This is a genomic window from Pseudomonas sp. UBA7500, assembly GCF_002478435.1.
GTDB lineage: Bacteria > Pseudomonadota > Gammaproteobacteria > Pseudomonadales > Pseudomonadaceae > Aquipseudomonas > Aquipseudomonas palmensis.
Map to the genome: position 1 here is coordinate 226,895 of NZ_DLNW01000003.1, position 56,221 is coordinate 283,115.

50 protein-coding genes, 2 tRNA genes and 1 pseudogene (2 of these 53 cut by a window edge) are annotated in these 56,221 nt (G+C 64.5%); 35 read left to right on the forward strand and 18 right to left on the reverse strand.

Annotation, left to right across the window (positions count from 1 at the left end; genetic code table 11):
- The 11 genes from tsaE to B4I46_RS03970 all read left to right on the forward strand — a co-directional run.
- Positions 1-43 carry the 3' end of a tRNA (adenosine(37)-N6)-threonylcarbamoyltransferase complex ATPase subunit type 1 TsaE gene (tsaE, locus tag B4I46_RS03920; RefSeq protein WP_054916175.1) on the forward strand. 428 nt of this gene lie to the left of the window's left edge, so only the last 43 of its 471 coding nucleotides appear in the window; its start codon lies off the left edge, out of view; its stop codon occupies positions 41-43.
- 3 nt (positions 44-46) lie between these two features.
- Positions 47-1,471 carry an N-acetylmuramoyl-L-alanine amidase gene (locus B4I46_RS03925; RefSeq protein WP_196932996.1) on the forward strand — a complete coding sequence of 475 codons (1,425 nt, stop codon included), beginning with the start codon at positions 47-49 and terminating at the stop codon, positions 1,469-1,471.
- A complete protein-coding gene (gene mutL / locus B4I46_RS03930; protein WP_286898716.1) occupies positions 1,468-3,375 on the forward strand; it encodes a DNA mismatch repair endonuclease MutL in 1,908 nt (635 codons plus the stop codon). Before B4I46_RS03925 ends, mutL begins: the two co-directional genes overlap by 4 nt.
- A gap of 1 nt (position 3,376) precedes the next feature.
- Positions 3,377-4,351 (forward strand): tRNA (adenosine(37)-N6)-dimethylallyltransferase MiaA, encoded by a 975-nt coding sequence (gene miaA, locus B4I46_RS03935; RefSeq protein WP_043863536.1) that lies wholly within the window; start codon positions 3,377-3,379, stop codon positions 4,349-4,351.
- A 95-nt stretch (positions 4,352-4,446) separates the two neighbouring features.
- Complete coding sequence (gene hfq, locus B4I46_RS03940; RefSeq protein ID WP_043863535.1) at positions 4,447-4,707, forward strand: RNA chaperone Hfq; 261 nt, start codon at positions 4,447-4,449, stop codon at positions 4,705-4,707.
- Positions 4,708-4,719: 12 nt separating this feature from the next.
- The gene (gene hflX, locus B4I46_RS03945; RefSeq protein ID WP_058541590.1) at positions 4,720-6,051 is read left to right on the forward strand and encodes a ribosome rescue GTPase HflX; all 1,332 of its coding nucleotides are present in this window, start codon (positions 4,720-4,722) and stop codon (positions 6,049-6,051) included.
- Between the two features lie 66 nt (positions 6,052-6,117).
- Positions 6,118-7,284: an FtsH protease activity modulator HflK gene (gene hflK / locus B4I46_RS03950; RefSeq protein WP_043863533.1), complete on the forward strand. Its 1,167-nt coding sequence runs from the start codon at positions 6,118-6,120 to the stop codon at positions 7,282-7,284.
- A complete protein-coding gene (hflC, locus tag B4I46_RS03955; protein ID WP_043863532.1) occupies positions 7,284-8,153 on the forward strand; it encodes a protease modulator HflC in 870 nt (289 codons plus the stop codon). The genes hflK and hflC overlap by 1 nt, the downstream gene beginning before the upstream one ends.
- A 278-nt stretch (positions 8,154-8,431) precedes the next feature.
- Positions 8,432-9,619, forward strand: a complete 1,188-nt coding sequence (locus B4I46_RS03960; protein ID WP_043863531.1) for an ATP phosphoribosyltransferase regulatory subunit — start codon at positions 8,432-8,434, stop codon at positions 9,617-9,619.
- A gap of 54 nt (positions 9,620-9,673) precedes the next feature.
- Positions 9,674-10,963 carry an adenylosuccinate synthase gene (locus tag B4I46_RS03965; protein ID WP_043863530.1) on the forward strand — a complete coding sequence of 430 codons (1,290 nt, stop codon included), beginning with the start codon at positions 9,674-9,676 and terminating at the stop codon, positions 10,961-10,963.
- Between the two features lie 199 nt (positions 10,964-11,162).
- Positions 11,163-13,097: a methyl-accepting chemotaxis protein gene (locus B4I46_RS03970; RefSeq protein ID WP_043863529.1), complete on the forward strand. Its 1,935-nt coding sequence runs from the start codon at positions 11,163-11,165 to the stop codon at positions 13,095-13,097.
- Positions 13,098-13,184: 87 nt separating this feature from the next.
- On the opposite strand, the gene B4I46_RS03975 is transcribed toward B4I46_RS03970, so the two are convergent.
- From B4I46_RS03975 to B4I46_RS03990, 4 genes are all read right to left on the reverse strand, one after another.
- Entirely contained in the window at positions 13,185-14,750 is a 1,566-nt protein-coding gene (locus B4I46_RS03975; protein WP_286898720.1) for an ABC transporter permease, read from the reverse strand.
- Positions 14,750-15,763: an extracellular solute-binding protein gene (locus tag B4I46_RS03980; protein WP_043863527.1), complete on the reverse strand. Its 1,014-nt coding sequence runs from the start codon at positions 15,761-15,763 to the stop codon at positions 14,750-14,752. Before B4I46_RS03980 ends, B4I46_RS03975 begins: the two co-directional genes overlap by 1 nt.
- 222 nt (positions 15,764-15,985) lie before the next feature.
- A tRNA-Leu gene (locus tag B4I46_RS03985) sits at positions 15,986-16,072 on the reverse strand.
- An 83-nt stretch (positions 16,073-16,155) separates the two neighbouring features.
- Positions 16,156-16,242, reverse strand: a tRNA-Leu gene (locus B4I46_RS03990).
- Positions 16,243-16,506: 264 nt separating this feature from the next.
- Between B4I46_RS03990 and rnr the strand changes: the two genes are divergently transcribed.
- The 11 genes from rnr (at position 16,507) to azu (ending at position 30,449) form a co-directional block, all read left to right on the forward strand.
- A complete protein-coding gene (gene rnr / locus B4I46_RS03995) occupies positions 16,507-19,146 on the forward strand; it encodes a ribonuclease R (RefSeq protein WP_058541588.1) in 2,640 nt (879 codons plus the stop codon).
- Positions 19,143-19,895 (forward strand): 23S rRNA (guanosine(2251)-2'-O)-methyltransferase RlmB, encoded by a 753-nt coding sequence (gene rlmB, locus B4I46_RS04000; RefSeq protein WP_043863525.1) that lies wholly within the window; start codon positions 19,143-19,145, stop codon positions 19,893-19,895. The genes rnr and rlmB overlap by 4 nt, the downstream gene beginning before the upstream one ends.
- A 265-nt stretch (positions 19,896-20,160) precedes the next feature.
- Entirely contained in the window at positions 20,161-20,586 is a 426-nt protein-coding gene (gene rpsF / locus B4I46_RS04005) for a 30S ribosomal protein S6 (RefSeq protein ID WP_043863524.1), read from the forward strand.
- A gap of 28 nt (positions 20,587-20,614) precedes the next feature.
- Complete coding sequence (gene rpsR, locus B4I46_RS04010) at positions 20,615-20,845, forward strand: 30S ribosomal protein S18 (RefSeq protein WP_003171373.1); 231 nt, start codon at positions 20,615-20,617, stop codon at positions 20,843-20,845.
- A gap of 36 nt (positions 20,846-20,881) precedes the next feature.
- Positions 20,882-21,772 carry a hypothetical protein gene (locus tag B4I46_RS04015; RefSeq protein ID WP_043863523.1) on the forward strand — a complete coding sequence of 297 codons (891 nt, stop codon included), beginning with the start codon at positions 20,882-20,884 and terminating at the stop codon, positions 21,770-21,772.
- Positions 21,773-21,793: 21 nt separating this feature from the next.
- The gene (gene rplI / locus B4I46_RS04020) at positions 21,794-22,240 is read left to right on the forward strand and encodes a 50S ribosomal protein L9 (protein ID WP_043863522.1); all 447 of its coding nucleotides are present in this window, start codon (positions 21,794-21,796) and stop codon (positions 22,238-22,240) included.
- 110 nt (positions 22,241-22,350) lie between these two features.
- On the forward strand, positions 22,351-23,748 hold the full coding sequence (gene dnaB, locus B4I46_RS04025; RefSeq protein ID WP_043863521.1) for a replicative DNA helicase: 1,398 nt from the start codon (positions 22,351-22,353) through the stop codon (positions 23,746-23,748).
- 101 nt (positions 23,749-23,849) lie between these two features.
- Entirely contained in the window at positions 23,850-26,153 is a 2,304-nt protein-coding gene (locus B4I46_RS04030; protein ID WP_043863520.1) for a YgiQ family radical SAM protein, read from the forward strand.
- Positions 26,154-26,333: 180 nt separating this feature from the next.
- The gene (locus B4I46_RS04035) at positions 26,334-28,805 is read left to right on the forward strand and encodes a circularly permuted type 2 ATP-grasp protein (protein WP_286898730.1); all 2,472 of its coding nucleotides are present in this window, start codon (positions 26,334-26,336) and stop codon (positions 28,803-28,805) included.
- On the forward strand, positions 28,805-29,707 hold the full coding sequence (locus B4I46_RS04040) for a transglutaminase family protein (RefSeq protein ID WP_043863518.1): 903 nt from the start codon (positions 28,805-28,807) through the stop codon (positions 29,705-29,707). Before B4I46_RS04035 ends, B4I46_RS04040 begins: the two co-directional genes overlap by 1 nt.
- Positions 29,708-30,002: 295 nt before the next feature.
- Positions 30,003-30,449, forward strand: coding sequence for an azurin (azu, locus tag B4I46_RS04045; protein WP_043863517.1), 447 nt, complete (start codon positions 30,003-30,005; stop codon positions 30,447-30,449).
- Positions 30,450-30,550: 101 nt separating this feature from the next.
- On the opposite strand, the gene nadE is transcribed toward azu, so the two are convergent.
- Together nadE and pncB are read right to left on the reverse strand one after the other, a co-directional pair.
- Positions 30,551-31,378 carry an ammonia-dependent NAD(+) synthetase gene (nadE, locus tag B4I46_RS04050; protein ID WP_043863516.1) on the reverse strand — a complete coding sequence of 276 codons (828 nt, stop codon included), beginning with the start codon at positions 31,376-31,378 and terminating at the stop codon, positions 30,551-30,553.
- A 3-nt stretch (positions 31,379-31,381) separates the two neighbouring features.
- Positions 31,382-32,584, reverse strand: a complete 1,203-nt coding sequence (gene pncB / locus B4I46_RS04055) for a nicotinate phosphoribosyltransferase (protein ID WP_043863515.1) — start codon at positions 32,582-32,584, stop codon at positions 31,382-31,384.
- Positions 32,585-33,042: 458 nt separating this feature from the next.
- Here pncB and B4I46_RS04060 point away from each other — a divergent pair, with 458 nt between their 5' ends.
- From B4I46_RS04060 to B4I46_RS04085, 6 genes are all read left to right on the forward strand, one after another.
- On the forward strand, positions 33,043-34,179 hold the full coding sequence (locus B4I46_RS04060; protein WP_043863514.1) for a branched-chain amino acid ABC transporter substrate-binding protein: 1,137 nt from the start codon (positions 33,043-33,045) through the stop codon (positions 34,177-34,179).
- Between the two features lie 162 nt (positions 34,180-34,341).
- A complete protein-coding gene (locus B4I46_RS04065) occupies positions 34,342-35,256 on the forward strand; it encodes an ABC transporter permease subunit (protein WP_043863513.1) in 915 nt (304 codons plus the stop codon).
- A 2-nt stretch (positions 35,257-35,258) separates the two neighbouring features.
- Entirely contained in the window at positions 35,259-36,542 is a 1,284-nt protein-coding gene (livM, locus tag B4I46_RS04070) for a high-affinity branched-chain amino acid ABC transporter permease LivM (protein ID WP_043863512.1), read from the forward strand.
- On the forward strand, positions 36,539-37,414 hold the full coding sequence (locus B4I46_RS04075; protein WP_054916169.1) for an ATP-binding cassette domain-containing protein: 876 nt from the start codon (positions 36,539-36,541) through the stop codon (positions 37,412-37,414). Before livM ends, B4I46_RS04075 begins: the two co-directional genes overlap by 4 nt.
- Positions 37,411-38,127 (forward strand): ABC transporter ATP-binding protein, encoded by a 717-nt coding sequence (locus B4I46_RS04080; RefSeq protein WP_043863511.1) that lies wholly within the window; start codon positions 37,411-37,413, stop codon positions 38,125-38,127. Before B4I46_RS04075 ends, B4I46_RS04080 begins: the two co-directional genes overlap by 4 nt.
- Before the next feature lie 803 nt (positions 38,128-38,930).
- On the forward strand, positions 38,931-39,695 hold the full coding sequence (locus tag B4I46_RS04085) for an SDR family oxidoreductase (protein WP_043863510.1): 765 nt from the start codon (positions 38,931-38,933) through the stop codon (positions 39,693-39,695).
- Positions 39,696-39,761: 66 nt separating this feature from the next.
- Here the strand turns inward: B4I46_RS04085 and B4I46_RS04090 are convergent, their stop codons facing one another.
- The 3 genes and pseudogenes from B4I46_RS04090 to B4I46_RS04100 all read right to left on the reverse strand — a co-directional run.
- On the reverse strand, positions 39,762-40,871 hold the full coding sequence (locus tag B4I46_RS04090; RefSeq protein ID WP_286898735.1) for an AGE family epimerase/isomerase: 1,110 nt from the start codon (positions 40,869-40,871) through the stop codon (positions 39,762-39,764).
- Between the two features lie 90 nt (positions 40,872-40,961).
- Positions 40,962-41,594: a TetR family transcriptional regulator gene (locus tag B4I46_RS04095; RefSeq protein ID WP_058541583.1), complete on the reverse strand. Its 633-nt coding sequence runs from the start codon at positions 41,592-41,594 to the stop codon at positions 40,962-40,964.
- Between the two features lie 112 nt (positions 41,595-41,706).
- Positions 41,707-41,982 (reverse strand): annotated as a pseudogene (locus tag B4I46_RS04100) (phage infection protein); the annotation flags it as partial.
- Between the two features lie 177 nt (positions 41,983-42,159).
- Between B4I46_RS04100 and B4I46_RS04105 the strand changes: the two are divergent.
- The gene (locus B4I46_RS04105) at positions 42,160-44,232 is read left to right on the forward strand and encodes an AsmA family protein (protein WP_286898736.1); all 2,073 of its coding nucleotides are present in this window, start codon (positions 42,160-42,162) and stop codon (positions 44,230-44,232) included.
- 85 nt (positions 44,233-44,317) lie between these two features.
- Here B4I46_RS04105 and B4I46_RS04110 read toward each other — a convergent pair whose 3' ends face one another.
- Positions 44,318-44,848 carry a ferritin-like domain-containing protein gene (locus B4I46_RS04110; protein ID WP_043863506.1) on the reverse strand — a complete coding sequence of 177 codons (531 nt, stop codon included), beginning with the start codon at positions 44,846-44,848 and terminating at the stop codon, positions 44,318-44,320.
- A gap of 85 nt (positions 44,849-44,933) precedes the next feature.
- Positions 44,934-45,278 carry an osmotically-inducible lipoprotein OsmE gene (gene osmE, locus B4I46_RS04115; RefSeq protein ID WP_043863505.1) on the reverse strand — a complete coding sequence of 115 codons (345 nt, stop codon included), beginning with the start codon at positions 45,276-45,278 and terminating at the stop codon, positions 44,934-44,936.
- Between the two features lie 134 nt (positions 45,279-45,412).
- On the opposite strand from osmE, the gene B4I46_RS04120 reads away from it, so the two are divergent.
- The gene (locus tag B4I46_RS04120; RefSeq protein ID WP_286898737.1) at positions 45,413-46,303 is read left to right on the forward strand and encodes an esterase/lipase family protein; all 891 of its coding nucleotides are present in this window, start codon (positions 45,413-45,415) and stop codon (positions 46,301-46,303) included.
- Here the strand turns inward: B4I46_RS04120 and B4I46_RS04125 are convergent.
- Positions 46,263-47,174 (reverse strand): DMT family transporter, encoded by a 912-nt coding sequence (locus B4I46_RS04125; protein WP_043863503.1) that lies wholly within the window; start codon positions 47,172-47,174, stop codon positions 46,263-46,265. The genes B4I46_RS04120 and B4I46_RS04125 overlap by 41 nt on opposite strands.
- 113 nt (positions 47,175-47,287) lie before the next feature.
- On the opposite strand from B4I46_RS04125, the gene B4I46_RS04130 reads away from it, so the two are divergent.
- Both B4I46_RS04130 and B4I46_RS04135 read left to right on the forward strand, forming a co-directional pair.
- Positions 47,288-48,073: an AraC family transcriptional regulator gene (locus B4I46_RS04130; protein ID WP_043863502.1), complete on the forward strand. Its 786-nt coding sequence runs from the start codon at positions 47,288-47,290 to the stop codon at positions 48,071-48,073.
- Positions 48,074-48,148: 75 nt separating this feature from the next.
- Positions 48,149-48,433 (forward strand): PsiF family protein, encoded by a 285-nt coding sequence (locus tag B4I46_RS04135; protein ID WP_043863501.1) that lies wholly within the window; start codon positions 48,149-48,151, stop codon positions 48,431-48,433.
- A 14-nt stretch (positions 48,434-48,447) separates the two neighbouring features.
- Here B4I46_RS04135 and B4I46_RS04140 read toward each other — a convergent pair whose 3' ends face one another.
- Positions 48,448-49,392 (reverse strand): hypothetical protein, encoded by a 945-nt coding sequence (locus B4I46_RS04140; protein ID WP_286898738.1) that lies wholly within the window; start codon positions 49,390-49,392, stop codon positions 48,448-48,450.
- The gene (locus tag B4I46_RS04145) at positions 49,385-49,936 is read right to left on the reverse strand and encodes a hypothetical protein (RefSeq protein WP_116052605.1); all 552 of its coding nucleotides are present in this window, start codon (positions 49,934-49,936) and stop codon (positions 49,385-49,387) included. The genes B4I46_RS04140 and B4I46_RS04145 overlap by 8 nt, the downstream gene beginning before the upstream one ends.
- A gap of 166 nt (positions 49,937-50,102) precedes the next feature.
- Between B4I46_RS04145 and B4I46_RS04150 the strand changes: the two genes are divergently transcribed.
- Positions 50,103-51,110, forward strand: a complete 1,008-nt coding sequence (locus B4I46_RS04150; protein WP_054916161.1) for an AI-2E family transporter — start codon at positions 50,103-50,105, stop codon at positions 51,108-51,110.
- A 44-nt stretch (positions 51,111-51,154) separates the two neighbouring features.
- Here the strand turns inward: B4I46_RS04150 and B4I46_RS04155 are convergent, their stop codons facing one another.
- The 3 genes from B4I46_RS04155 to B4I46_RS04165 are packed head-to-tail and all read right to left on the reverse strand — an operon-like array spanning position 51,155 to position 54,297.
- Positions 51,155-52,093: a hypothetical protein gene (locus B4I46_RS04155; protein WP_286898740.1), complete on the reverse strand. Its 939-nt coding sequence runs from the start codon at positions 52,091-52,093 to the stop codon at positions 51,155-51,157.
- Positions 52,090-53,004, reverse strand: a complete 915-nt coding sequence (locus tag B4I46_RS04160) for a hypothetical protein (RefSeq protein WP_286898741.1) — start codon at positions 53,002-53,004, stop codon at positions 52,090-52,092. Before B4I46_RS04160 ends, B4I46_RS04155 begins: the two co-directional genes overlap by 4 nt.
- A 27-nt stretch (positions 53,005-53,031) precedes the next feature.
- Positions 53,032-54,297: an Hsp70 family protein gene (locus tag B4I46_RS04165; RefSeq protein ID WP_043863495.1), complete on the reverse strand. Its 1,266-nt coding sequence runs from the start codon at positions 54,295-54,297 to the stop codon at positions 53,032-53,034.
- 166 nt (positions 54,298-54,463) lie between these two features.
- On the opposite strand from B4I46_RS04165, the gene cbpA reads away from it, so the two are divergent.
- Together cbpA and B4I46_RS04175 are read left to right on the forward strand one after the other, a co-directional pair.
- Complete coding sequence (gene cbpA / locus B4I46_RS04170) at positions 54,464-55,426, forward strand: curved DNA-binding protein (RefSeq protein ID WP_043863494.1); 963 nt, start codon at positions 54,464-54,466, stop codon at positions 55,424-55,426.
- Between the two features lie 2 nt (positions 55,427-55,428).
- Positions 55,429-55,734: a chaperone modulator CbpM gene (locus B4I46_RS04175; RefSeq protein ID WP_043863493.1), complete on the forward strand. Its 306-nt coding sequence runs from the start codon at positions 55,429-55,431 to the stop codon at positions 55,732-55,734.
- Between the two features lie 99 nt (positions 55,735-55,833).
- Here B4I46_RS04175 and B4I46_RS04180 read toward each other — a convergent pair whose 3' ends face one another.
- Positions 55,834-56,221 carry the 3' portion of a GNAT family N-acetyltransferase gene (locus tag B4I46_RS04180; protein ID WP_058541576.1) on the reverse strand. It continues 134 nt past the right edge of the window, so only the last 388 of its 522 coding nucleotides appear in the window; the start codon falls outside the window, past its right edge; the stop codon is at positions 55,834-55,836.

Here is a 56,221-nt window from a genome sequence, read left to right on the forward strand (position 1 = left end):
CGGTGAAGCCTGGTGTGCCGCTCTGGCCTTGGAAATCAATTAGAAAATGGGGATAGGTATGCGCTTTCGCGCACTGTTTGGCGTTGTAGGACTGCTGCTGGCGGCAGTAACCGTCGATGCCTTCGCGATCACGCAAGTCAAGAGTGTCCGTTTATGGCGTGCGCCGGACAACACACGCCTGGTGTTCGACCTGTCCGGCCCGGTGCAGCACAGTGTGTTCACCCTGACGGCCCCGGATCGCCTGGTGATCGACATCAATGGCGCAACCCTGGGTGCGCCTTTGAACGTGTCCACCTCCAATACCCCGATCACCAGCGTGCGCTCGGCGCAGCGCACCCCTACCGACCTTCGCGTGGTCATCGACCTGAAAAAGTCGGTGACGCCCAAGAGCTTCACCCTGGCGCCCAACGCCCAGTACGGCAACCGTCTGGTGGTCGACCTGTTCGATCAGGAATCCGACGCCACGCCACCCACCCCGACCCCGTCGGTGGCCACCACGCCGGCCGTGCCGGTGACCCCCACGCAGCCGGCGATCAAGCTGACCCCGGTGCCAAGCGGCAAGCGTGACATCGTGATCGCCATCGATGCCGGTCACGGCGGCGAAGACCCGGGTGCGTCCGGCTCGCGCGGCCAGCATGAGAAAGACATCGTGCTGGCCATCGCCAAGGAACTGCAGCGCCAGATCAACAGCGAGAAGGGCTTTCGCGCCGAGCTGACGCGTACCGGCGACTACTTCATCCCGCTGCGCAAGCGTACCGAGATTGCGCGCAAGAAGGGCGCCGACCTGTTCATCTCGATCCACGCCGACGCCGCGCCGTCCAAGGCGGCCTTCGGTGCCTCGGTGTTCGCCCTGTCCGACCGTGGCGCCACGTCCGAGACGGCGCGCTGGCTGGCCGACAGCGAAAACCGCTCCGACCTGATCGGTGGTGCCGGCAACGTCAGCCTCGACGACAAGGACCGCATGCTTGCGGGCGTGCTGCTCGACCTGTCGATGACCGCCTCGCTCAGCTCCAGCCTCAACGTGGGGCAGAAGGTGCTGGGCAATATCGGCCGGGTCACGCCGCTGCACAAGCGCCGCGTGGAACAGGCCGGGTTCATGGTGCTCAAGTCGCCGGACATCCCGTCGATCCTGGTGGAAACCGGGTTCATCTCCAACGCCAACGAGGCCTCCAAGCTGGCCACTGCCAGCCATCAGCAGGCCCTGGCACGCTCGATCCACAGTGGCGTGCGCCAGTTCTTCCAGCAGAACCCGCCGCCGGGCACCTACATCGCCTTCCTGCGAGACAGCGGCAAGATCGCCCAGGGCCCGCGCGAGCACACCGTGCGTCCGGGCGAGACCCTGGCCATGATCGCCGTGCGTTACCAGGTCAGCGTGGCCAGCCTGCGCAGCACCAACGGCCTTAAAACCGATGAGCTGAAGGTGGGCCAGAACCTCGACGTACCGGCCACCACGCTGGCTGGCCAGCCATGAGCAGCGGCGCTCGCATCGAGCTGCTCAGCCCGCGGCTTGCCAACCAGATCGCCGCAGGCGAGGTGGTCGAACGCCCGGCCTCGGTGATCAAGGAGCTGCTGGAAAACAGCCTCGACTCCGGCGCCCGGCGCATCGACGTCGAGGTGGAGCAGGGCGGGGTCAAGCTGCTGCGGGTGCGCGATGATGGCAGCGGTATCGCTGCCGACGACCTGCCGTTGTCCCTGGCGCGGCACGCCACCAGCAAGATCCGCGACCTGGAAGACCTCGAGCGGGTAATGAGCCTGGGCTTTCGCGGCGAGGCACTGGCGTCGATCAGCTCGGTCGCGCGCCTGACCCTGACCTCGCGCACCCGCGACGCCGACCAGGCCTGGCAGGTTGAAACCGAAGGCCGCGACATGTCCCCGCGGGTGCAGCCGGCAGCGCATCCGGTGGGTACCTCGGTCGAGGTGCGCGACCTGTTCTTCAATACCCCGGCCCGGCGCAAGTTCCTCAAGACCGAAAAAACCGAATTCGACCATCTGCAGGAAGTCATCCGGCGCCTGGCGCTGGCGCGCTTCGACGTGGCCTTTCATTTGCGCCACAACGGCAAGAGCGTCCTCAGCCTGCATGAAGCCCATGACGACACGGCCCGCGCACGGCGCGTGGCCTCGATCTGCGGCCCGGGCTTTCTGGAGCAGGCGCTGCCGATCGAGGTGGAGCGCAACGGCCTGCATCTGTGGGGTTGGGTCGGCCTGCCGACCTTCTCGCGCAGCCAGGCCGACCTGCAATACTTCTTCGTCAACGGCCGTGCCGTGCGCGACAAGCTGGTCGCCCACGCGGTGCGCCAGGCCTACCGCGACGTGCTGTTCAATGGCCGGCACCCGACCTTCGTGCTGTTTCTGGAGGTCGACCCCACCGGCGTGGACGTGAACGTGCACCCCACCAAGCACGAGGTGCGCTTTCGTGACGGGCGCATGGTGCACGACTTCCTGTACGGCACCCTGCACCGGGCGCTGGCCGATGTGCGCCCGCAGGATCACCAGCCGGGTGCAGCCGCTGCCCCCGAGGTGGAGCGCCCCAGTGGCCTGCAGGCCGGCGAGTTCGGCCCCCAGGGCGAGATGCGCCTGGCCGCCAACCTGCTCGAACAGCCTCCGGCGCAGCCGATGCTGAACACGGCGGGCGGCGCCGCGGGCAGTGGCTCGGGCGCCGGCTACCAGTACCAGTACACCCCGCGTCCGGCACAGGCATTGCCCGCGGCCGAGGCCCAGGGGGTGTATCGCGAATTCTTCGCCCCGCTGCCCGGCAGCGAGCCGGCCAACCTGCCTCAGGGCCAGGGCGATATTCCGCCGCTGGGCTATGCGCTGGCGCAGCTCAAGGGCATCTATATTCTTGCCGAGAACGCCCAGGGCCTGGTGCTGGTGGACATGCATGCGGCCCACGAGCGGATCATGTACGAGCGGCTCAAGGTGGCCATGGCCAGCGAGGGCCTGAGCGGCCAGCCGCTGCTGGTGCCCGAGTCCCTGGCCCTGAGCCAGCGCGAAGCCGATTGCGCAGAAGAACACGCGGCGTGGTTCCAGCGCCTGGGCTTCGAACTGCAGCGCCTGGGCCCGGAAAGCCTGGCGATCCGGCAGATCCCTGCGTTGCTCAAGCAGGCCGAGGCCAATCGCCTGGTGCAGGACGTGCTGGCCGACCTGATGGAATACGGCACCAGCGACCGTATCCAGGCACACCTGAACGAGCTGCTCGGCACCATGGCCTGTCATGGCGCGATTCGCGCCAACCGGCGCCTGGCCCTGCCGGAAATGAACGGCCTGCTGCGCGACATGGAAAACACCGAGCGCAGCGGTCAATGCAACCATGGCCGACCGACCTGGACCCAGATGGGCCTGGACGATCTGGACAAACTGTTCCTGCGCGGTCGCTGATATGGCAGTTCGCAATCCCCCGGCCATCTTCCTGATGGGCCCCACCGCCGCCGGCAAGACCGACCTTGCCATCGAGCTGACCAAGGTGCTGCCGTGCGAGCTGATCAGTGTCGATTCGGCGCTGGTCTACCGCGGCATGGACATCGGCACCGCCAAGCCGTCCAAGGCGTTGCTGGCCGAGCACCCGCACCGGCTGATCGACATCCTCGACCCGGCCCAGAGCTATTCGGCAGCCGATTTTCGCCGCGATGCGCTGCAGGCCATGGCCGAGATCACCGCGCGCGGCAATATCCCGCTGCTGGTGGGCGGCACCATGCTGTATTTCAAGGCGCTGCTCGAAGGCCTGGCCGATATGCCTGCGGCCGATGCGCAGGTGCGTGCCGAGCTTGAAGCCGAGGCTGCACAGCTGGGCTGGCAGGCCTTGCACGCCCAGCTGGCGGCGGTCGACCCCGAATCGGCGGCGCGCATTCACCCCAACGATCCGCAGCGGTTGGTACGGGCGCTGGAGGTGTACCGGGTCAGCGGCATGACGATGACGTCACATCGCGAGCGTCAATCGGCGCAAAGTAGCGTCGCAGGCGCTTCGGGCCAGGAACAATTGCCCTATACTGTCGCCAGCCTGGCAATCGCCCCGCAGGATCGAAAGGTGCTGCACGAGCGAATTGCGCTACGATTTGGGCAAATGCTGGAACAGGGCTTCGTCGACGAGGTCCGATCACTGCGTGCCAGAAGTGACTTGCATGCAGGGCTGCCGTCTATACGGGCAGTCGGTTATCGCCAGGTCTGGGATCACCTTGATGGCAAGTTGAGTGCAGCTGAAATGCAGGAGCGCGGCATCATTGCCACTCGCCAATTGGCGAAGCGGCAGTTTACCTGGTTGCGCAGTTGGGCCGATCTGCACTGGTTGGACAGCCTGGCTTGCGACAATCTGCCACGCACCTTGAAATACCTGGGATCGGTCTCCATATTGGGCTGAGTCCCTGCAATTGCCGTCTACTCTTGGGGGTGGGGCGGCCTGAGCCATCATATTTCTTTGATTTTTTACTATTGATCCTTACAGGAGTGCGGCATATGTCAAAAGGGCATTCGCTACAAGACCCTTACTTGAATACTTTGAGAAAAGAGAAGGTCGGCGTTTCGATCTATCTGGTCAACGGCATCAAGCTGCAGGGCACGATCGAGTCGTTCGACCAGTTCGTGATTCTGCTGAAGAACACCGTCAGCCAGATGGTCTACAAGCACGCGATCTCGACAGTGGTGCCGGTTCGTCCGATTCGTCTGCCAAGCGCAGCCGACGCCGAACAGGGCGACGCTGAGCCAGGTAACGCCTGATAGGAGTCTGCTTTGTTCTTTGAGCGCCACGGTGGTGGTGAACGGGCAATCCTCGTTCACTTGGAAGGTCAGAGCCCTGAGGCGCGCGAAGACCCGCAGGAGTTCCGCGAGCTGGCCCTGTCGGCCGGTGCCGATATTGTCGCGTTCGCCAATGTGGCGCGACACCAGCCTACCGCCAAGTTCCTGATTGGCAGCGGCAAGGTCGAGGAATTTCGCGACCTGGTCAAAGCCGAACAGGCCGATTTGGTCATTTTCAATCACACCCTCACGCCCAGTCAGGAACGTAACCTCGAACGTATCTTCGAGTGTCGCGTGCTTGACCGCACGGGTCTGATTCTCGACATCTTCGCCCAGCGGGCACGTACCCACGAAGGCAAGCTGCAGGTCGAACTGGCCCAGCTCGAGCACATGAGCACGCGCCTGGTGCGCGGTTGGACTCACCTCGAGCGGCAGAAGGGCGGTATTGGTCTGCGCGGGCCGGGTGAAACCCAGCTCGAAACCGACCGGCGCCTGCTGCGCATACGCCTGCGCCAGATCAAGGGTCGCCTGGAGAAGGTGCGCAGCCAGCGCGAGCAGGCACGGCGCGGGCGCAAGCGCGCGGATATCCCCTCGGTGTCGCTGGTGGGGTACACCAACGCCGGCAAGTCCACTTTGTTCAATGCGCTGACCCAGTCCGAGGTGTATGCGGCCGACCAGCTGTTCGCCACCCTCGACCCGACCCTGCGTCGGCTCGAGCTGGATGACGTCGGGCCGGTGGTGCTGGCCGACACCGTGGGCTTCATCCGTCACCTGCCGCACAAGCTGGTCGAGGCATTTCGGGCTACGCTCGAAGAGTCGAGCAACTCCGACCTGCTGCTGCACGTGATCGACGCCCATGAGCCGGAGCGCATGGAGCAGATCGAGCAGGTCATGGCGGTGCTCGGCGAGATCGGTGCCGAAGGCTTGCCGATCCTCGAGGTGTATAACAAACTCGACCTGCTCGAAGGGGTCGAGCCGCAGATCCAGCGCGATGCCGACGGCAAGCCGCAGCGGGTATGGGTATCGGCCCGTGACGGTCGTGGCCTGGAGCTGGTGGGGCAGGCGATTGCAGAACTGCTGGGGGATGACCTGTTCATCGGTACCCTGCGCCTGGAACAGCGTTTCGCGCGGTTGCGCGCGCTGTTCTTCGACCTGGGGGCGGTGCAGAGCGAAGACCATGACGAAGACGGCAACACCCTGCTGGCGGTACGCTTGTCCCGGGTCGAGTTCAATCGCCTGGTAAGCCGCGAGGGGATGAAACCGCTGGAGTTCATCGAGCAACACACTTTGCAATACAAGCCCGACCTCGCGGTCGGGCAGCCGTGACAGGCATTCTGTAGCATTGGACGGCGCGCCGTGGGCGCGTCTTTGCTTTATCAGATGGAGAGCGCTATGGCTTGGAATGAGCCGGGTGGCAACTCGAACAATCAGGATCCTTGGGGTGGGCGCCGTGGTGGCGGCGACAAGAAGGGACCACCGGATCTCGACGAGGCCTTCCGCAAGCTGCAGGATAGCCTGAACGGCATGTTCGGCAGTGGCAAGAAACGGGGCGGCGACAGCGGCTCCGGCAAGGGTGCCGGTTTCGGTCTGCTGGGTATCGGCCTGGCCGTACTGGCGGCCATATGGCTGTACAGCGCCGTGTACGTGGTGGACGAACAGGAGCAGGCCGTGGTGCTGCGCTTCGGCAAATACTACGAAACCGTAGGGCCGGGCCTGAACATCTACTTCCCGCCGATCGATCGCAAGTACATGGAGAACGTCACCCGCGAGCGTGCTTATACCAAGCAGGGCCAGATGCTGACCGAAGACGAGAACATCGTCGAAGTGCCGCTGACCGTGCAGTACAAGATCACCAACCTGCAGGATTTCGTGCTGAACGTCGATCAGCCTGAAGTCAGCCTGCAGCACGCGACCGACAGTGCCCTGCGCCACGTGGTGGGTTCCACCTCGATGGACAAGGTGCTGACCGAAGGTCGTGAGCAGATGGCCGTGGAAATCAAGGAGCGTCTGCAACGCTTCCTCGACACCTACCGCACCGGTATCACCGTGACCCAGGTCAACGTGCAGAGCGCGGCAGCCCCGCGTGAAGTGCAGGAAGCCTTCGACGACGTGATCCGTGCCCGTGAAGACGAGCAGCGTGCGCGCAACCAGGCCGAGTCCTACGCCAACGGCGTGGTGCCGGAAGCCCGTGGTCAGGCGCAGCGCATCATCGAGGATGCCAACGGCTACCGCGATGAAGTGGTCTCGCGTGCCAAGGGTGAGGCCGACCGCTTCACCAAGCTGGTGGCCGAGTACCGCAAGGCTCCAGAGGTGACCCGTCAGCGTCTGTACCTGGACACCATGCAGGAAGTGTATAGCAACACCAGCAAGGTCCTGGTATCCGGCAAGGACGGTCAGAGCAACCTGCTCTACCTGCCGCTGGACAAGATGATCGACAGCCGCCGCAGTGGCAGCACCCCGGTCACCAGCGTCACGCCGTCGGCCAATGACGCCGCCAACCGTGCCGCCGCAGACCTGCAACAGCAACAGCGCGAGACGCGCTCCAGGGAGAGCCGCTGATGAGCAATAAATCCCTGATCGCCGTGATCGTCGCCGTGGTGCTGGCGATCGTCGCCTGGAACAGCTTCTACATCGTGGCCCAGACCGAACGCGCCGTGCTGCTGCAATTCGGCCGTGTGGTACAGGCCGATGTGCAGCCTGGCCTGCATGTGAAGGTTCCTTACGTCAACCAGGTGCGCAAGTTCGACGCGCGGCTGATGACCCTTGACGCACCGACCCAGCGGTTCCTGACCCTGGAGAAGAAAGCGGTGATGGTCGATGCCTACGCCAAGTGGCGCGTGCAGGACGCCGAGCGTTTCTACACCGCGACTTCGGGCCTCAAGCAGATCGCCGACGAACGTCTGTCGCGCCGTCTGGAAAGCGGCCTGCGCGACCAGTTCGGCAAGCGCACCCTGCATGAGGTGGTATCCGGTGAACGTGACGCGCTGATGGCTGACATCACCGCTTCGCTGAACCGCATGGCCAGCAAGGAGCTGGGCATCGAAGTGGTCGACGTTCGCGTCAAGGCCATCGACCTGCCCAAGGAAGTGAACCGCAGCGTGTTCGAACGCATGAGCACCGAGCGTGAGCGTGAAGCTCGCGAGCACCGCGCCAAGGGTAACGAGCTGGCCGAAGGCATCCGTGCCGACGCCGATCGTCAACGCCGCGTGTTGCTGGCCGAAGCCTATCGCGAGTCGGAAGAAACCCGTGGTGATGGTGATGCCCAGGCAGCAGCCATCTACGCCAAGGCCTATGGCCAGGACCAGGAGTTCTACGCGTTCTATCGCAGCCTGAAGGCCTACCGCGAGAGCTTCGCCGACAAGAGCGACGTGCTGGTGCTGGACCCGAGCAGCGAGTTCTTCCGCTTCATGGGCAAGACCAAACCGTAAGCATGCACACCCCGCCCGGCGGCTAAAACGTCGGGCGGGGTGCCTCCCGCGAGAAAACGGGTGTATGATGCGGCAGCCGGGAAATTCCCGGCTTTTTTGCGTCTGCAAGATCGATTGGCCTTTATCGGGCCCGGGCTTGTGGCGCACTTCAGGTTTTACGAGGGTATCGGTACTGCGGTTTCGCTGGAATCAGCGCTGCCCGTCATTGTGTGCCGATAGCTGCTTCACTCAAGGCTCGCCCGCGGGCAGGCCGCCCGGACCATAGGGGAAATGGCGTAATGGCAACGGTAGACCGCTGGCTGCTGCCAGATGGCATCGAAGAAGTACTGCCACCTGAGGCGGCGCGCATCGAGATCGCGCGTCGTCAGGTGTTGGACCTGTTCCAGAGCTGGGGTTACGAGTTTGTCGTGACCCCGCATATCGAGTACCTGGAATCGCTGCTCACCGGTGCCGGCCAGGACCTGGATCTGCGCACCTTCAAGGTCATTGACCCGCAATCCGGGCGGCAGATGGGCTTTCGGGCCGACATCACGCCACAGGTGGCGCGCATCGACGCGCACACCCTGCGCCGTGAAGGGCCGAGCCGCCTGTGCTATGCCGGCAGCGTGCTGCACGCCTTGCCACGTGCGCTGTCGACCTCGCGCAGCCCGATTCAGCTGGGCGCCGAGCTGTACGGCGATGCCAGCCCGGTCAGCGACGTCGAGGTCATCAGCCTGATGCTGGCCATGCTGCAACTGGCCGACGTGCCGGATGTGCACATGGACCTCGGGCATGTCGGTATCTACCGCGGCCTGGCCCGTGCGGCCGGCCTGTCGGGCGCGGTCGAGCAGCAGTTGTTCGACGCCCTGCAGCGCAAGGCCATCGACGAAGTGATCGAGCTGACCGCCACGCTGCCGGCTGACCTGGCCGGCATGTTGCGTTCGCTGACCGAGCTGTGCGGTGGGCGCGAAGTGCTCGAGCAGGCACGTGTGCGCCTGGGCCGTGCCCCGGCCGCGGTGCTGGCGGCGCTGGATGACCTGATGGCGATCGCCGAGCGCCTCGCCACGCGTTACCCCGAGCTGCCGCTGTATTTCGACCTGGGCGAGTTGCGCGGCTACCACTACCACACCGGTGTGGTGTTTGCCGCCTTCGTGCCAGGCGTCGGCCAGTCGATCGCCCAGGGCGGTCGCTATGACGACATCGGAGCGGACTTTGGCCGGGCACGCCCGGCTACCGGTTTCTCCACGGATTTGAAGACCCTGGTCACACTGGGGCGAGCCGAGGTGGTGTTGCCGTCTGGCGGGATCTGGATGCCCGACAGCAGCGATGCAGCACTTTGGCAGTTGGTCTGCCAATTGCGCAGTGAGGGCCAGCGGGTGGTTCAGGCGTTGCCTGGGCAGCCGCTGACCGCCGCCGTCGAGGCGGATTGCGATCGGCAATTGATTCAGCAAAACGGGCTTTGGCAGGTTCTGCCGCTGGCCATTTGAGATTCCACGCCGGCACGAGCCGGCGCCAAGTTTGCGCGAATGAGGACAAGTGTTATGGGTAAGAATGTCGTAGTCCTGGGCACCCAGTGGGGTGATGAGGGCAAAGGCAAGATCGTCGATCTGCTGACCGAACATGCTGCCGCCGTAGTGCGCTACCAGGGTGGCCACAACGCCGGCCACACCCTGGTGATCGACGGTGAGAAGACCGTGCTGCACCTGATCCCTTCGGGCGTGCTGCGCGAAGGCGTGCAGTGCCTGATCGGCAACGGTGTGGTGGTTGCTCCCGACGCCCTGCTGCGCGAGATCACCAAGCTGGAAGAGAAGGGCGTACCGGTGCGCGAGCGCCTGCGCATCAGCCCGTCCTGCCCGCTGATCCTGTCCTTCCACGTGGCCCTGGACCAGGCCCGTGAAAAGGCCCGTGGCGAGCTGAAGATCGGTACCACCGGTCGCGGCATCGGCCCGGCCTACGAAGACAAGGTTGCGCGTCGTGGCCTGCGTGTGGGCGACCTGCTCAACATGCCGCGCTTCGAAGACAAGCTGCGCGAGCTGGTGGACTACCACAACTTCATGCTGGTGGGTTACTACAAAGAGCCGGCCATCGAGTTCGAAAAGACCCTGGCCGAGTGCAAGGAATACGCCGAACTGCTCAAGCCGCTGATGCTGGACGTGACTGCCGAGCTGCACGACCTGCGTCGCGCCGGCAAGGACATCATGTTCGAAGGTGCCCAGGGTTCGCTGCTGGACATCGACCACGGTACCTACCCCTACGTGACCAGCTCCAACACCACCGCCGGTGGCGTTGCGACCGGTTCGGGCGTTGGTCCGATGTTCCTGGACTACATCCTGGGCATCACCAAGGCCTACACCACCCGCGTGGGTTCGGGCCCGTTCCCGACCGAGCTGTTTGACGACGTTGGTGCGCACCTGGCCAAGCAGGGCCACGAATTTGGCGCAACCACCGGCCGTGCCCGTCGTTGCGGCTGGTTCGACGCCGTCATCCTGCGTCGCGCCATCGACGTGAACAGCATCTCGGGCATCTGCCTGACCAAGCTGGACGTGCTCGATGGCCTGGAAACCATCAACATCTGCGTCGGCTACAAGGACGCAGCGGGCAAGGACGTTGCCCCTACCGACGCCGACAGCTACGTGGGCCTGCAGCCTGTGTACGAAGAAGTGCCGGGCTGGAGCGAGTCGACCGTGGGCGCCAAGACCCTGGAAGAACTGCCGGCCAACGCCCGTGCCTACATCAAGCGTGTGGAAGAGCTGATCGGTGCGCCGATCGACATCGTCTCCACCGGCCCGGACCGTAACGAGACCATCGTGCTGCGCCATCCGTTTGCCTGATTCGCTGTAGGCAGTAAAGAACGCCGCTGTCCCTCCGGGTCAGCGGCGTTTTTTTTGGCCAGTTGGTGAAAGGGTCATAAAGGTCAGCCCTGGCTATGAATTTGACCGGTATGCCTGCTGCCCGGCACGGCCTTTGCTGTAAGAATCGTCCTATAAGGTGCCATCACTATAATGGCCCCGCGATACGGAGGGTTCTTGTGTGTCGGCCGTTCTCTCATTGTTACGAAGCCGCCTGTTGCGGCCTGTCTTTGTTGCGTTGGGTATCGCTCTTTTGGTGCAGGTGCTGGTTGCGGTCGCGCTGACGCGGAGCACGGTGACTGCGCTGGAGGCCGATCTGGGTAATCGCCTGGGTGCAGACAGCCAGAAACTGTCGGGTGAACTGGAACAAGCCGGGCGTGAGCTCAGCTCGGGCCTGGACAGCCTTTCGGCCAGTACCCGCCAGCGTTTGTCCGCCGGGCTATCCGCACGCCTTCAGGAGGAGCAGGCGCAACTGCGCGTCACCCTCGAAAAAAGCCTCAAGGAGTCGGCCAATCACATGGCCGAACTGCTGGCATCGGTTGCGCCGCGGGCCATCTGGGATGACGACATACCGGCACTGTCGGAGTTTTCCCGGCGCGCCCAGCGCAATGCCAACGTGCTCTTCGTGGTCTACGACGACGCCCAGGGCCAGCACCTGACCCGCTACCTGAACCGGCAGAACCCGATAAACCAGGCCCTGATGGAAAAGGGCCAGGGCGAACGGGCGCTCGACAAGGTGCTGGATGCGGCGCGCAACGACCCGGCGGTGTACATGATCGAAGCCTCGATCAACCCCAACGGCACCGAGATCGGCAAGGTGGTGATGGGCGTCTCCACGGCGTCGGTCGACAACGAGCTCAAGGCGCTGGACGCGCGCTTCTCGGCGCTGATCGCCAGCGGCGACCAGTTGGTCGGCGACAGCCTGGTGGGCGCTGCGGCCGACAGCAACAAGGCCCTGAGCGCCCGCCTGCAGGCGGCCCAGGCCAGTGCCGCGGCGATGCAGGCCAACACCTCGCAGACCGTGCAGCAAGCAGCGGCGACCCTGCGCTGGAACATCGGCCTGGGGCTGGTGGCGGTGGGCTTCGGCGTATTGCTGGTGGTGGCCGTGGTACTCGGCCGGCGCGTGCTGAGCAAGCTGCGCCTGCTGATTGCCGCGCTCAACGACCTGGCGGCCGGCGACGGCGACCTGACCAAGCGCGTGCCGATCGACAGCCGAGACGAGATCGGCGACATGGCTGCAGCGGTCAACCAGTTCGTCGACAAGCTGCAGCCCATCGTGCGCGAAGCGGGCGAGGTGGCGCAGCGCACCGGGGTCGAGATCGGCACCATGGCGCAGAACAACGCGGGCGCCGATGCGGCGGCCGCTTCGCAGCGCGATGAAGTGGCCGAGAGCCTGCGTGCCCTGTCGAGCATGGCCGATGAAGCCCAGGCCGAAAGCCAGGCCATGCAGGCAGCGTTGCAGCAGGTGGTGGACATTCGCCAGGCCACCGACGAGAACAGCCGTACCTCGGCCCAGGTGGCCAAGCTGATCGAAGCGTTGGCCGGGCAGGTGGGGGCGGGCTCCAAGGTGATCGAGCGGCTGGCCGAGCAGAGCCAGCAGATCGAGGTGGTGCTGGAGGTGATCCACGGGATTGCCGAGCAGACCAACCTGCTGGCGCTCAATGCCGCCATCGAGGCGGCGCGGGCTGGCGAGACCGGGCGCGGGTTTGCCGTGGTGGCCGACGAAGTGCGGGCGCTGGCGAGCAAGACCCAGAGCTCGACCGGCGATATCCAGGCGCACATCGGTGCCTTGCAGCAGGGCGCGCGGGAGGCGGTGGCAGCCATCAGCCAGGCCGGGCGTCAGGCCAGCGAAGGCTTGACCGTGCTCAAGGACAACGCGCGCCTGCAGCAGTCGGTGCAGGTGTCGGTGGAGCAGGTGCATGCGGCGATCGGCCTGGCCACCCGGGCGGCCGAGCAGCAGGCGCAGGGGGCGCAGGCGGTGCGTGGGCGGGTCGAGACGATTCATGCCCAGGCCGAGCGTGCAGCGCAGGTGGTGATGCAGACCACGGCCAGCAGCAAGGTGCTGGATGACCTGGCGGCGCAGTTGAAGGCCAGCCTGGGGCAGTTCAGGGCCTGAGATAGTGTCGTTTGTATCGCGGGTCAAGCCCGCTCCCACAAGGGCCTCATCGATCCTTGTGGGAGCGGGCTTGACCCGCGATGCCTTTCAGGCGCGGTTCAGGTACATCCGCGTCGTCAGCAGGTACACCGGCAACCCCGACACCACAATCAACAGCGCCGCATAGGGCGCCGCCGCCGCGAATTCGACGTTGGCGGTATGCGCCCACACTTCGGTCGCCAGCGTGGTCATGCCGGTGGGGCTGAGCAGCAGGGTGGCGGTCAGCTCCTTCATCGCATCCAGGAACACCAGCGCAAACGCTGCCGCCAGGGCCGGGAAGATGATCGGCAGGGTCACCTTGCAGAACGCCTTGAACGGCGTCGCGCCCAGGGTGCGCGCCGCCTCTTCCAGCTGTGGTGCGGCCTTGGTCAGCGCGGTACGCACCGGCGCCTGCGCCAGCGGCAAGAACAGCAGCGCATAGGCCAGCAACAGCAGGCCGGTGGTCTGGTACAGCGTCGGTACATTGTGCAGGGCGAAATACACCAGGGTCAGCGCAATCACCAGCCCCGGCAGCGCGTGCAGCAAGTAGGGCAGGCGCTCGGCCCAGATCGCCAGGCGGCCCTTGTAGCGCACCACCAGAAAGCTCACCGGTAACGCCAGCAGCAGGCTCACCCCCGCGCCGCCCAGTGCCAGCGACAGCGACGAGAACAGCGCCCGGCTGATGTCGGCCACCGGGAAGGCCGCCGACGATCCCACGCTCAGCCAGTAGCCCAGCATGCCCAGCGGGATGCCGCTGCCCAGCACTGCCAGCAGCAGGCAGCTCAACTGCCCCAGTACGCTCCAGCCACCCAGGCGGATCGGCTTGGCGCGGCGTGCCACGCCCTGGCCGATGCGCACGTGCCGCGCCTTGCCGCGTACCCGCAGCTCGAACCACAGCAGCAACAGGCACATGAACAGCAGCACCGCCGAGAGCATCGCCGCATTGGCGTTGCTGAACTCCAGCTCGAACTGCTGGTAGATCGCGGTGGTGAAGGTCTGCAGGCCCAGGATCGACAGCGCGCCGAATTCCACCAGCATGTGCAAGGCAATCAGCAGGCTGCCGCCCAGGATCGACGGCCACAGCAGCGGCAGGGTGACCCGGCGGAACACACCCCAGCGGTTGTAGCCCAGGGTGCGGGCCGATTCTTCAAGCGAGGTGTCGAGGTTGCGCAGGGTCGCGGCCACCGGCAGGAACACCAGTGGATACTTGGACAGCGCCATCACCAGGATCGCCCCGCCCAGCCCCTCGAAGCGCGGGCTCAGCGAGACCCAGGTGAAGCCGCTGACGAACGCCGGCACGGCAAACGGCAGGCACAGGATCACGCCCCACAAACGCCGCCCGCGCAGGTCGCTGCGCTCCAGCAGCCAGGCCAGGGCCAGGCCGACCACGGCGCAGGCCACGGTCACCCCGGCCATCAGCAGCAGGGTGTTCTTCATCAGGCCCCAGACGAAGGGCCGCCACAGCAGGTACAACGCCTCGCGCCAGCCGGCCTGCCAGGCCTTGAGGCCCACGTACAGCAACGGCAGCAGGCTCAGGCCCACCAGCAGCAGCACCGGTAGCACCACCCAGATCGAGGGGCGCTTGCGGCGCGGAACATAACGCGCCACAGACGGCGCAGGCAGCACGGCTTCCATCAGAGCAGGCCGACCTCGCGCTCAAGTTCCAGGGCTTCCTCGGCATTGCCCAGGTCGGCCGGGGTGATCTTCGGCGGGCGCAGGTCTTCGAACGGCTTCAGGCCCTGGTCCGAGACCATGCCCTTGTGCAGCGGATACTCGGCGGTGGTCTGGGTGATCACGCGCTGGCCTTCTTCGCTGGCCATCCAGGCGAGCAGGGCCTGGGCTTCCTTGGGGTGCTTGCTGGCCTTGACCGCCGCGGCGCTGGAGATGGTCACCAGGCCACCGACGTCGCCGTCGGCCAGGTAGTAGAGCTTGGAGTCCAGTTGGCCGCGCTCTTTCTTGAGGGCGTACCAGTAGTAGTTGTTCACCAGTACGGCAGCCACTTCGCCGTTTTCCACGGCCTTGAGGGCAACCATGTTGTTGGTGTAGGTCTTGCCGAAGGCCTTGAGGCCGGTCAGCCATTCTTCGGCCGCTTCACGCCCGTGCAGCTTGAGGATGGCCACGGCCTGTTCCTGGAACGCGCCGCTGGTGGGCACGAAGCCGACCTTGCCGTCCCACTCGGGGTCGGCGAAGTCCATCACCGATTGGGGCAGGTCTTTTTCGTCGATCACCTTGGGGTTGAAGGCCACCACGCGGGTGCGAGCGGTCACGCCCATCCAGGTGCCGTTGCTGGCCACGTATTCCTTGGGCAGCACTTGCAGGGTCGAATCGTCGATCTTGGCCAGCAGGCCTTTCTCGCCCAGGTTGTTCAGCGGCGGCGATTCTTCGGTATAGATGACGTCGGCCGGGGAGCGTGCGCCTTCCTCCTCGATCTGGCTGGCCAGCTGGTTGCTGCTGCCCTTGCGGATATTGATGTGAATGCCGGTCTTGGCCTCGTAGGCCTTGGCGATGGCTTCGCCGATTTCCTTGTGCTGGCCGTTGTACAGGGTCAGCGTCACAGGGTCGGCGGCCATGGCGGCGGGTGCTGCGAGCACCAGGCTGAACACGGAAACGGCCAGGCCGCGCAAAATCGGGTTGATGCGGATCGTCATGCGGGTGGTTCCTCGCTTGCGGGCTACAAATCTTGAAACAATGATAAACGATATAGTTTCTCAAGTACGCCCGTGAGGAAAAATTCATGAGCTGACTATCGGTTAACTCACTTGATTTGTTGGGCTGGGCGGGGTGGCAACGCAGCGTCCGAATGTGCGGCAGTGGGGTGAGCTCGAATCGCAGGCATAAAAAAACCCGCTTTCGCGGGTTTCTCTAGAATATGGTGCCCAGAAGAAGACTCGAACTTCCACGACCGTAAGGTCACCAGCACCTGAAGCTGGCGTGTCTACCAATTTCACCATCTGGGCAAAGTTGAAGCATTGAAACATGAAACGGTGTAGCGTGTGTTGCGTAAATTCCAGACAGGCAAGCTAATCTGAAACTTGAAAATTGGTGCCCAGAAGAAGACTCGAACTTCCACGACCGTAAGGTCACCAGCACCTGAAGCTGGCGTGTCTACCAATTTCACCATCTGGGCATATCGTCGAGGCTTCATGATGCTTCACATCGCGCCGCTTCTCAACTATAACGACGCTGTCCGTCGTTGTGGTGCGCACTATACGGATGCCCTCGAAGGCTGTAAAGCCCCGTTCAGAAAAAATCTCAAAAATTTCAAGTCGTTGTTCCTTGGGCTGTTTTGGCATCACTCAAGGGCCCTGACGGGGCTGTCAAAGCCTCGGATTTCCGGTTTCAATACGGCTATGCCAAACTAACCCTATATAGACAAGGTGAACCCCTACTAATGGCCGATTGGCAGACCCTCGATCCCGAGGCCGCTCGTGAAGCGGAAAAATACGAAAACCCCATTCCTAGCCGTGAGCTGATCCTCCAGCGCCTTGACGAGCGCGGCTCTCCCGCCGCCCGCGAGCAACTGGTGGAAGAGTTCGGCCTGCAGACCGAGGACCAGATCGAGGCCTTGCGTCGCCGCCTGCGCGCCATGGAGCGCGACGGCCAGCTGATCTACACCCGGCGCGGCACCTATGCCCCGGTAGACAAGCTGGACCTGATCCTGGGTCGCATCTCGGGCCACCGCGACGGTTTCGGTTTTCTCGTCCCCGACGATGGCAGCGACGATCTGTTCCTGAGCCCGGCGCAGATGCGCCTGGTGTTCGATGGCGACCGAGCGCTGGCGCGCGTGTCCGGGCTTGACCGGCGCGGCCGGCGTGAAGGCGTGGTGGTCGAAGTGATCTCCCGTGCCCATGAAAGCATCGTGGGGCGCTACTTCGAGGAAGGCGGGGTGGGCTTCGTGACCCCCGACAACCCCAAGGTCCAGCAGGAAGTGCTGGTGACCCCGGGCCGCAATGCCGGCGCCAAGGTCGGCCAGTTCGTCGAGGTGAAGATCACCCACTGGCCGACCCAGCGCTTCCAGCCGCAGGGCGATATCGTCGAAGTGATCGGCAACTACATGGCGCCGGGCATGGAAATCGACGTGGCGCTGCGCAGCTACGACATTCCCCATGTATGGCCCGAGGCTGTCATCAAGGAAGCGCGCAAGCTCAAGCCTGAAGTCGAAGAGAAGGACAAGGAACACCGCATCGACCTGCGTCACCTGCCGTTCGTCACCATCGACGGCGAAGACGCACGGGACTTCGACGATGCCGTGTACTGCGAAAGCCTGGGCAAGTTGCGCCTGTTCTCCGGTGGCTGGCGCCTGTTCGTGGCGATTGCCGACGTGTCCAGCTACGTGCGCCTGGGCTCTGCCCTGGACAACGAAGCCCAGGTGCGCGGCAACTCGGTGTACTTCCCCGAGCGGGTGATCCCGATGCTGCCCGAGGAACTTTCCAACGGCCTGTGCTCGCTGAACCCGAACGTCGACCGGCTGGCGATGGTCTGTGAAATGACCATCAACAAGTCCGGCCAGATGGTCGATTACCAGTTCTACGAAGCGGTCATCCACTCCCACGCGCGCCTGACCTACAACAAGGTCAGTAGCATGCTCGAACATGCCCGTACCCGTGAAGGCAAGGCGCTGCGCGAGCAGTACAGCCACGTGGTGCCGGACCTCAAGCAGCTGTATGCGCTGTACAAGGTGTTGCTGGCGGCCCGTCACACCCGTGGCGCGATCGACTTCGAAACCCAGGAAACCCGCATCATCTTCGGTGCCGAGCGCAAGATCGCGGAAATTCGCCCGACCGTGCGCAACGATGCGCACAAGTTGATCGAAGAATGCATGCTCGCGGCCAACGTGGCGACGGCCGAGTTCCTCAAGAAGCACGAGATCCCTGCGTTGTACCGCGTGCACGACGGTCCGCCGCCGGAGCGCCTGGAAAAACTGCGCGCCTTCCTCGGCGAGCTGGGGCTTTCGCTGCACAAGGGCAAGGATGGTCCGTCGCCCAAGGACTACCAGGCGCTGCTGTCGCAGATCGCCGGTCGCCCTGACTTCCACCTGATCCAGACCGTGATGCTGCGCTCGTTGAGCCAGGCGGTGTACAGCGCCGACAACAACGGCCACTTCGGCCTGAACTACGAGGCGTACACCCACTTCACCTCGCCGATCCGGCGTTACCCCGACCTGCTGACCCACCGTGCCATCCGCAGCGTGATCCGTTCGCGCCAGGAAACCCCGCACGTCAAGCGGGCCGGCGCGATGAGCATTCCCAAGGCGCGCATCTACCCGTACGACGAGGCGGCCCTGGAGCAGCTGGGCGAGCAGTGCTCGATGAGCGAGCGACGCGCCGACGAAGCCACCCGCGACGTGACCAACTGGCTCAAGTGCGAGTACATGAAGGATCGCGTGGGCGAAAGCTTCCCGGGTGTGATCACCGCGGTGACCGGTTTCGGCCTGTTCATCGAGCTGACCGACATCTACGTCGAAGGCATGGTGCACGTCAGTGCCTTGCCGGGTGACTACTACCACTTCGACCCGGTACACCACCGCCTGGCGGGCGAGCGCACCGGTCGCAGCTTCCGCCTGGGCGACACGGTCGAAGTGCGCGTGATGCGCGTGGACCTCGAACAGCGCAAGATCGATTTCGAGATGGCCGAAAACACCCTGAATGCGCCGATCGGTCGCAAGCAGCGTGGTGCCGAGCCTGCCGCCAAGGGCAAGACGGGCGCTGCCCCGGCCAAGTCCAATGGTGCCGCCAAGCCCTACAGCGCGCCGGCCAAGGCCGCCAAGGTCGAAGCGGCGCCGGCCGAGCCGCCGCGCCGCAGCCGCAAGAACGAAACCTCCGAAGCCTATTTCCCGGCCGATGCCGCAGCCAAGAACGCCGAAGTGCGCAAGAGCCGGGAAATGAAGAAGGCGTTGCTGTCCGATGCCAAGAACGCCGTGGGCAAGCCTGCGGCCAAGGGCTCGAAGACGTCTTCGGAGAAACCGAGCAAGCACCGCAAGGGGCCGCCAAAAGCCGGTTCCGCTTCACGTAAACCCAAGGGCAAGTCATGAGTCAGCTGGAAAAGATCTACGGTGTGCATGCGGTGGAGGCCCTGTTGCGCCACCACCCCAAGCGGGTCAAGCAGATCTGGCTGGCCGACAGCCGCAGCGAACCGCGGGTGCAGGCCCTGCTGGAGCTGGCCGCACAGAACCGAGTGACGGTCGGCCAGGCTGAACGCCGCGAGATGGACGCCTGGGTCGAGGGCGTGCACCAGGGCGTGGTCGCCGAGGTCAGCCCGAGCCAGGTGTGGGGCGAGGCGATGCTCGAAGAGCTGCTGGACCGCACCGAAGGCGCGCCGCTGATTCTGGTGCTGGACGGTGTGACCGACCCGCACAACCTGGGCGCCTGCCTGCGCACCGCCGATGCGGCCGGTGCGCTGGCAGTGGTGGTGCCCAAGGACAAGTCGGCGACCCTGACCCCGGCGGTACGCAAGGTGGCGTGTGGCGCTGCCGAGGTGATCCCGCTGGTGGCCGTGACCAACCTGGCGCGTACCCTGGAGAAGCTCCAGCAGCGCGGCCTGTGGGTGGTGGGCACGGCGGGGGAGGCCGAACAGGAGCTGTATCAGCAGGACCTGACCGGCCCGACCATCCTGATCATGGGCGCCGAGGGCAAGGGCATGCGCCGCCTGACCCGCGAGCACTGCGATTTTCTGGTGAAGCTGCCGATGGCCGGCAGCGTCAGCAGCCTGAACGTGTCGGTGGCCACGGGCGTGTGTCTGTTCGAGGCGGTGCGTCAGCGTCAGGCCAAGCGCAAGGCCTGATACGGGCGTTGCCACTTTCGCGGGTCAAGCCCGCTCCCACAGGGCTTTCGGTGGCCTGTGTGGGAGCGGGCCTGGCCCGCGATGCTTTCAAGGCTGTTCAAATAATCACCAATTGCCTTGCGTGCGCCCCGGCGCTTCTCTACAATTGCGCCCCTTGCCCCGCTGGCAGGCGCGCATGCGCCCACCGCACAAGGCAAGACAAACAGTGTCATTCACTCCTTGTCTGACCACCCTGGTGGCAGACTACAACCCGTAAGGAGCATTCATGCGTCATTACGAAATCATCTTTCTGGTCCACCCTGACCAGAGCGAGCAAGTCGGCGGCATGGTTGAGCGTTACACCAAGCTGATCGAAGAAGACGGCGGCAAGATCCACCGTCTGGAAGACTGGGGCCGTCGTCAACTGGCCTATGCAATCAACAATGTTCACAAGGCTCACTACGTGATGCTGAACGTTGAGTGCACCGGCAAGGCCCTGGCCGAGCTGGAAGACAACTTCCGCTACAACGATGCCGTGATCCGTAACCTGGTCATCCGTCGCGACGAAGCCGTTACCGGCCAGTCCGAGATGCTCAAGGCTGAAGAAAACCGCAGTGAGCGCCGTGAGCGTCGCGACCGTCCTGAGCACGCTGACAACGCCGAAGGCGATGACAGCGACAACAGCGACAACAGCGATAACGCTGACGAGTAATCCACGGACCTTTTGAGGAGCCTATTACATGGCACGTTTCTTCCGTCGTCGTAAATTCTGCCGCTTCACTGCTGAAGAAGTGAAAGAGATCGATTACAAAGATCTCAACACCCTGAAAGCTTATGTATCCGAAACCGGCAAGATCGTTCCAAGCCGTATCACCGGTACCAAAGCTCGTTATCAGCGTCAGCTGGCTACCGCTATCAAGCGCGCCCGCTTCCTGGCCCTGCTGGCCTACACCGACAGCCACGGCCGCTGAGACCGGGTCGTCGACAGGTAGCAAGGGATAAAGTGCATGCGAGCGTTAGCTGATTTCATCATGCGCGGTCGCGTGCAGGCCACTCTGGTAGTGGTCGGTTGTGCGGCATTGCCGCTGTTGTTCTGGTTGAGTGCCGCCGCCGGGAGCCTGGTGTTCCTGCGGCGCGGTTTCAAGGACGCCTCCGGGATCCTCGCCTGGGCATTGCTGCCCGCGCTGGTCTGGTGGTTCTTCGGTGAACCGCGCACCTTGATGGTGTTGCTGGGAACCTTCGGTCTGGCTGCGTTGCTACGCGCCGGACAGTCCTGGAGCCGGGTGCTGTTGTTCAGCATCGCCTGGGGCCTGGTGTATGGCGTCATCCTGGGTTCGGTGTTCCGCGAACCGATCGAAGCGCTGGCGCAGGTGCTTGAAAAAGCCCTGCCGCAGATGCTCGACGGTCTCTACCAGCAGTTGACGGTAGAAGAGCGGGCCCGACTGGGGAGCGTGATCGCACCGGTGCTTACCGGCCTGATTGCGGCATTGCTGCAGGCAGTCAGTCTGCTGGCCCTGATGTTGGGTCGCTACTGGCAAGCCGCGTTGTACAACCCGGGAGGCTTTGGCAGCGAGTTTCGCGCCATACGGCTCCCGCTGGTACCGGCGCTGTTGCTGCTGGTGTGCATGCTGATAGCGCCGAATTTCGGCAGCGAACTGGCGATGTTGACACCGTTGTGCAGCGTACCGCTGGTGTTCGCCGGGCTGGCCCTGATTCACGGGCTGGTCGCGCAGAAGCGCCTGGCCAGGTTCTGGCTGGTGGGGATGTACGTGACGCTGGTGCTGTTCATGCAGCTGATTTATCCGTTGCTCGTGGTTCTGGCCATTGTCGACAGCCTGATTGATTTTCGCGGTCGTTCTGCATCGAAAGATGCCGGTGACGCGAACGGTGAAGGTTAAAAGTTAAGAGGTTTATACCTAATGGAACTGATCCTGCTGGAAAAAGTCGCCAACCTGGGCAACCTGGGCGACAAGGTAAATGTTAAGGCCGGTTACGGTCGTAACTTCCTGCTGCCATTCGGCAAGGCTACCGCTGCGACCGCTGCCAACCTGGCTGCGTTCGAAGAGCGTCGCGCCGAGCTGGAAAAACTGGCTGCTGACAAGAAAGCTTCGGCTGAAACCCGCGCTGCCCAACTGGCCGAGCTGGAAGTGACCATCACTGCCACCGCCGGTGACGAAGGCAAGCTGTTCGGTTCGATCGGCACCCACGACATCGCTGACGCCCTGACCGCCTCCGGCGTTGAAGTGGCCAAGTCTGAAGTGCGTCTGCCGAACGGCACCATCCGCAACGTTGGCGAATTCGACGTAGCCGTGCACCTGCACAGCGACGTAGAAGCCACCGTTCGCGTGGTTGTCGTCGCAGCCTAAGCTGGACCAATCGACTGGCACCCTGGGTGCCAGCCGGTTAACATCGGGCACGATCCTGCATTGCAGGTCGTGCCCTTTGTCTTTTTCAACACCCTGATTCCCAAGTGGCCATGAACGAGATAACCGCCCCCGAGCAATATGATCTGCAAACCGCTGCCCTGAAGGTGCCGCCGCATTCCATCGAGGCCGAACAGGCCGTACTCGGTGGCCTGATGCTGGACAACAACGCCTGGGAGCGCGTGCTCGATCAAGTCTCCGACGGCGACTTCTACCGGCATGACCATCGCCTGATCTTCCGCGCCATCTACAAGCTCGCCGACCTCAACACCCCGTTCGACGTGGTGACGCTGCACGAGCAGCTCGACAAGGAAGGCCTGAGCTCCCAGGTCGGTGGCCTGGGTTACCTGGGCGAGCTGGCCAAGAACACCCCGTCGGTGGCCAACATCAAGGCCTATGCGCAGATCATTCGCGAGCGCGCCACACTGCGCCAGCTGATCAGTATCAGCAGCGAGATCGCCGACAGCGCGTTCAACCCCCAGGGCCGCAACGCCGCCGAGATCCTCGACGAGGCCGAACGGCAGATCTTCCAGATCGCCGAAGCACGGCCCAAGACCGGTGGCCCGGTAGGGGTCAACGAACTGCTGACCAAGGCCATCGACCGCATCGACACGCTGTTCAACTCCGACAGCGCCATCACCGGTATTTCCACCGGCTACACCGACCTGGACGAGAAGACCAGCGGCCTGCAACCGGCCGACCTGATCATCGTGGCCGGCCGTCCGTCGATGGGTAAGACCACCTTCGCCATGAACCTGGTGGAGAACGCCGTGTTGCGCAGCGACAAGGCGGTGCTGGTGTACTCCCTGGAGATGCCAGGCGAATCGCTGATCATGCGTATGCTCTCCTCGCTGGGGCGCATCGACCAGACCAAGGTGCGTTCCGGCCAGCTGGACGACGACGACTGGCCGCGCCTGACTTCGGCGGTCAACCTGCTCAATGACCGCAAGCTGTTCATCGACGACACCGCCGGCATCAGCCCGTCGGAAATGCGCGCACGTACCCGGCGCCTGGTGCGTGAGCATGGCGAGATCGCCATGATCATGATCGACTACCTGCAACTGATGCAGATCCCGGGCTCCAGCGGCGACAACCGTACCAACGAGATTTCCGAGATCTCGCGCTCGCTCAAGGCCCTGGCCAAGGAATTCAACTGCCCGGTCATCGCCCTGTCGCAGCTCAACCGCTCCCTCGAGCAGCGCCCCAACAAGCGCCCGGTGAACTCCGACTTGCGTGAATCGGGTGCGATCGAGCAGGACGCCGACGTGATCATGTTCGTGTACCGCGACGAGGTGTACCACCCCGAGACCGAGCACAAGGGCATCGCCGAGATCATCATCGGCAAGCAGCGTAACGGCCCCATCGGCTTCGTGCGCCTGGCGTTCATCGGCAAGTACACGCGCTTCGAGAACCTGGCACCGGGCAGCTACAACTTCGACGACGACGAATAAGGTGCCGATGGCCAATTCCGACTTCTGACGTCGGAATTGGTCAAAATTTGTGCTATATTCCGCGCCCGCGATTTCCCTGATACCAAGAACCGGTCACTGACATGCAAGCAGCCAAACCACTTTTCGACTATCCCAAGTACTGGGCCGAATGCTTCGGGCCAGCGCCATTCCTGCCGATGAGCAGGGAGGAGATGGATCAGCTCGGCTGGGATTCCTGCGACATCATCATCGTGACCGGTGACGCCTACGTCGACCACCCGTCGTTCGGCATGGCCATCATCGGCCGGCTGCTCGAAGCCCAGGGCTTCCGGGTGGGCATCATTGCCCAGCCGAACTGGCAGAGCAAAGACGACTTCATGAAGCTGGGCGAGCCGAACCTGTTCTTCGGTGTCGCGGCCGGCAACATGGACTCGATGATCAACCGCTACACCGCCGACAAGAAGATCCGCTCGGACGACGCCTACACCCCGGGCGGCCTGGCCGGCAAGCGCCCCGACCGTGCCAGCCTGGTCTACAGCCAGCGCTGCAAGGAAGCCTACAAGCACGTGCCGATCGTGCTGGGTGGCATCGAGGCCTCGCTGCGCCGCATCGCGCACTACGACTACTGGCAGGACAAGGTGCGGCACTCGATCCTGATCGACGCCTGCGCCGACATCCTGCTGTACGGCAACGCCGAACGCGCGATCGTCGAAGTCGCCCAGCGCCTGTCCTACGGCCACAAGATCGAAGACATCACCGACATCCGCGGCACCGCCTTCGTGCGCCGCGACACCCCGCAGGGCTGGTACGAAGTGGACTCCACGCGTATCGACCGGCCGGGCAAGGTCGACAAGATCATCAACCCGTACGTGAACACCCAGGACACCCAGGCCTGCGCCATCGAGCAGGAGAAGGGCCCGGTCGAAGACCCGCAGGAAGCCAAGGTGGTGCAGATTCTGGCCAGCCCGCGCATGACCCGCGACAAGACCGTGATCCGCCTGCCGTCCTACGAGAAGGTGCGCAGCGATGCGGTGCTGTACGCCCACGCCAACCGCGTGCTGCACCTGGAAACCAACCCGGGCAACGCCCGTGCGCTGGTGCAGAAGCACGGCGAGGTGGACGTGTGGTTCAACCCGCCGCCCATCCCGATGACCACCGAAGAGATGGACTACGTGTTCGGCATGCCCTATGCGCGCGTCCCGCACCCGGCGTATGGCAAGGAGAAGATCCCGGCCTACGACATGATCCGCTTCTCGGTGAACATCATGCGTGGCTGCTTCGGTGGCTGCACCTTCTGCTCGATCACCGAGCACGAAGGCCGCATCATCCAGAACCGTTCCCACGACTCGATCATTCGCGAGATCGAAGAAATCCGCGACAAGGTGCCGGGCTTTACCGGGGTCATCTCCGACCTGGGCGGGCCGACCGCCAACATGTACCGCATTGCCTGCAAGAGCCCGGAAATCGAATCTGCGTGCCGCAAGCCGTCGTGCGTGTTCCCCGGCATCTGCCCCAACCTGAACACCGACCACTCGGCGCTGATCCAGCTGTACCGCAGTGCGCGTGACCTGCCGGGGGTGAAGAAGATCCTGATCGCCTCGGGCCTGCGCTACGACCTGGCAGTCGAGTCGCCGGAGTACGTCAAGGAGCTGGTCACCCACCACGTGGGCGGCTACCTCAAGATTGCCCCGGAGCATACCGAGGAAGGCCCGCTGAACCAGATGATGAAGCCTGGTATCGGCAGCTACGATCGCTTCAAGCGCATGTTCGAGAAGTACTCCAAGGAGGCGGGCAAGGAGCAGTACCTGATCCCGTACTTCATCGCGGCGCACCCGGGCACTACCGACGAAGACATGATGAACCTGGCCCTGTGGCTCAAGGGCAATGGCTTTCGCGCCGACCAGGTGCAGGCGTTCTACCCGTCGCCGATGGCCTCGGCCACTGCCATGTACCACTCGGGCAAGAACCCGCTGCGCAAGGTCACCTACAAGAGCGACGCGGTGACCATCGTCAAGAGCGAGGAGCAGCGCCGCCTGCACAAGGCGTTCCTGCGGTACCACGACCCCAAGGGCTGGCCGATGCTGCGCGAAGCCCTGCAGCGCATGGGGCGTGCCGACCTGATCGGGCCGGCCAAGCACCAGTTGATCCCGCTGCACCAGCCGGCGACCGACAGCTACCAGAGTGCGCGGCGCAAGAACTCGACGCCGGCGGGCAGCCACAAGGTGGCCAAGGAAACCAAGATCCTGACCCAGCACACCGGCTTGCCGCCGCGTGCCAGCGACGGTGCCAAGCCGTGGGACAAGCGCGAGCAGGCCAAGGCGGCCGCCTTTGCGCGTAACCAGGAAGCGGCCAAGGCACGCAAGGACGCCGCCAAGGGTGGCAAGGGCAAGGGCAAGAAGACCCGCGAGCCGGTGTTGCCACGCTGATACGCGTCGCGGCCATCGCGGGTCAAGCCCGCTCCCACAGGTACAGTGCAGATCCATAGGCCACTGACTATCCTGTGGGAGCGGGCGTGACCCGCGATGAGGTCCGCAAGGCCACATCCATCCTTCTCCCCATCCCCGCCACACGCTACCCTGCATCACCTGCCGTCACCGAGCACGCCCATGGCTGACCCGCTGGCCTCACCAAGCCCTGCCTCCTACCACGAGATGTTCGCGGCGGATGGCAGCGTGCGCCCGCATTGGCAGCGCCTGCACCAGCACCTGCAACGCAGCGGCCCCACCCAGCTGGCCCAGCGCCAGGCCCAACTGGCGCGCCATCTGCAGGAAAACGGCGTCACCTACAACATCTACGCCGACCCCGACGGCACCGATCGCCCGTGGGAGCTGGACCTGCTGCCGCAGCTGATCCCCGCACAGGAGTGGCAGGCGCTGGCGGCGGGCATCGCCCAGCGCGCGCACCTGCTCAACGCGGTACTGGCCGACATCTATGGCCCGCAGCGCCTGATCGGCGAAGGCCTGCTGCCGGCCGAGCTGGTGTTCGGCCACAACAATTTTCTCTGGCCGTGCCAGGGCATCACGCCGCCCGGCTCGACCTTCCTGCATGTGTACGCTGCCGACCTTGCCCGCGGCCCCGATGGGCGCTGGTGGATCACCGCCGACCGCACCCAGGCGCCCTCCGGGGCCGGCTTCGCGCTGGAGAACCGCACGCTGGTCACGCGCACCCTGCCGGACCTGTACCGCGACCTGCACGTGCAGCACCTGGCCGGCTTCTTTCGCAACCTGCAACAGAGCCTGCTGCGCCTGGCACCCAGCGGTCAGGAACCGCCACTGGTGGTGCTGCTGACCCCGGGGCGCTTCAACGAAAGCTATTTCGAGCACCTGTTCCTCGCCCGCCAGCTGGGTTACCCGCTGGTCGAAGGCAGCGACCTGACCGTGCGCGATGCCACGGTTTACCTCAAGACCCTGGGCGGGCTGCGCCGGGTGCACGCGATCATGCGCCGCCTGGACGACGATTTCTGCGACCCGCTGGAACTGCGTACCGACTCGGCCCTCGGCGTGCCCGGCCTGCTCGACGCGGTACGCCAGGGCCGCGTGCTGGTGGCCAATGCGCTGGGCAGCGGGGTGCTCGAATCTCCCGGCCTGCTCGGCTTTCTGCCGGCCATCAACCAGCACCTGTTCGGCGAGGCCCTGAGCCTGCCGTCGATCGCCACCTGGTGGTGCGGCGAGCCGCCTGCGCTGGAGCAGGCCCTGGCCAGGCTGCCGGAACTGCTGATCAAGCCGGCGTTCCCCTCGCAGAGTTTCGCTGCGCTGTTCGGGCGCGACCTGGACGAGGCGGCGCGCGATGCCTTGGCCGGGCGCATCCGTGCACGCCCGTATGCCTACGTGGGACAGGAACTGGCGCAGTTGTCCCAGGCGCCGGTATGGCAGGGCACGCTGCAGGCGCGGCCGATCGGCATGCGGGTATATGCGGTGGCCACCGCCGATGGCTACCGGGTGCTGCCCGGCGGCTTGACCCGGGTGGCCGCCCTGGCCGATGCCGAGGTGGTGTCGATGCAGCGCGGCGGGGCCAGCAAGGACACCTGGGTACTCGGCGAGGCGGCCCCGGTCGGCGAACAGTGGCAGGCCAGCCGCACCCTTGGCGTGGCCGATCTGATCCGCCAGGACCCGTACCTGCCGTCGCGGGTCGTGGAAAACCTGTTCTGGTTCGGCCGCTATTGCGAGCGCTGCGACACCAGCGCGCGCCTGCTGCGCATCCTGCTCAGCCGCTACCTGGATGGCGAACATCCATCCACCTGGCAGGCGGCGGTGGCCCTGGCCGAAGAGCTTGAGCTGCTGCCCCCCGAGGGCACTCTGGCCGAGCGCCTGCGCGCCGCCTTGCTCGATGCCGACTGGGCGTTCAGCCTGCGCGCCAACCTGCAGCGCCTGCAGTGGACCGCCGCCCAGGTGCGCGGCAAGCTCTCGCGGGAGAACTGGCAGGCGCTGGTGGAGTTGCAGCACGAAGCCCAGGCGCTGGGTGGGCAGACGGCGGACTTCGGCGAGCTGCTGGATTTTCTCAACCGCCTGGTGATGTCGCTGGCGGCGCTGTCCGGCTTTGCCCTGGACGACATGACCCGCGATGAAGGCTGGCGCTTTCTGATGATCGGGCGGCGCATCGAGCGCCTGCAGGGCTTGAGCCTGAGCCTGGCCAGTTTTCTGCGCGGCCCCGGCGCCTTCGACCAGGCGGGCCTGGAATGGCTGCTTGAACTGGGCAACAGCAGCATCACCTACCGCTCGCGCTACCTGGCGGTGGCGCAGTTGATCCCGGTGCTGGACCTGCTCCTGCTCGACCAGCAGAACCCCCATGCGGTGCTGTTCCAGCTCAAGCTGCTGGTGCGTGCCCTGGAGCGATCCAGCGATGAGTTCGGCAGCCCGCCAGACCCGACCCTGGCCCTGCTGGCCGAGCGCCTGTACCACTTCGACCTGGGCAGCCTGGAGCACGCGCTGTTCGGCAAGGCCAGCGTACGCGCGGTGCTCGATGGCCTGGCCGAGTTGCTGGGCGAGATCGCCAAGGCCAGCCTGCAGGCCTCCGAGCGACTGGCGCTGCGCCACTTCGTGCATGTCGATGACATCAGCCAGCAGACGGTGTCGGCCTGATGAGCGCGCGCTACCAGGTACTGCACGACACCCATTACCGCTATGACAGCCCGGTGTCCCTGGCCCAGCAACTGGTGCATCTGTGGCCACGGGCCTGTGCCTGGCAGCAGTGCGAAGACCGGCAATTGCAGGTCGACCCGCTGCCGACCCGGCGGCGCGACGAGCTCGACGGCTTCGGCAACCCGCTGACCCGGCTGGCGCTGGAGCGCCAGCATGATCAACTGCGCGTGGTGACGCGGGTGCAGGTGAACGTGCTGTCGCGCGCCGCGCCGGTGCTGGCTGCCTCGCCGCCGTGGGAACAGGTGTGCCAGGCGCTGGCGTATTCGGGGCAGGCGCTGCCTGCGGCCACGCTGGAGGCGTGCCGCTTTCGTTTCGAATCGCCGTATGTGCGGCTGAAGCAGCGTTTCGTCGTGTTTGCCGAGCCGTGTTTCGCCCCGGGCCAGCCGTTGCTGCTGTGTGTGCAGGCCCTGATGCAGCAGATTTTCAGCCAGTTCACCTTCGATGCCGGTGCCACCCAGGTGGCCACCCCGCTGGTGGAGGTGCTGCAGCGTCGCCGCGGCGTGTGCCAGGACTTCGCCCACCTGATGCTCGCGTGCCTGCGCTCGCGCGGGCTGGCGGCGCGCTATGTCAGCGGCTACCTGCTGACGCGCCCGCCGCCCGGGCAGGCCCGGCTGATCGGGGCCGATGCCTCGCATGCATGGGTGTCGGTGTATTGCCCGGTCAACGGCTGGGTGGATTTCGACCCCACCAACAACCTGCTGCCGGCGCTGGAGCACATCACCCTTGCCTGGGGCCGGGATTTTTCCGATGTGTCACCGCTGCGTGGGGTGATTCTGGGCGGGGGCAGCCATGACCCGCAGGTGCAGGTGACGGTGTTGCCGCTGGATGAAGGCCCGGCGTGACGGCCCATCACTCCGGCCGCGCGAATTCGACGTTGCTGCCAGTGGCACCGCAGGCATAGGCAGCCAGCAGGCTGCGCATCAGACTACCAAGGGACATGTCCTGTACTCCTAATTGAGAGGTTGTCTCATCGTCCCTGAATGGCGCATGATGGTCCCGCGGATTTTGTGTATACAATCCATAGCGAAAATTTACTACCAGCGCGCCTAACCTGCCCCTTGACTCATATCAGGCCGGTGGGGGACGCTCTGGAGCAGTATAGAAACGGATAAAAAACCCCTGCCAAGGAGATTCACGATGTTTGCCAAAGCTGTTGCGGTATCCCTGCTGACCCTCGCCAGTGCCCAGGTCTTCGCTGCCGATTGCAAGGTCACGGTCGATTCCACCGACCAGATGTCCTTCAACACCAAGGCCATTGAGATCGACAAGAGCTGCAAGACTTTCACCGTCGAATTGACCCACTCGGGCAACCTGCCGAAGAACGTCATGGGCCACAACCTGGTGATCAGCAAAGAAGCTGACATGCAGCCAATCGCCACCGACGGCCTGAGCGCCGGTATCGACAAGGATTACCTGAAGGAAGGTGATGACCGCGTGATCGCCCACACCAAGGTGATCGGTGCTGGTGAGAAGGACTCGGTGACCTTCGATGTTTCCAAGCTCAAGGCTGACGAGAAGTACGGCTTCTTCTGCTCGTTCCCTGGCCACATCTCGATGATGAAAGGCACTGTTACCCTGAAGTAACGCGGCGTTGCCAATCGCGGGTCAAGCCCGCTCCCACAGGTACAACACTGGTCTTGAAGGCAGTGATGTACCTGTGGGAGCGGGCTTGACCCGCGATGCTTTTACGGGGCGAATGGCATCTCGCGCTTGTGATGCGTCTTCTCGTACGTGCGCCTGATGATCTCGAACGCTTCCTCGCTCACTGCCTCGCCGTGCAGAAACGCATCGATCTGCGCATAGGTCACCCCATGCGATGCCTCGTCCGGCTTGCCCGGCGCCAGGTCTTCCAGGTCGGCGGTCGGCACCTTCTCCACCAGTGATTCCGGCGCGCCAAAGCTGCGTGCGATGTCGCGCACCTGATGTTTCACCAGCCCGCTCAACGGCGCCAGGTCGCAGGCCCCGTCACCGAACTTGGTAAAGAACCCCATCACCGCCTCGGCCGCGTGATCCGTGCCGATCACCAGCCCGCCACGTGCCCCGGCAATGGTGTACTGCGCCACCATGCGCATGCGCGCCTTGGTGTTGCCCACCACGAAATCCACCAGCGCCGGCTTGCCGTCCCTGAGCGCCTCGACCTCGGCCGCCAGCGCCTGCACCGCCGGCGCGATGTTCACCGTATGGCATTCGTCAGGCTGGATGAAATCGATGCACGCCTGGGCGTCATGCTCGTCATGCTGCACCTGGTACGGCAGGCGTACGGCGATGAAGCGGTAATGCACATCGCCCGTCTGTTCGCGCAGCTCGTTGATCGCGCGCTGGGCGAGCAGGGCGCCGGTCAGCGAGTCGACACCACCGCTGATGCCCAGCACCAGGGTCTTGAGCCCGGCGTTCTTCAGGCATTGCTGGATGAAGGCCACGCGCCGGGCCTTCTCGGCCTCGAGCGCGGCCGCGTCGGCGAACGGCGGCTGAACCTTGAGCTGCTGCGCAATCTCTCGCTGGACGGCTTGCATGGGTTACTCCTTGGGCACTTTGAATACGTGGCGCAGGTAGGCGACGAAGTTGGCGTCGCGGCATTGGGTCTTGGCCGCTTCATCGGAAATCTTCGCCACCGGCTGGCCGTTGCAGTCGGTCATTTTAAGTACGATGCTCATCGGCGCCACCCCGGGAATGTCACAGGTGAGGTTGGTGCCGATGCCGAAGCTGACATTGATGCGCCCGCGCAAGGCGCGGAATATCTCCAGGGTCTTGGTCAGGTTCAGCCCGTCCGAGAACACCAGCGTCTTGGTCATCGGGTCGATCCCCAGCTTGCGGTAATGCGCGATGGCCTTCTCTGCCCATTGCACCGGATCGCCGGAGTCATGGCGCAGGCCGTCGAAGAGCTTGGCGAAGTACAGGTCGAAGTCGCCGAGGAATGCATCCATGGTGATGCAGTCGGTCAGTGCTATTCCCAACAGCCCGCGGTACTCGCGCACCCAGCAGTCCAGGGCGGCGATCTGGCTGTCGATCAGCCGCGGGCCGAGCTGCTGGTGGGCCATGATCCACTCGTGGGCCATGGTGCCCAGCGGTTTGATATCCAGTTTGCGTGCCAGGTGCACGTTGCTGGTGCCCACGAAGCGCGCCGGGAACTCCGCCGTCAGCACCTTCACCACCTGTTCCTGGACCTTGTAGGAGAAGCGTCGGCGGGTGCCGAAGTCGGCCACCTGCAGTTCGGCCAGCTCCTCGCTGCTGGCGTTGGCGCGCAGCCAGTCGAACTTGCGGTACAGCTGGTCGCGTGCATCCACCAGCTTGATCTGTGGATAACGGTGCTGGTTGCGCACCTCGCTGATGATCGCCAGCAGCGGCACCTCGAACAGGATCACGTGCAGCCACGGACCGTGCAGGCGCAATACCAGTTCATCGTGCTCGATGGCCAGGTGCAGGTAGCGCAGGTTGAAGCGAAACAGCCCCAGAAAGCGCAGGAAGTCCGGCTTCATGAAGCTGATCTGCTCCAGGAAGCCCAACTGCTCGGCACTGATGCTCAGCTCGCTGAGGCGCTCGATCTGTGCGCGGATCTGCGCCAGATAGGGGCGCAGGTCTTCGCCGTTGCGGCAGCGGAACTCCCACTCCACATCCACGTTGGGGTAGTTGTGCAGCACCGCCTGCATCATCGTCAGCTTGTAGAAATCGGTATCGAGCAGGCTCTGCACGATGCGGTTGGCGAAGGCACTTTCGCTCATAAAGGACTCCAGGTCGGGCGTGCGCCCATCCGGGGCCGCCAATGCAGCCCATTGTGCCAGTCTTTTTGCCGCTGAGGCCGGCGCCGACGGGGTAATTCGGTAGCAGGCTATGGGTAGCGGCGGTTTTCGCATTGGCCAGCTAGCCTCTTATGGTGCCCGCTGTAGCAGATGCGCACCAAGGATGTGCAGTTCGGTTACGTATCTTGTTACAGGCTGGTTGCACGTAAACACAGGTCAGGGTTGCAATGATGGCACTCAAGGGTTGCGCTTCAAGCGGTTCGTGGGTGGCGCCAGGTGCAGGGCAGGAGGTTGCACGGCCCGTGGAAAAGGCGCGAAAGCGGCGCCTGCCGAACCTGATCGCGAGTTTTTACAGAATAAAAATCCAATGGCACGGCCCTTGCTCATCGCAATTGCTGAACGTTGTAGTGCCAACCAAAAAAACTCAGGAGCACCACCTCATGTCGCAGACGTTTTACAAGAAAGGCTTTCTGGCCCTCGCCGTTGCCACGGCGATGGGCGTGTCTTCGTATGTACAGGCCGACGTCAAGATCGGTGTAGCGGGCCCGATGACCGGTGCCAACGCGGCGTTTGGCGAGCAATACATGAAAGGTGCGCAGGCGGCCACCGACAAGATCAATGCCGCGGGCGGCATCAACGGCGAGAAGATCGTGCTGGTCAAGGGCGACGATGCCTGCGAGCCCAAGCAGGCGGTGGCCGTGGCCAACCGCCTGGTCGACCAGGACAAGGTCATCGGCGTGGTCGGGCACTTCTGCTCGTCCAACACCATCCCGGCGTCGGAGGTGTACGACGAGGCCGGGGTCATCGCCATCACCCCCGGCTCGACCAACCCGCAGGTCACCGAACGTGGCCTGAGCGCCATGTTCCGCATGTGCGGGCGCGACGATCAGCAGGGCATCGTGGCCGGCGACTACATCGTCGATGTGCTCAAGGGCAAGAAGGTTGCCGTGCTGCACGACAAGGACACCTATGGCCAGGGCCTGGCCGACGCCACCAAGGCGCAGTTGACCAAGCGCGGCGTCACCCCGGTGCTGTACGAGGGCCTGACCCGTGGCGAGAAGGACTTCAGCGCCGTGGTCACCAAGATCCGCTCCACCGGTGCCGACGTGGTCTACTTCGGCGGCCTGCACCCCGAAGCCGGCCCGCTGGTACGCCAGTTGCGCGAGCAGGGGCTCAAGGACGTCAAGTTCATGTCCGACGACGGCATCGTCACCGACGAACTGGTGTCGACCGCCGGCGGCAAGCAGTACGTCGATGGCGTGTACATGACCTTTGGCGCCGACCCGCGCCTGCTGCCCGACAGCAAGGCGGTGGTGGACGAGTTCCGCAAGGCCGGTACCGAGCCCGAAGGCTACACCCTGTACGCCTACGCCTCGATCCAGGCCCTGGCCGCCGCGTTCAACGGTTCCAAGTCGAACAAGGGTGAAGACGCTGCCAAGTGGCTCAAGGCCAACCCGGTGCAGACCGTGATGGGCGAGAAGAAGTGGGACGCCAAGGGTGACCTGACCGTGTCCGACTACGTGGTCTACCAGTGGGACAAGGACGGCAAGTATCACCAACTGGAAAAACAAAAATAACAACGGCCGGCACCCCGGGCACTCGCTGCCCGGGGCGCGCCCCGGTTTTTGCCGTACCTGTCTTTTCTCGTAGATCTGCACAACCCGGCGCCGCTTGTACCGCCTCAACGGCGGTGCAACGTGGTCGGCGCTTGTGCAATCTCAAATACGTGAGATTGCGTTATGGATGGTATTTTCCTGCAGCAACTGATCAATGGTCTGACCCTGGGGTCGGTCTATGGTCTGATCGCCATCGGCTACACAATGGTCTATGGCATCATCGGCATGATCAACTTCGCGCACGGCGAGGTGTACATGATTTCCGCCTACCTGGCGGCTATCAGCCTGGCATTGCTGGCGTATTTCGGTATCGAGTCCTTTCCCCTGCTGATGCTCGGGACGCTGATCTTCACGGTGGTGGTCACCGGCGTGTATGGCTGGACCATCGAACGCATCGCCTACAAACCCCTGCGCAACTCCACCCGGCTGGCGCCGCTGATCAGTGCCATCGGCATTTCGCTGATCCTGCAGAACTACGCGCAGATCAGCCAGGGCGCCCGCCAACAGGGCGTGCCGACCCTGCTCGAAGGCGCCTGGCGCCTTGAAGTGGGCACCGGCTTCGTGCAACTGACCTACACCAAGATCTTCATCCTGGTGGCAGCCTTCGTCGGCATGGCCGCGCTCACCTACATCATCAAGTTCACCAAGCTGGGGCGCATGTGCCGGGCCACCCAGCAGGACCGCAAGATGGCCTCGATCCTGGGCATCAACACCGACCGGGTGATCTCCTACGTGTTCGTCATCGGTGCGGTGATGGCCGCGCTGGCCGGCGTGCTGATCACCATGAACTACGGCACCTTCGACTTCTATGCCGGCTTCATCATCGGCATCAAGGCCTTCACCGCGGCGGTGCTGGGCGGTATCGGCTCGCTGCCGGGCGCGATGCTCGGGGGCATCATCCTGGGGATTTCCGAGTCGCTGTTCTCCGGGCTGATCAACTCCGACTACAAGGACGTGTTCAGCTTCTCGCTGCTGGTACTGATCCTGATCTTCCGTCCCCAAGGCCTGCTGGGTCGCCCACTCGTGGCCAAGGTGTAAGTATGTCTGCTGCCAAAAACGCTTCCATCGATATCAAGCGCAGCCTGGTCGATATGGTTCTCGCCGGGCTGATTTCCCTGATCGTGTTCGGCCCCATCGTCGGCGTGGTGCTCGACGGCTACAGCTTCAACATGCAGCCCGCGCGTGTCGCCTGGCTGGTGGCGGGGGTGATGCTGGGACGCTTCGTGCTCAGCCTGTTCCTGCAGACCAGCAAGGGCCAGGCCATCCTGCAGGGCTTCGAGAGCAGTGGCTCGGGTGTGCATGTGCTGGCGCCGGACTACAAGTCGCGCCTGCGCTGGATCATCCCGGCACTGATCGTGATTGCCATCGTGTTCCCGTTCTTCGCCAACAAGTACCTGCTTACCGTGGTCATCCTCGGGCTGATCTACGTGCTGCTGGGCCTGGGGCTGAACATCGTGGTGGGCCTGGCCGGGCTGCTCGACCTGGGCTACGTGGCGTTCTACGCCATCGGTGCCTATGGCCTGGCGCTGGGCTACCAGTACCTGGGGCTGGGCTTCTGGACGGTGCTGCCGCTGGCGGCGATCGCCGCGGCACTGGCCGGCTGCATACTGGGCTTTCCGGTGCTGAGGATGCACGGGGACTACCTGGCCATCGTGACCCTGGGCTTTGGCGAGATCATCCGCCTGGTGCTCAACAACTGGCTGTCCTTCACCGGCGGGCCCAACGGCATGCCGGTACCGTCGCCGACCTTCATGGGCCTGGAATTCGGGCGCCGGGCCAAGGACGGCGGGGTACCGTTCCACGAGTTCTTCGGCATCGACTACAACCCCAACGTGAAATTCCTGTTCATCTACATCGTGCTGTTCCTGGTGGTGCTGGCGGTGCTGTACATCAAGCACCGGCTCACCCGCATGCCGGTGGGGCGCGCCTGGGAAGCGCTGCGCGAGGACGAGATCGCCTGCCGCTCGATGGGCCTGAACCATGTGCTGGTCAAGCTCTCGGCTTTCACCCTGGGTGCGTCCACCGCAGGCCTGGCCGGGGTGTTCTTCGCCAGCTACCAGGGCTTCGTCAACCCGTCCTCGTTCACCTTCTTCGAGTCGGCGCTGATCCTGGCCATCGTGGTGCTCGGCGGCATGGGCTCGACGGTCGGGGTGGTGATCGCCGCCTTCGTGCTCACCGTGGCGCCGGAGCTGCTGCGCAGCTTCTCCGAGTACCGCGTGCTGCTGTTCGGCGTGCTGATGGTGTTGATGATGATCTGGCGACCGCGTGGGCTGATCCGCATCAGCCGCACCGGTGTGGTCCCGCGTAAAGGAGTGGCGCCATGAGCGACGAAGTGATTCTTTCGGTCGACAACCTGATGATGCAGTTCGGCGGCATCAAGGCGCTCAGCGACGTGAGCCTGAAGGTCCGGCGCAATGCCATCTTCGCGCTTATCGGCCCCAACGGCGCGGGCAAGACCACCGTGTTCAACTGCCTTACCGGGTTCTACAAGGCCAGCGGCGGCAAGATCGAGCTGAACCTGCGCGGCACCCGCACCAATGTCATCCAGCTGCTGGGCGAACGCTTCCAGGCGGCCGACTTCGTGTCGCCCAGAAGCTTTGCCAGCCGCCTGTACTACAAGATGTTCGGCGGCACCCACCTGGTCAACCGGGCGGGGCTGGCGCGTACCTTCCAGAACATTCGCCTGTTCAAGGAAATGTCGGTGGTGGAGAACCTGCTGGTGGCCCAGCACATGTGGGTGAACCGCAACCTGCTGGCTGGGGTGCTCAACACCAAGGCCTACCGTCAGGCCGAGAGCGACGCCCTGGACCATGCCTTCTACTGGCTGGAGGTGGTCGACCTGGTGGACTGCGCCAACCGCCTGGCCGGCGAGCTCTCGTATGGCCAGCAGCGCCGCCTGGAAATTGCCCGGGCCATGTGCACGCGCCCGCAGATCATCTGCCTGGACGAACCCGCCGCCGGCCTCAACCCGCAGGAAACCGAAGCGCTCAGCCGCATGATCCGCGTGCTGCGCGACGAGCATGACCTGACGGTGGTACTGATCGAACATGACATGGGCATGGTAATGAGCATTTCCGACCATATCGTGGTGCTGGACCACGGCAACGTGATCGCCGAGGGCGCGCCGCAGGAGATCCGCAACAACCCGACGGTGATCGCGGCCTACCTGGGCGCCGATGAAGAGGAGCTGGCATGAGCGTACCGATCCTCGAACTGAAGGACCTGGACGTGTTCTACGGCCCGATCCAGGCGCTGAAAAAGGTCTCGATGCACATCGACGAAGGCGAGACGGTAAGCCTGATCGGCTCCAACGGCGCGGGCAAGTCCACGCTGCTGATGTCGATCTTCGGCCAGCCGCGCGCGGCGTCGGGGCAGATCCTCTACCGGGGCACCGATATCACCCACAAGTCGTCCCACTACATCGCCTCCAACGGCATTGCGCAGTCGCCGGAGGGGCGCCGGGTGTTCCCGGACATGTCGGTGGAAGAGAACCTGATGATGGGCACCATCCCGATTGGCGACAAGTTCGCCGGCGAGGACATGCAGCGCATGTTCGAGCTGTTTCCGCGGCTCAAGGAACGGCGCAACCAGCGGGCGATGACCATGTCCGGTGGCGAGCAGCAGATGCTGGCGATTGCCCGGGCGCTGATGAGCCGGCCCAAGTTGCTGTTGCTGGATGAACCGTCGCTGGGGCTGGCGCCGATCGTGGTCAAGCAGATCTTCTCGACCTTGCGCGAGCTGGCCAAGACCGGCATGACCATCTTCCTGGTGGAACAGAACGCCAACCATGCGCTCAAGCTGTCGGACCGCGCCTACGTGATGGTCAACGGGCAGATCCGCATGACCGGCACCGGGCAGGAACTGCTGGTCAACGAGGAGGTGCGCAACGCGTATCTGGGTGGGCACTGACGGCGAACATTAAAGAAGACCCCGGCTTGCCGGGGTTTTTTTTGTGCGTATTACGACCCAATCGCGGGTCGAGCCCGCTCCCACAGGGGCAGCGGTGAACCTTGTGGGAGCGGGCTTGACCCGCGATCGGGCCGCAGATCGGCCTTGCGGCAGATTGTGGAAAAGTTATTTGAAGGTGTGCAGGTAACGCGACACAACGTCGCTCCAGGCACTTGTTTTCAAAGGCATTGAAGTTGTCCCCGATTCGTGTGGAACCGACTGTGGGTAACTTGGTAGTACATGGCTGAAGACCATGTAATACAAGGCTTACAGAGGTGTGGTTGTTTTTTGAGCAGCGGTTTTTCTGACGCTGCAGCGGGCATTTGTCAAGGCTTTTATGGCGAGGTAATTGCCCCTCATTTCACCTGTGCAGCCTGTGGATAACTCTGTGGGCAAGCACTGGAAAGACTGGCGCAGGCAGCGAGATCAAAGGCCTCGGGCCATCACTGCAGTTATCCTTTTGCATCTCTGGCTGTCGCGTTGTTCAAGGGGCGGCCGCCAGGTCAAGCGAAATACTTCCCACGCCAGGCCGCAGCCCGCTCAAACCGTGGGCCGCAGCCTGTGCAGTTGCCCCCAGTCTGTGTGGAAGGGCCTGTGGATAACGTGCGTACAGCTCGCGCCGGGCCTTGCGGGGCAAGGCTTTCAGGGTTTTGATCGTTTTTTGTACAGTTGATTTTCGGCTTGCTGCGCAGCGCGGTGGCGGGGCATGCTGCACGCCCTGTCGATCAGTTGCCCGTGGGCACGTTTTCCCGAGGAGATTTTTCATGACTTCCACCGTATTCATCACGGGCGCCACCTCCGGTTTTGGCGAAGCCTGCGCACGTCGCTTCGCCGAGGCGGGCTGGTCGCTGGTGCTGACCGGTCGGCGCCAGGAGCGCCTGGAGGCGCTGTGTGCGGAGCTGTCCAAGCAGACCGAAGTGCATGGCCTGGTACTCGATGTGCGTGACCGCAAGGCCATGGAAGCGGCCATCGAAGGCTTGCCGCCGACCTTTGCCAAGCTGCGCGGGCTGATCAACAACGCCGGCCTGGCCCTGGGTGCCGACCCGGCGCCCAAGTGCGACCTGGACGACTGGGAGACCATGGTCGACACCAACATCAAGGGCCTGATGTACAGCACCCGCCTGCTGCTGCCGCGCCTGATCGCCCACGGGCGTGGCGCGACGATCCTCAACGTCGGGTCGGTGGCGGGCAACTATCCATACCCGGGCAGCCATGTGTATGGCGGTACCAAGGCGTTCGTCGGGCAGTTCTCGCTGAGCCTGCGCTGCGACCTGCAGGGCACGGGCGTGCGGGTCAGCAACATCGAGCCGGGGCTGTGCGAGAGCGAGTTCTCGCTGGTGCGCTTCGGGGGTGACAAGGCGCGCTACGACGCCACCTATGCCGGTGCCGAGCCGATCCAGCCGCAGGACATTGCCGAGACCATCTTCTGGATTCTCAACCAGCCGGCGCACATCAACATCAACAGCCTCGAGCTGATGCCGGTGAGCCAGGCGTGGGCGGGGTTCTCGATCGATCGTTCGAAGGCCTGAGTGCACTTTCGCCGGCAAGGCCGGCTCCTGCAACTCATGTAGGAGCCAGCGTTGCTGGCGAAGGCATCAGAGGGCGCGCTGCAACCCTTCCAGGCAGGTCGCCAGGTGGTACGGCGTGGTCGACGGCATATCGTGCCGGCTCACCGCGCCACTGGCGTCGCGGCATTCATGCCAGCCGCCGTCATGCAGAAAGTTCTGCTGCAATGCCTGCAGTTGCGCCAGCACCTTGCCCGCGCTGTCGGGCCGCAGCGCCAACGCACGCAGGTATTCGGCCTGGGCCCAGATGCGCTGGGTGGCGTCACGCACGCTGCCGTCGACATTGAGCATCGCCAGCACCGCACCGTCCTTTACCCCCTGTTGCTCGGCATAGCCGAATGCGCGGCTCAACGAGCCATGCAGCGCGCCGCCGCGCAGCAGCGGTGAGGATTCGAGCAGATAGAACCACTCGAACTGGTGCCCGGGTTCGAACCAGTTATCCACAGCGCCGCGCGGTTTCTCCAGCATCACCCCATGTGCCGGGTCGATGAAGTGCGCCTGCATGGCCTCGGTGAGGTTCACCAGCGCGTCCTGTACCACCGCGTCGTGACGCACCGACAGGGTGGCGAGGAAGGCTTCGGCCAGGTGCATCAGCGGGTTCTGCAACGGCCCGCTGCCCAGCGTCGACCAGTCTTCGGCCAGGCTCGCCTCGTACAGGCCGTGCTCGGTGGCAAAGCGCTCCAGCACCACTTCAAGGGCTGCATTCAAGGTCGACTCGGCCATTGCTTCGTTCACCTTGCCCCAGTAATGCGCGCAGGCGAACACGATGAAGGCGTGGGTGTAGAGGTCCTTGGTGCGGTCCAGCGGGTTGCCCTGGGCGTCGATGCTGTAGAACCAGCCACCGTGCTCGGCGTCGTGAAAGTGGCGTTGCAGGGTGCGCAGCAGGGCGGCGGCACGTTCCGCGGCGCCAGGCTGCTCGATGCGGCTGCTGAACAGGTACAGCTGGCGCGCGCAGGCCATGGCACGGTAGCGCTGTACCGGCAGGGGCCAGTGCTGCGGGTCGAGGGCTTCGAATGGCAGGGCCATGTCCGCGTTCCAGCCCGGGCCTTGCCACAGCGGCACGATGCGCTGGGCGAAGTGCTGCTGGACGCTGTCGAGCAGGGCAGGGAGTTCAGGCTGGGCGGTACGAAGGTCGGGCATGGAGAGGCGTCGTCGCGGTGGGCGTTTGTGGCGCATGGTAGCAGGAATTGCGGTTCGGCTTGAGCACCCCTTCGCTGGCAAGCCAAGGGCTCAGCGCAGATCGCCGAGCCCTTGCCAGTACTTGGCCCCGACAAAGATGAAGCGCAACTGCTGGGTGATCTTCGCCTGCGCGCTCAACTGCCCCGGTACCGGCTCGGCCGGCGAGTCGATCAGTTCGGGCAGGGTGGCGAACACGGTCTTGACCACCAGGTCGGCCATCACCCCCAGGGCCGCGTCGTCCAGATGCCGCCAGCGCGGCATGCGTTGGAGGTCCGCCGCCAGGTCCGAGCTGATCCCTTCGCGCAGCTTGGCGATGGCCTGGCGCACCGGCTGCGAGCCACCGTACTGCTCGCGGGCCAGGAACAGGAACTGCGCCCGGTTGGCCGCCACCACATCGAGAAAGATGCGCACCGAAGCATCGGTGATGCCGCCCAGTTCGAATTCGTTGTGGCGCACCAGGCGGATGGTCTGGCGGAAGGTTTCGTCCACCTCGTTGACCAGTGCCAGCCCCAGCTGGTCCAGGTCGCAGAAGTGGCGGTAGAAGCCGGTGGGCACGATGCCGGCGGTCTTGGCTACCTCGCGCAGGCTGATGCTGCCGAAGCCTCGGCCGCTCTCCATCAGGTGGCGGGCGGCATCCAGCAGGGCCTGTCGGGTCTGTAGCTTTTGTTCGGCGCGCGGCAGCATGGCGAGTATCGGTTCACAGTCATACAGCCCTGCACTCTAGGGCCTGGGCCGCAAAAAACAAAGCCCGGTCGATGGACCGGGCTGTGGGCGCGGGCACTGGCGCATGGGCTCAGCTCGCGCGGCTGTTGCGTTCGATCAGACGGTCCGAGCCGCCTTCGGCGATGCGAGTGCTGCGTTCGACAAGGCGGTCGGAACCACCTTCGGCAACGCGGTTGCTGCGCTCGATCAGGCGGTCAGAACCGCCTCCGGCCAGGGTCTTGAGGGGCTGTGCAATGACGCTGTCGCTGTCGCGGGCTTCGGCCGAGAGGTTCTGTTCGGTGGCGGGTACGGCGAAGGCGTTGGCAGCCAGCAGGCTGAGGGCAAAACTGAGCAGCAATGGGCGTTTCATGATCTGGCGCTCCTTGGGAGGGCTGGTAAGTGGGTACGGCGCCAATGCTACGCTTGGGGGTCAGATAAAGAAGTTCATAAAGATAATGGTAACAATCGACGGCATTGATAGTCGGAAGTGTTAAGTGCCCTCAACGGGCATGGCTGTTCGCCATGCTGTCATCAGGAGATTCGTGCAATGACGCGCCCTGCCAAAATTCTCACCTGGACCTTCGCCACTGTGCTGTTGTTGCTGGCGGTCCTGATCATCGTCATCGCCACCTTCGACTGGAACCGCATCAAGCCCACCCTCAACGAAAAGGTCTCCGAGGCCTTGCACCGACCCTTTGCGATCAATGGCGACCTGGCCGTGCGCTGGCAGCGCGATCGCGACGAGGGCGGCTGGCGCGCCTGGGTGCCATGGCCGCGCTTCATCGCCCAGGATCTGACCCTGGGCAACCCCGAGTGGCTCAAGGCGCCGCAGATGGTCGGCCTGCAGCGCGTGGAGTTTCGCCTCTCGCCGCTGCCGCTGCTGGCCCAGCGCATCGTGATCCCGCGTATCGACCTGACCCTGCCGGTGGCCAGCCTCAAGCGCCTGGCCGATGGCCGCGCCAACTGGACCTTCGATTTCGGGCCCAAGGACGAGAACGCCGAGCCGTCCAAATGGGTGCTGGATATCGGCGCCATCGGCTTCGACAAAGGCGAGGTGGCCTTCGACGACCAGACCCTCAAGACCGTGGTGAAGGTGCAGGTCGACCCGCTGGGCAAGCCCATCCCGTTCACCGACATCGTCGGCAAGGCCAGCGCCGACAAGGCGGCGAGCCAGGGTTCGGCGCCCCAGGACTACGCCTTCGGCTTCAAGGTCGACGGCCGCTACAAGGGCCAGCCGTTGAATGGCAGCGGCAAGATCGGCGGGCTGCTGGCACTGCAGGACGCCACGCAGCCGTTTCCGCTGCAGGCTGACGTGCGCATCGCCGACACGCGCGTCGCAGTGGCCGGCACCCTGACCGACCCGCGCAACCTTGGCGCGCTCGACCTGCGCCTGCGCCTGTCGGGCGCAAGTCTGGGCAATCTGTACCCACTGACCGGCGTGACCCTGCCCGACTCGCCGGCCTATTCCACCGACGGCCACCTGATCGCCAAGCTGCACGAGCCGGGCGGGGCGGTGTTCCGCTACGAGGGCTTCAACGGCAAGATCGGCGACAGCGATATCCATGGCGACATGGCTTTCGTCGCCAGCCAGCCGCGGCCAAAGCTCACCGGCAAGCTGGTGTCCAACCAACTGCTGTTCAAGGATCTTGGCCCGCTGATCGGCGCCGACTCCAACGCCGAACAGAAGGCCCGTGGTGGCGCGAGCAAGCAGCCGGCCGGCAAGGTGCTGCCGGTGGAGGAGTTTCGCACCGAGCGCTGGCGCACCATGGACGCCGACGTGAGCTTCAGCGGCAAGCGCATCGTGCACAGCGAAGAACTGCCCTTCAAGGACCTGGCCGCGCACTTCGTGCTCGATGACGGCGTGCTGCGCCTGGAGCCGCTGAGTTTCGGCGTGGCCGGCGGCAAGCTGGATGCACAGATCCGCCTGGATGGCCGCGCGGTGCCGATGCAGGGGCGTGCGCGCCTGAGTGCGCGCAACTTCAAGCTCAAGCAGCTGTTCCCCACCTTCGAACCGATGAAGACCAGCTTCGGTGCGCTCAATGGCGATGCCGACATCAGTGGCCGCGGCAACTCGGTGGCGGCCTTGCTGGGCACCTCCAATGGCGACCTGCGGCTGCTGATCAACGATGGCGCGATCAGCCGTGGCCTGATGGAGATCGCCGGGCTCAACGTGGGCAACTACGTGGTGGGCAAGCTGTTTGGCGACAACGAGGTGAAGATCAACTGCGCGGCGGCGGACTTCGGCATCAAGGACGGCCTGGCCAGTACGCGCCTGTTCGTGTTCGACACCGAGAACGCGATCATCTACATCGATGGCACGGCCAACTTCGCCACCGAGCAACTGGACCTGAAGATCAACCCCGAGTCCAAGGGCCTGCGCCTGTTCTCGCTGCGCTCGCCGTTGTACGTGCGCGGGCCGTTTGCCAAGCCGAGTGCGGGCGTGCAGGCGATTCCGCTGGCGTTGCGCGGGGCCGGGATGGTGGCGTTGGGGGTGGCGGTAGCGCCGGCGGCGGCGTTGCTGGCGCTGGTGGCGCCCAGCGGCGGGGACGAGAACCAGTGCACGCCATTGCTGGAGCAGATGCGTTCGGGCAAGGCGCCCAAGACCGTCAAGGCTGACTAAACGCATCGCGGGTCAAGCCCGCTCCCACAAGGATCACCACGGACCCTGTGGGAGCGGGCTTGACCCGCGATGAAGTCGCTGCGGTTTACAGCCCTTTGAGCAGATCCGCCATATCGTCCGCGTGCTCTTCCTCCTGGGCCAGGATGTCTTCGAAGATGCGCCGGGTGGTCGGGTCGCTGTCACCGATGTACTGGATGATCTCGCGGTAGCTGTCGATGGCGATGCGCTCGGCGACCAGGTCTTCGAGCACCATTTCCTTGAGGGTCTTGCCTGCCACGTACTGCGCGTGGGAGTTCTTGCTCAGGTTGTCGGGGTTGAAGTCCGGTTCGCCGCCCAGCTGCACGATGCGCTCGGCCAGCTTGTCGGCGTGCTCCATCTCCTGGTTGGCGTGCTCCAGGAACTCTTCGGCGGCCACGTTGGCCTTGATCCCCTCGGCCATGAAGTAGTGGCGTTTGTAGCGCAGTACGCACACCCACTCGGTGGCCAGCGACTCGTTCAGCAGGCGCAGGATCTTTTCGCGGTCGGCGGTGTAGCCTTCGGTCACCGCACCGTCTTCCACGTGCTGGCGGGCGCGGTGGCGCAGGGTTTGTACATCGGTCAGTTCAACGTTGCTCATCATGTTCTCCAAGCTGAAAACGGGGTTTCACGCTCTGACGGCGCGTCGGGTGCACAGTGTGTGATTGATTGGCGCGCTAAAAGTTTTACGCGCCGGGAAGGGCCTGTTCGTCCTTCTGGCGTTGCTCGCACGTCTTGAAGCCCTTGGCATCCACATGCCCGGTGGCATCGAAACGCACGTAGTAAGCCTGTTGCTTGCCTTCATGGTTTAGCACGTAGTTGTTGCATGTGCCGCCGTGGGGCAGGTCGATGACGGAGGAAGGGCTGCCGCCGATGGCGATCACCTGCTGCATGGTCATGCCGTTGCCCACCTGCTTGACCAGCGGCTGTTCGCGGTAGGTCACGTAGTCCACAGGGTTTTCAGGGCGGTTGCTGCCGCAGCCTACCAGGGTGGCGCTTGCCAGCAGGGCTGCCAGGGCGTGCTTGTACATGGTCTCGCTCCCTTGTGAAGGCCGTCATGGCCTGATAAGGGTTGGAACCGCAGCGCACGCCGGGAGTTCGATTGCAGTTGCCATTGTTGTGCCTGTAGGGTGGTGCGCACTGCCACGGATCGGGAGGGGCCGCCATGTCGCAAGCGCTTGCAACGCGTTATCCACTGGTACTGGTGCCGGGCATGCTCGGCTTCGTGCGCCTGGTGCTGTACCCGTACTGGTTCGGCATTGTCGCGGCCCTGCGCCGGGGCGGGGCCACGGTGTTCCCGGTGCAGGTCTCGCCGGTCCACGGCAACGAGGTGCGCGGTGAACAGCTGCTGCGCATCATCGACGACCTGCGCCGCCGCACCGGCGCCGACAAGGTTCACCTGCTGGGCCACAGCCAGGGTGCGCTGACCGCCCGTTATGCGGCGGCCAGGCGCCCGGAATGGGTGGCCTCGGTCACCTCCATCGCGGGCCCCAACCACGGCTCCGAACTGGCCGACTACCTGGACAGGCACTACCCCGGCGATTCCGTCCGCGGGCGCCTTCTCAAACTGGTGCTGCACGGGCTGGCACGGCTGATGGGCTGGCTGGAAACCGGCTGGCGCGGGGCAGGCCTGCCCATCGACGTGCACGCCTCGCACCAGTCGCTGACGTTCGAGGGCGTGGCCCTGTTCAACCAGCGTTATCCACAGGGCCTGCCGATGACCTGGGGTGGCGAGGGGCCCGCGGAGGTCGACGGGGTGCGCTACTACTCATGGTCGGGCACCTTGCAGCCGGGCATCACCGACAGCGGGCGCAACCGCTTCGATGGCAGCAACCGCTTCTGCCGCCTGTTCGCGCGCACCTTCGTGCGTGAACCGGGCCAGTGCGACGGCATGGTCGGGCGGTTCAGCTCGCACCTGGGCCAGGTGATCGGCGACGACTACCCGCTGGATCACCTGGATATCGTCAACCAGTCACTCGGCGCGGTGGGCAAGGGCGCCGACCCGGTACGGCTGTTTACCGAGCACGCGGCGCGTCTGAAGGCGGCGGGGCTTTGAGGCGGCGCAGCGGGGTGGTCCAGCGTTCGGCCAGAATCACCCCGGCCAGGGTCAGCACGCCGCCCACCAGGTGATACGGCGCCAGGCGTTCGTCGAGCACCAGTGCCGCGATCACCGCGGTCAGCGCCGGCAGCAGGTTGAAGAACAGCGTGGTGCGGCTGGGCCCCAGGCGCACCACCGCCTGCATCCACACCAGTGGCGCCACGATCGAGGCCAGCACGCAGGCATAGAGCACCAGGCCGATGTTGTCCACGCTCAGCCCGGCCTTGGGCGAGAACAGGTACAGCGGCAACAGCACCACGATCGCCACCAGCACCTGCAGGTACAGCAGTTGCAGCGGCGGCAGGCGCAGTTGCCACTTTTTCAGCAGGGTGCTGTACACCGCATAGGCCAGGGTGGCGATCAGCATCATCGCGTCTCCCAGGTTCAGGCCGTGGGCCAGCAGCGCGGCCGGGTCGCCGCCGGACACCACCACCAGCACCCCGGCGAACGACACCAGTGCACCCAGCAGCGCGCCGGCGCTCAGGCGCTGGCCCAGGGTGGCGATGGCCAGGGCCAGCGACATCAGCGGCATCAGCGACAGGATGATGCCCATGTTGGTGGCGCTGGTGATAGCGGCGGCAAAGTACGCCAGGCTCTGGTACACCGCCATGCCCAGCACCCCGAGGATGACGATCTTGCCCAGGTGCGGGCGGATCGCCGCGCGGTTGCGCAGCACTGCCCGCAGCAGGAACGGGCTGAGCAGCAGGCCGGCGAGCACCCAGCGGTAGAAGCCGATCTCGGCAGGGAAGATGGCGCCGACGGCCAGCTTGTTGACCACGGTGTTGCCGGCCCAGATCAGAATGGCCAGCAGGGGGAACGCATAATTCATGCAACAGGGACTCTTTGAAGATGACGGCGGTCATTATCCGCCTGTCTGTCTGGATGTTTATACTGCGATCCAGACAACCCGCCCATTGATCCAGACAGCATTCGACCGACAGCATGGCACGCAAATACCTCGACATCCCGCAGCTGGACGCGCTACCGGCACCGGTGTACTTCCGCTATGACGAGTTCGGCGCCGACACCCACAGCGCCGCGCACCGTCACGCCTGGGGCCAGCTCAACTACACCGCCCACGGGGTGATGCAGCTGGAGATCGACGGTCGGCGCTTCTTCTCGCCGCCCAACTACGCGGTATGGGTGCCGCCGGACACCGAGCATGGTTGCTACAACCCCCAGGCCGTGGTGTACCGCTCGGTGTACATCACCCGCGAGCTGAGCCAGAGCCTGCCTGCGCAGCCGTGCAGCCTGGTGATCAGCGACATCCTCAAGGCCATCCTCGGCGATTTTGCCCGGCGCGACGTCAAGGTACCGCGCACCGATGCCGACCAGCGCCTGGCCCAGGTGCTGGTGGACCAGTTGCACTGCGCGCCGGTGCACACCGGCTACCTGCCGTATGCCCAGGGCCCGGGCCTGCGCAGCGTGCTGCAGGCCCTGCAACGCAACCCTGGGGACAACCGTCCGCTGGGCGACTGGGCCGCCAGCGTGCATGTGAGCGAGCGCACCCTGGCCCGCCAGTTCATCCGCGAGCTGGGTATCAGCTTTGGCGAATGGCGCCAGCGCCTGCGGTTTCTGCGGGCCATCGAGGCCCTGGAGGGCGAGCAGAGCATCCAGCAGATCGCCTTCGACCTGGGCTACGGCAGCCCATCGGCTTTTATCGCGATGTTCCAGCGCCAGGCCCAGTGCACCCCGGAGCAGTACCGACGCCAGGCGCGCCGCGGCTGACAGGGGTTTGTAAAAATTCTTGTCTACACTGGTGTCGAGGCTGCGCGGATGGCGTGGCGACCAGGAGAATGCCCCATGAAAATGTTGCGTGTGCCGTTGCTGCTGCTTGGCGTCCTGATGTGTTCGCAGGGGTTCGCCGCCACCGCACAGCAGGAGAAGATGAAGACCTGCAATGCCGACGCCACCTCCCAGGCGCTCAAGGGTGACGCGCGCAAGGCGTTCATGAGCACCTGCCTGAAAAAGGCCGAGCCCGCGACCCAGCAGGAGAAGATGAAGACCTGCAATGCCGACGCCACCACCCAGGCGCTCAAGGGCGACGAGCGCAAGGCGTTCATGAGTACCTGCCTGAAGAAGAAATGAGCCCCTGCTGAGGCTCAGTCGCGTGCCGGCAGGCCCACATACACCAGCCGGTCCACGCCCTCGCCAAAGAAGAACGAGAACGGCCGCCCCAGTGCGTCCATGCGCTGGTTGCACTCGGTGTGCAGTTCCCGGTCACGCGCATGGGTCATCTCGGCCATCGGCGCCGATACCAGTGGCGGGCCGATCACGAAGTGCAGGTGAATGTTGTCGGGGTTCAGGTAGTCGAGCCAGTTGCGGGTGCTGAACGCCACCTGCAGGGTGCCGTTATCGACCAGTCGGCGCAGCGCCGCGTCTTCGAACTGCAGGTGCACTGGCACCTGGGCAGCCTGGAAGTCGCGGTTGCGCACGTGCAGCAGGCCCTGACGGCCCGAGCCGAGCTCGCCTGGCCCGGTGGCGAGCATGTAGAACGGCAGTGTCGGAGTCATGCCGGCCTCCAGGGTGCAGAGCATCTGGTCATCGGCCTGCGGCAGCACCTTGAGGTAGGGGTTGCTGTGCGGCGGGGTACCGATGCCCTGGCCAAGGGCAATGTGCAGGTTCTGCGGGGTCAGCACGGTGGTGTCGAAGTGACGCGGCGGCGCGCCGGTGCCCTGGCGCTGGCCGGTCAGCCCCTGGGCCTGGTCGGCGTCGAAACGCAGCTTCATGTTCAGGGTCACCGCATTGCGTGCCGGGATGATGGCTTCGAACACCTCGCGAATCTCGTCCAGCTGCTGTGGGCTCAGTGAGTCGTCCGTCAGGCGCAGGTGCACCACCTTGTCGTTGTACTCGTCCATCTCCATCACCAGGCTGTCGGTGGGGATGTGGTGCGCGGCCAGCAGCGCGAAGATCGATTCGCGGTAGCTGTAATGCACGTCCCGGCTGTAGTACAGGTCGCCCACCGGCGCCTGGAAGTGCAGCACCAGAAAGTCCTTGTCACAGCCTGCGAGCAACAGCGCGAGCGCGCACAGCAGTACCTTACGCATGGGGTTCCTTGGCCGTGTCGGCGTGTTCCTGCAGCGGCAGCAGGCGAGGCTGCCACAGGCGCAGGGTTTCGATGAGGGTGGGCCGACCATTGACGCTAAGAATGATGGCCACGCCCCGGCTGAACATCACCTCCACCTCGTTGTGCGGGTCGGTCTTTTCCTCGATGTCCTCCAGCGGCATGTGCACCGCGATGCCCTGGATGCGGTGGTGTGTTTCGCCGAAGTGCTGCAGCGAGTAGCCCCAGGTGTCCAGCGGGCCTTGCAGGCGGTACACCGCGGCGCGCTTGCCGGTGACGTGGGCCAGTTTCTTCCAGGGCAGGTCGGTGGTGCCGACCAGCTTGCGCAGCATGTAGGCCGGGCCGCCGAGAAACGCCAGGGCCTCGCGCTCGCCGTCGTTCAGCTGGCGTATCGGGGTGGCGCGGCGCAGGTACCTGACGCGGTTGAGCCAGGTCATGAAGAACGTCCAGAAGATCGGCGTGATGCGCCAGACAATCAGCACGCAGAGAATCGGCACCAGTATTTCGAGGATATCTTTTTCGCGCATGCGCGCTCCTGCGATTGCGCATGGGCGCGCGGTCATTCCGTGAGGGCGGGCATCATAGAAAGATTGCCCTGGCAACGCCAGCGCGCCGCGCCCCGCGTGCCCCTATGCCTGCTCGTAGAAGGCTGGCAGACTGCCGTCTTTGTGGTCTTTCTGCCTCCGAGGTTGTATGACATTTACCCAGCGCCAGATCGTCCTGGCGAGTTGGCTCATCGTGTTCACCGGGTTGCTGCTGGCGCTGCCGCTCAAGCTGCTGCCCAGCCTGCTGGCCGGCCTGCTGGTGTTCGAGCTGGTCAACATGCTCACGCCCAAGCTGCAGCACCTGATTGCCGGGCAGCGTGCGCGCTGGGTAGCGGTGGCGTTGCTGGGCACGCTGATCGTGAGCGTGCTGAGCCTGCTGTTTGCCGGGGCCATCAGCTTTCTGCTGCACGAGGCGGAGAATCCCGGCGCGTCGCTGGACAAGTTCATGCTGCTGGTGGACCAGGCGCGCGGGCAGTTGCCGCCGTTCATCGACGCCTACCTGCCGGCCAGTGCGGCGGAGTTCAAGGTGGCCATCGGCGAATGGTTGCGCACCCACCTGGCCGACCTGCAACTGGTGGGCAAGGGCGCGGCGCACATGTTCGTGACCTTGCTGATCGGCATGATCCTGGGCGCCATCGTGGCCTTGCAGCGCATCCCCGACCTGACCCAGCGCAAACCGCTGGCCGCGGCCTTGTTCGAGCGCCTGTCGCTGCTGGTGCAGGCGTTTCGCAACATCGTGTTCGCGCAGATCAAGATCTCGCTGCTCAACACCGCCTTTACCGGGGTATTCCTGGCGGTGGTGCTGCCGCTGTTCGGGGTGCACCTGCCGCTGACCAAGACGCTGATCGTGCTGACCTTCCTGCTGGGGCTGCTGCCGGTGATCGGCAACCTGATGTCCAACACGCTGATCACCATCGTCGGCCTGTCGCTGTCGATCTGGGTGGCGGTGGCGGCGCTGGGCTACCTGATCGTGATCCACAAGGTCGAGTACTTTCTCAATGCGCGCATCGTGGGCGGGCAGATTCGCGCCAAGTCGTGGGAGCTGCTGCTGGCGATGCTGGTGTTCGAGGCGGCGTTCGGCTTGCCGGGCGTGGTCGCGGGGCCGATCTACTATGCGTACCTGAAGAGCGAGTTGCGCCGGGCCGAGCTGGTGTAAGGCCGACGGGCCTCTTCGCCAGCCTTGCTGGCGAAGAGGCCAACTCATTTCTGTGGATAAGTGACCGCTTCCACGCGATCCAGCCCCGCACCCATGAAGAACGTATACGGCCGCCCGAGCTTCATCTGCTCGGCGTAGCACTGGCTGTTCAGGGCCTTGACCCGATAGTCGATCTGGTAGGCACGCATCAGCTCGTGCTCGCCCAGGTCCGCCAGCTTGAACGCGATGCTCAGGCTCTTGCGGTTCTGCTCGTCAGCCGGCAGCAGCGCGAGTTCACCCTTGTCGACCTGCTGCTGCAGGCTGGCCTGCTTGAAGCGGTAGCGGGCACTCACCTTCCACAGGCTGAAGGCATCCGCTTCGCCTGTTTCGGCAAACTCCAGCACCACCCGCTGCGGGTCATCGCCCTTGGCCGCGTAGACGTCGGTCATGCCCGGGTAATACTGGCGCGGGCTGATGTACAGCAGGCAACTGACCTCGGCCTGCACCTGTTCGTTGACATCCATCGTGGTGCCCGGCCATTGCTCCGGCATCGCGGCCACCGTGCTCACTTCGTCGCCCGGTTCGGCGGGCAGGGTGAACGAGGCGGGCATCGCCTCCAGGGCGTGCAGCTGGCTTGGGGTCAGGCGCTGGCGCTCGGCGGCGGTGGGTTGCAGGGTGACTTCGATAGCGAAGGTGACAGCGTTGCGCGCCTGCACGATGTCCTCGAACAGCCCGCGCAAGGCGGCCTGCTGCTGTTCATCCAGCGGTTGCAGCAGCACCACATGCACCAGGCGCTTGTCCTCGGCATCCACGTCGAAACGCAGGCGCTTGGGGTCGACCTGGCGCTGTTCGAGGGCCTCGCCGATCATCTGCAGGTTGATCGGGTCCAGGCCCCAGCGGGCGGTGCCGACGTCGGTCTGAAAGCGCACGCTCATGAATGTTTCATCGCCGCAGCCGCCCAGCAGCAGCGCGCTCGACAGTGCCAGGGTTCTGGCCAGGTTCATTGGGTTTCTTCCTTGTAGGTCACCGATTCGAGCCGGTCCAGGCCGTCCCCGACCCGAAAGCTCAGGGGGCGTGGCAAGTGATTGGCAGCGCTTTCGCACGAATGGATCAGCTGCGAAGCATTGGGTTGCAACGGAAAACTGCGGTACAGCCGCTGTTGCCCCAGGTCCGAAAAACCCAGCATCACCACCAGTGGGTCCACCGACAGGTAGTTCGGCTCGACGAGCCACAGTTCGCCTTTGTCGATCCTGCCTTGCAGGCCGGCGTCGGTCAGCCGGTAATGCGCCGGGTAGTGCGCTTCGCCCAGCTCGACGCTGACCTGATTGGCCGTGTCCAGCGTCATCTGCCACAGGCCGGTGATGCCTTCCGGCAACGGCTTTACCGGCAGCGCCTGCAGTTGGCAGGTGACCTTGGAGTTGATGCGTTCGGTCACGTCCCGCGGCACGTTGTCGTCGTCCCTGGGCATCAGCGCCATGGTCAGCACCGTCGGGCTGAGCTCCAGCGGGATCAACAGCGGTTGCGGCAGCGCGTCGATCCGCTGGCGCTCTGCCGCGCTCAGGGCCTGGCGTTGCTCGGGGGTGATGTCCAGGGTGAGTTCGATCTGCAGCGTGTTCGCCGCGCGTGCCTGCAGGATCTCGTCGAACGGTTCGCGCAACGCCTTGCGCTGCGCCTCGCTCAGCGGCTGCAGTTCCCTCACGTACACCAGGTGTTGGTCTTCGAGGTCGACCCGCCAGCGCAGGCTTTTCGGGTCGATCTGGCGTTGCACCAGGGCCTCGTCGATCATCTGCTGCTTGCGCGCGTCCAGGCCGGTGCCCGACGAGCCGGCCGAGTCCTCGAAGCGCAGGGTCATCAGGTCGTCGTTGCAACCGGCCAGCAGCAGGGCGCTGATCAGCGTCAGGGGTTTGAAACTCATCTGTTCACGTCCTTGTGGGGCGGCGGGCTAGCCGTAACGCTTGCGGGCTTCGATCGCCAGGCCGCTACCGATGCTGCCGAAGATGTTGCCCTCGACGTGGCGCGCGTTGGGCAGCATGGCCGCCACGCTCTGGCGCAGGGCGGGGATGCCGCTGGAGCCGCCGGTGAAGAATACCGTGTCGACCTGCGCCACACCGACGCCGGCCTTGTTCAGCAGCTCGCCGACGCTGCCACGCACACGTTCGAGCAGGCTGTCGATGGACGCCTCGAACAGCGCACGGGTCAACTCCACACTCAGCTCGGGCTGCACGCGCTTGAGGTCGACCAGGCGGCTGTCGCTGTGGGTCAGCTCGATCTTGGTGGCTTCCACTTCCATCGCCAGCCAGTGCCCGGCGCGCTGTTCGATCAGCTTGAACAGGCGGTCGATGCCGTCGGTGTCCTCGATGTCGTAGCGCATGCTGCCCAGCGCCAGCTGGGATTTCTGCGAGTACACCGAGTTGATGGTGTGCCAGGTGGCCAGGTTCATGTGGTGGCTGGTGGGCATGAAGGCACCGCTTTTCATGCGGCTGCCATAGCCGAACAGCGGCATCACGCCCTGCAGGCTCAGCTGCTTGTCGAAGTCGGTACCGCCGATGTGCACGCCACCGGTGGCCAGAATGTCGGCGTGGCGGTCATCGAGCATGTGGCGCTCGGGGGCCAGGCGTACCAGCGAGAAGTCCGAGGTACCACCGCCGATGTCGACGATCAGCACCAGCTCTTCGCCCTGGATGCTCGACTCGTAGTCGAAGGCTGCGGCGATGGGTTCGTACTGGAACGACACGTCCTTGAAGCCGATCTTCTTCGCCACCTCGGCCAGGGTGTCTTCGGCCTCCTGGTCGGCGGCCTGGTCGTCGTCGACGAAATGCACCGGGCGGCCCAGCACCACCTCGTCGAAGTCGCGCCCGGCATTGGCCTCGGCACGCTTCTTCAGCTCGCCGATGAACATGCCCAGCAGGTCCTTGAACGGCAGCGCGGTGCCCAGCACGCTGGTGTCGTGCTTGATCAGCTTGGAGCCCAGCAGGCTCTTGAGCGAGCGCATCAGGCGGCCTTCGTAGCCCTCCAGGTACTCGTGCAGGGCCAGCCGGCCATAGACCGGGCGCCGCTCCTCGATATTGAAGAACACCACCGAGGGCAAGGTGATCTTGCCGTCTTCCAGGGCAATCAGCGAATCCACGCCGGGACGGTGCCAGCCGACGGTGGAATTGGAGGTGCCGAAGTCGATACCGCAGGCGCGGGCCGGGGATGCGTGACTCATGGGTGTGCTTCCGGGGGAAAAACGGCCGCGCAGTTTATGCCAGCCATCGGCAGAATCAAGACCGAATATCTGCTCGACAGCAATCCTTTGTCCGACTTGAAAGGCTATGCTTGACCCCAATCTTCACAGCAGTGATGCATTCGATAACCGATGGTGAATCGTAAAGATGGACTTCAAAGACTATTACAAGATCCTTGGCGTAGAGCCCACGGCGGATGAAAAGGCGATCAAGACCGCCTACCGCAAGCTTGCGCGCAAGTATCACCCGGACGTCAGCAAAGAGCGCGACGCCGAAAACCACTTCAAGGAAGTGAACGAGGCCTATGAGGCCCTGAGCAGCCCTGAAAAGCGCGCCGAATACGACGAGCTGCGCAAGTACGGCCAGCACGGCCGGCCCTTCCAGGGCCCGCCGGGCTGGGAAAGCCGTGGCGGTGGCGGTGGCGGTGCCGACTTTGGCGGCGGCGACTTCTCGGACTTCTTCAGTTCCATTTTCGGCTCGGCCGGACGTGGCAACGGCAACCCCTTTGGCCGTGGCCAGCAACGCAGTGCCGGTCGGCGAGGGCAGGACGTGGAAATGGAACTGGCGATTTTCCTCGAGGAAACCCTGGCCAACGAGTCGAAGAAGATCAGCTTCCAGGTGCCGCAGTACAACGCGGCCGGGCAGCGCACGGGCGACACCACCAAGACCCTCAACGTCAAGATCCCTGCCGGGGTGACCGACGGCGAGCGCATCCGCCTCAAGGGCCAGGGTGCACCGGGCGTGGGCGGCGGCGCCAATGGCGACCTGTACCTGATCATTCGCCTGGCACCCCACCCGCTGTTCGATGTCGAAGGTCATGACCTGATCATCACCGTGCCGCTGGCACCGTGGGAGGCTGCGCTGGGCACCAAGGTCGAGATGCCGACCCTGACCGGCAAGGTCAACCTGACCATCCGCCCCGACAGCCAGAGCGGCCAGCGCCTGCGCATCAAGGGCATGGGCCTGAGCAACAAGCAAGGCCAGCGTGGCGACCTGTATGCGCAGCTGAAGGTGGTGATGCCGACGCAATCGAGCGCCGAAGCCCGCGAACTGTGGACCAAACTGTCGGAGAAGGCCGGGTTCAACCCGCGAACTCAATGGAGTAAGTGACCATGAGCAGTACCCTGATCGTTCAACTGGACATGCGAACCCTTTGTCAGGAGGCCGATGTACCGGCAGCCTACGTGATCGAGATCGTCGAGCACGGCATCGTTGAACCTTCGGGGCGAACGCCGGAGGAATGGGTGTTCGACGACCGTGCCCCGGTGCTGGCCAAGCGCGCGGCCAAGCTGCACCAGGAGCTGGAGCTGGAGTGGGAAGGGGTGGCGCTGGCGCTGGAGCTGCTGGAGGAAGTGAAGCAGTTGCGCAGTGAGAATTCGATGTTGAAGCAGCGCCTGGGAAGGTTTGTGCAAGGCTGACCGGCCCAATCGCGGGTCAAGCCCGCTCCCACCGATACGCCGTTGGCCTCCAAGCCAGCGCTGTACCTGTGGGAGCGGGCTTGACCCGCGATGAGGCCCTCAGCCCTGTGGGGGCTGCGCCCCCGGTGCCAGCATCAGTTGCATGAAGGTCAGATCCAGCCACTTGCCGAACTTCACCCCCACCTGCGGCATCTGTCCGTTCAGGGTGAAGCCCAGCCGCTCGTGCAAGCGGATCGACGCCGTATTGCCGCTCTCGATCGCCGCCACCATCACATGCTTGCCACAGCCCCTGGCACGCTCGATCAGCGCCTGCATCAGCAACGGCCCCAGGCCCTGGCCGCGCTGGTCGCTGCGGATGTACACCGAATGCTCCACGGTGTGGCGAAACCCCTCGAACGGGCGCCAGTCGCCGAACGAGGCATAGCCCAGCACGTCCCCTGCCTCATTCACCGCCACCAGTATCGGATAACCCTGCGCCTGGCGCGCC

Bases quoted from the DNA above. Each gene is read 5' to 3' on its own strand.
- B4I46_RS03925 (WP_196932996.1), top strand. From the start codon at position 47: ATGGGGATAGGTATGCGCTTTCGCGCACTGTTTGGCGTTGTAGGACTG.
- mutL (WP_286898716.1), top strand. From the start codon at position 1,468: ATGAGCAGCGGCGCTCGCATCGAGCTGCTCAGCCCGCGGCTTGCCAAC.
- miaA (WP_043863536.1), top strand. From the start codon at position 3,377: ATGGCAGTTCGCAATCCCCCGGCCATCTTCCTGATGGGCCCCACCGCC.
- hfq (WP_043863535.1), top strand. From the start codon at position 4,447: ATGTCAAAAGGGCATTCGCTACAAGACCCTTACTTGAATACTTTGAGA.
- hflK (WP_043863533.1), top strand. From the start codon at position 6,118: ATGGCTTGGAATGAGCCGGGTGGCAACTCGAACAATCAGGATCCTTGG.
- hflC (WP_043863532.1), top strand. From the start codon at position 7,284: ATGAGCAATAAATCCCTGATCGCCGTGATCGTCGCCGTGGTGCTGGCG.
- B4I46_RS03960 (WP_043863531.1), top strand. From the start codon at position 8,432: ATGGCAACGGTAGACCGCTGGCTGCTGCCAGATGGCATCGAAGAAGTA.
- B4I46_RS03965 (WP_043863530.1), top strand. From the start codon at position 9,674: ATGGGTAAGAATGTCGTAGTCCTGGGCACCCAGTGGGGTGATGAGGGC.
- B4I46_RS03975 (WP_286898720.1), bottom strand. From the start codon at position 14,750: ATGGAAGCCGTGCTGCCTGCGCCGTCTGTGGCGCGTTATGTTCCGCGC.
- B4I46_RS03980 (WP_043863527.1), bottom strand. From the start codon at position 15,763: ATGACGATCCGCATCAACCCGATTTTGCGCGGCCTGGCCGTTTCCGTG.
- rnr (WP_058541588.1), top strand. From the start codon at position 16,507: ATGGCCGATTGGCAGACCCTCGATCCCGAGGCCGCTCGTGAAGCGGAA.
- rlmB (WP_043863525.1), top strand. From the start codon at position 19,143: ATGAGTCAGCTGGAAAAGATCTACGGTGTGCATGCGGTGGAGGCCCTG.
- rpsF (WP_043863524.1), top strand. From the start codon at position 20,161: ATGCGTCATTACGAAATCATCTTTCTGGTCCACCCTGACCAGAGCGAG.
- rpsR (WP_003171373.1), top strand. From the start codon at position 20,615: ATGGCACGTTTCTTCCGTCGTCGTAAATTCTGCCGCTTCACTGCTGAA.
- B4I46_RS04015 (WP_043863523.1), top strand. From the start codon at position 20,882: ATGCGAGCGTTAGCTGATTTCATCATGCGCGGTCGCGTGCAGGCCACT.
- rplI (WP_043863522.1), top strand. From the start codon at position 21,794: ATGGAACTGATCCTGCTGGAAAAAGTCGCCAACCTGGGCAACCTGGGC.
- dnaB (WP_043863521.1), top strand. From the start codon at position 22,351: ATGAACGAGATAACCGCCCCCGAGCAATATGATCTGCAAACCGCTGCC.
- B4I46_RS04030 (WP_043863520.1), top strand. From the start codon at position 23,850: ATGCAAGCAGCCAAACCACTTTTCGACTATCCCAAGTACTGGGCCGAA.
- B4I46_RS04035 (WP_286898730.1), top strand. From the start codon at position 26,334: ATGGCTGACCCGCTGGCCTCACCAAGCCCTGCCTCCTACCACGAGATG.
- B4I46_RS04040 (WP_043863518.1), top strand. From the start codon at position 28,805: ATGAGCGCGCGCTACCAGGTACTGCACGACACCCATTACCGCTATGAC.
- azu (WP_043863517.1), top strand. From the start codon at position 30,003: ATGTTTGCCAAAGCTGTTGCGGTATCCCTGCTGACCCTCGCCAGTGCC.
- nadE (WP_043863516.1), bottom strand. From the start codon at position 31,378: ATGCAAGCCGTCCAGCGAGAGATTGCGCAGCAGCTCAAGGTTCAGCCG.
- pncB (WP_043863515.1), bottom strand. From the start codon at position 32,584: ATGAGCGAAAGTGCCTTCGCCAACCGCATCGTGCAGAGCCTGCTCGAT.
- B4I46_RS04060 (WP_043863514.1), top strand. From the start codon at position 33,043: ATGTCGCAGACGTTTTACAAGAAAGGCTTTCTGGCCCTCGCCGTTGCC.
- B4I46_RS04065 (WP_043863513.1), top strand. From the start codon at position 34,342: ATGGATGGTATTTTCCTGCAGCAACTGATCAATGGTCTGACCCTGGGG.
- livM (WP_043863512.1), top strand. From the start codon at position 35,259: ATGTCTGCTGCCAAAAACGCTTCCATCGATATCAAGCGCAGCCTGGTC.
- B4I46_RS04075 (WP_054916169.1), top strand. From the start codon at position 36,539: ATGAGCGACGAAGTGATTCTTTCGGTCGACAACCTGATGATGCAGTTC.
- B4I46_RS04080 (WP_043863511.1), top strand. From the start codon at position 37,411: ATGAGCGTACCGATCCTCGAACTGAAGGACCTGGACGTGTTCTACGGC.
- B4I46_RS04085 (WP_043863510.1), top strand. From the start codon at position 38,931: ATGACTTCCACCGTATTCATCACGGGCGCCACCTCCGGTTTTGGCGAA.
- B4I46_RS04090 (WP_286898735.1), bottom strand. From the start codon at position 40,871: ATGCCCGACCTTCGTACCGCCCAGCCTGAACTCCCTGCCCTGCTCGAC.
- B4I46_RS04095 (WP_058541583.1), bottom strand. From the start codon at position 41,594: ATGCTGCCGCGCGCCGAACAAAAGCTACAGACCCGACAGGCCCTGCTG.
- B4I46_RS04105 (WP_286898736.1), top strand. From the start codon at position 42,160: ATGACGCGCCCTGCCAAAATTCTCACCTGGACCTTCGCCACTGTGCTG.
- B4I46_RS04110 (WP_043863506.1), bottom strand. From the start codon at position 44,848: ATGAGCAACGTTGAACTGACCGATGTACAAACCCTGCGCCACCGCGCC.
- osmE (WP_043863505.1), bottom strand. From the start codon at position 45,278: ATGTACAAGCACGCCCTGGCAGCCCTGCTGGCAAGCGCCACCCTGGTA.
- B4I46_RS04120 (WP_286898737.1), top strand. From the start codon at position 45,413: ATGTCGCAAGCGCTTGCAACGCGTTATCCACTGGTACTGGTGCCGGGC.
- B4I46_RS04125 (WP_043863503.1), bottom strand. From the start codon at position 47,174: ATGAATTATGCGTTCCCCCTGCTGGCCATTCTGATCTGGGCCGGCAAC.
- B4I46_RS04130 (WP_043863502.1), top strand. From the start codon at position 47,288: ATGGCACGCAAATACCTCGACATCCCGCAGCTGGACGCGCTACCGGCA.
- B4I46_RS04135 (WP_043863501.1), top strand. From the start codon at position 48,149: ATGAAAATGTTGCGTGTGCCGTTGCTGCTGCTTGGCGTCCTGATGTGT.
- B4I46_RS04140 (WP_286898738.1), bottom strand. From the start codon at position 49,392: ATGCGTAAGGTACTGCTGTGCGCGCTCGCGCTGTTGCTCGCAGGCTGT.
- B4I46_RS04145 (WP_116052605.1), bottom strand. From the start codon at position 49,936: ATGCGCGAAAAAGATATCCTCGAAATACTGGTGCCGATTCTCTGCGTG.
- B4I46_RS04150 (WP_054916161.1), top strand. From the start codon at position 50,103: ATGACATTTACCCAGCGCCAGATCGTCCTGGCGAGTTGGCTCATCGTG.
- B4I46_RS04155 (WP_286898740.1), bottom strand. From the start codon at position 52,093: ATGAACCTGGCCAGAACCCTGGCACTGTCGAGCGCGCTGCTGCTGGGC.
- B4I46_RS04160 (WP_286898741.1), bottom strand. From the start codon at position 53,004: ATGAGTTTCAAACCCCTGACGCTGATCAGCGCCCTGCTGCTGGCCGGT.
- B4I46_RS04165 (WP_043863495.1), bottom strand. From the start codon at position 54,297: ATGAGTCACGCATCCCCGGCCCGCGCCTGCGGTATCGACTTCGGCACC.
- cbpA (WP_043863494.1), top strand. From the start codon at position 54,464: ATGGACTTCAAAGACTATTACAAGATCCTTGGCGTAGAGCCCACGGCG.
- B4I46_RS04175 (WP_043863493.1), top strand. From the start codon at position 55,429: ATGAGCAGTACCCTGATCGTTCAACTGGACATGCGAACCCTTTGTCAG.